The 57,671-nt window shown below is 45.7% G+C and carries 52 protein-coding genes and 2 tRNA genes (1 of these 54 running past the window's edge); 28 read left to right on the top strand and 26 right to left on the bottom strand.

Annotation, left to right across the window (positions count from 1 at the left end; all coding sequences use genetic code 11):
• The 10 genes from infB to rlmE form a co-directional block, all read right to left on the bottom strand.
• Positions 1 to 2,352: the 5' portion of a translation initiation factor IF-2 gene (gene infB / locus LGZ99_RS05240; protein WP_036836732.1), read on the bottom strand. It extends 363 nt beyond the left edge of the window; 2,352 of the gene's 2,715 nt are visible here — the first part of the coding sequence; the start codon lies at positions 2,350 to 2,352; its stop codon lies off the left edge, out of view.
• Between the two features lie 24 nt (positions 2,353 to 2,376).
• Positions 2,377 to 3,885, bottom strand: coding sequence for a transcription termination factor NusA (gene nusA / locus LGZ99_RS05235; RefSeq protein WP_021323307.1), 1,509 nt, complete (start codon positions 3,883 to 3,885; stop codon positions 2,377 to 2,379).
• 21 nt (positions 3,886 to 3,906) lie between these two features.
• A complete protein-coding gene (rimP, locus tag LGZ99_RS05230) occupies positions 3,907 to 4,359 on the bottom strand; it encodes a ribosome maturation factor RimP (protein WP_023043415.1) in 453 nt (150 codons plus the stop codon).
• 211 nt (positions 4,360 to 4,570) lie between these two features.
• Positions 4,571 to 4,647 (bottom strand) — tRNA-Met (locus LGZ99_RS05225).
• A 60-nt stretch (positions 4,648 to 4,707) separates the two neighbouring features.
• A tRNA-Leu gene (locus LGZ99_RS05220) sits at positions 4,708 to 4,796 on the bottom strand.
• Positions 4,797 to 4,855: 59 nt separating this feature from the next.
• Entirely contained in the window at positions 4,856 to 5,194 is a 339-nt protein-coding gene (gene secG / locus LGZ99_RS05215; protein WP_021323305.1) for a preprotein translocase subunit SecG, read from the bottom strand.
• A gap of 175 nt (positions 5,195 to 5,369) precedes the next feature.
• On the bottom strand, positions 5,370 to 6,707 hold the full coding sequence (gene glmM / locus LGZ99_RS05210) for a phosphoglucosamine mutase (RefSeq protein ID WP_021323304.1): 1,338 nt from the start codon (positions 6,705 to 6,707) through the stop codon (positions 5,370 to 5,372).
• Entirely contained in the window at positions 6,704 to 7,549 is an 846-nt protein-coding gene (gene folP, locus LGZ99_RS05205) for a dihydropteroate synthase (RefSeq protein ID WP_021323303.1), read from the bottom strand. Before folP ends, glmM begins: the two co-directional genes overlap by 4 nt.
• Positions 7,550 to 7,625: 76 nt before the next feature.
• Positions 7,626 to 9,578: an ATP-dependent zinc metalloprotease FtsH gene (gene ftsH / locus LGZ99_RS05200; protein ID WP_021323302.1), complete on the bottom strand. Its 1,953-nt coding sequence runs from the start codon at positions 9,576 to 9,578 to the stop codon at positions 7,626 to 7,628.
• Positions 9,579 to 9,626: 48 nt separating this feature from the next.
• On the bottom strand, positions 9,627 to 10,256 hold the full coding sequence (gene rlmE / locus LGZ99_RS05195; RefSeq protein WP_036836731.1) for a 23S rRNA (uridine(2552)-2'-O)-methyltransferase RlmE: 630 nt from the start codon (positions 10,254 to 10,256) through the stop codon (positions 9,627 to 9,629).
• Positions 10,257 to 10,393: 137 nt separating this feature from the next.
• On the opposite strand from rlmE, the gene yhbY reads away from it, so the two are divergent.
• Complete coding sequence (yhbY, locus tag LGZ99_RS05190; RefSeq protein ID WP_021323300.1) at positions 10,394 to 10,687, top strand: ribosome assembly RNA-binding protein YhbY; 294 nt, start codon at positions 10,394 to 10,396, stop codon at positions 10,685 to 10,687.
• 136 nt (positions 10,688 to 10,823) lie between these two features.
• Here the strand turns inward: yhbY and greA are convergent, their stop codons facing one another.
• On the bottom strand, positions 10,824 to 11,300 hold the full coding sequence (gene greA, locus LGZ99_RS05185) for a transcription elongation factor GreA (RefSeq protein ID WP_021323299.1): 477 nt from the start codon (positions 11,298 to 11,300) through the stop codon (positions 10,824 to 10,826).
• A 260-nt stretch (positions 11,301 to 11,560) separates the two neighbouring features.
• Between greA and dacB the strand changes: the two genes are divergently transcribed.
• Entirely contained in the window at positions 11,561 to 13,009 is a 1,449-nt protein-coding gene (gene dacB / locus LGZ99_RS05180) for a serine-type D-Ala-D-Ala carboxypeptidase (protein ID WP_036836730.1), read from the top strand.
• Positions 13,010 to 13,066: 57 nt separating this feature from the next.
• Here dacB and cgtA read toward each other — a convergent pair whose 3' ends face one another.
• The 3 genes from cgtA to rplU form a co-directional block, all read right to left on the bottom strand.
• Positions 13,067 to 14,242, bottom strand: coding sequence for an Obg family GTPase CgtA (cgtA, locus tag LGZ99_RS05175; protein WP_036836729.1), 1,176 nt, complete (start codon positions 14,240 to 14,242; stop codon positions 13,067 to 13,069).
• 128 nt (positions 14,243 to 14,370) lie between these two features.
• Complete coding sequence (gene rpmA, locus LGZ99_RS05170; protein WP_015836118.1) at positions 14,371 to 14,628, bottom strand: 50S ribosomal protein L27; 258 nt, start codon at positions 14,626 to 14,628, stop codon at positions 14,371 to 14,373.
• A 19-nt stretch (positions 14,629 to 14,647) separates the two neighbouring features.
• Positions 14,648 to 14,956: a 50S ribosomal protein L21 gene (gene rplU, locus LGZ99_RS05165; protein WP_021323298.1), complete on the bottom strand. Its 309-nt coding sequence runs from the start codon at positions 14,954 to 14,956 to the stop codon at positions 14,648 to 14,650.
• A 250-nt stretch (positions 14,957 to 15,206) separates the two neighbouring features.
• Between rplU and ispB the strand changes: the two genes are divergently transcribed.
• Positions 15,207 to 16,178 (top strand): octaprenyl diphosphate synthase, encoded by a 972-nt coding sequence (gene ispB / locus LGZ99_RS05160; protein ID WP_021323297.1) that lies wholly within the window; start codon positions 15,207 to 15,209, stop codon positions 16,176 to 16,178.
• A 22-nt stretch (positions 16,179 to 16,200) separates the two neighbouring features.
• On the opposite strand, the gene LGZ99_RS05155 is transcribed toward ispB, so the two are convergent.
• Together LGZ99_RS05155 and LGZ99_RS05150 are read right to left on the bottom strand one after the other, a co-directional pair.
• Positions 16,201 to 16,575: a DNA-binding protein gene (locus LGZ99_RS05155; protein ID WP_023043419.1), complete on the bottom strand. Its 375-nt coding sequence runs from the start codon at positions 16,573 to 16,575 to the stop codon at positions 16,201 to 16,203.
• 76 nt (positions 16,576 to 16,651) lie between these two features.
• On the bottom strand, positions 16,652 to 16,999 hold the full coding sequence (locus tag LGZ99_RS05150) for a DNA-binding protein (RefSeq protein WP_036836727.1): 348 nt from the start codon (positions 16,997 to 16,999) through the stop codon (positions 16,652 to 16,654).
• 185 nt (positions 17,000 to 17,184) lie between these two features.
• Between LGZ99_RS05150 and LGZ99_RS05145 the strand changes: the two genes are divergently transcribed.
• Positions 17,185 to 17,451 carry a helix-turn-helix domain-containing protein gene (locus tag LGZ99_RS05145; RefSeq protein WP_021323294.1) on the top strand — a complete coding sequence of 89 codons (267 nt, stop codon included), beginning with the start codon at positions 17,185 to 17,187 and terminating at the stop codon, positions 17,449 to 17,451.
• 102 nt (positions 17,452 to 17,553) lie between these two features.
• Here LGZ99_RS05145 and mdh read toward each other — a convergent pair whose 3' ends face one another.
• The gene (gene mdh, locus LGZ99_RS05140; protein WP_021323293.1) at positions 17,554 to 18,492 is read right to left on the bottom strand and encodes a malate dehydrogenase; all 939 of its coding nucleotides are present in this window, start codon (positions 18,490 to 18,492) and stop codon (positions 17,554 to 17,556) included.
• Positions 18,493 to 18,945: 453 nt separating this feature from the next.
• Here mdh and argR point away from each other — a divergent pair, with 453 nt between their 5' ends.
• Complete coding sequence (gene argR / locus LGZ99_RS05135; protein WP_021323292.1) at positions 18,946 to 19,416, top strand: transcriptional regulator ArgR; 471 nt, start codon at positions 18,946 to 18,948, stop codon at positions 19,414 to 19,416.
• 46 nt (positions 19,417 to 19,462) lie between these two features.
• On the opposite strand, the gene mpl is transcribed toward argR, so the two are convergent.
• Entirely contained in the window at positions 19,463 to 20,833 is a 1,371-nt protein-coding gene (gene mpl / locus LGZ99_RS05130) for a UDP-N-acetylmuramate:L-alanyl-gamma-D-glutamyl-meso-diaminopimelate ligase (RefSeq protein ID WP_023043420.1), read from the bottom strand.
• A 165-nt stretch (positions 20,834 to 20,998) separates the two neighbouring features.
• Between mpl and fbp the strand changes: the two genes are divergently transcribed.
• A complete protein-coding gene (gene fbp / locus LGZ99_RS05125) occupies positions 20,999 to 22,003 on the top strand; it encodes a class 1 fructose-bisphosphatase (RefSeq protein ID WP_023043421.1) in 1,005 nt (334 codons plus the stop codon).
• 156 nt (positions 22,004 to 22,159) lie between these two features.
• The gene (gene ppa, locus LGZ99_RS05120) at positions 22,160 to 22,690 is read left to right on the top strand and encodes an inorganic diphosphatase (RefSeq protein ID WP_036836726.1); all 531 of its coding nucleotides are present in this window, start codon (positions 22,160 to 22,162) and stop codon (positions 22,688 to 22,690) included.
• A gap of 102 nt (positions 22,691 to 22,792) precedes the next feature.
• Here ppa and LGZ99_RS05115 read toward each other — a convergent pair whose 3' ends face one another.
• The 3 genes from LGZ99_RS05115 to tamA are packed head-to-tail and all read right to left on the bottom strand — an operon-like array spanning position 22,793 to position 28,655.
• Positions 22,793 to 23,140: a gamma-glutamylcyclotransferase family protein gene (locus tag LGZ99_RS05115; protein ID WP_021323288.1), complete on the bottom strand. Its 348-nt coding sequence runs from the start codon at positions 23,138 to 23,140 to the stop codon at positions 22,793 to 22,795.
• A gap of 2 nt (positions 23,141 to 23,142) precedes the next feature.
• Positions 23,143 to 26,916, bottom strand: coding sequence for an autotransporter assembly complex protein TamB (gene tamB, locus LGZ99_RS05110; RefSeq protein WP_036836725.1), 3,774 nt, complete (start codon positions 26,914 to 26,916; stop codon positions 23,143 to 23,145).
• Complete coding sequence (tamA, locus tag LGZ99_RS05105) at positions 26,913 to 28,655, bottom strand: autotransporter assembly complex protein TamA (protein ID WP_021323286.1); 1,743 nt, start codon at positions 28,653 to 28,655, stop codon at positions 26,913 to 26,915. The genes tamB and tamA overlap by 4 nt, the downstream gene beginning before the upstream one ends.
• Positions 28,656 to 28,770: 115 nt before the next feature.
• Here tamA and msrA point away from each other — a divergent pair, with 115 nt between their 5' ends.
• Together msrA and LGZ99_RS05095 are read left to right on the top strand one after the other, a co-directional pair.
• Positions 28,771 to 29,418: a peptide-methionine (S)-S-oxide reductase MsrA gene (gene msrA / locus LGZ99_RS05100; protein WP_262978904.1), complete on the top strand. Its 648-nt coding sequence runs from the start codon at positions 28,771 to 28,773 to the stop codon at positions 29,416 to 29,418.
• Positions 29,419 to 29,573: 155 nt separating this feature from the next.
• Positions 29,574 to 30,905, top strand: coding sequence for a polyamine export protein PaeA (locus LGZ99_RS05095; protein ID WP_023043426.1), 1,332 nt, complete (start codon positions 29,574 to 29,576; stop codon positions 30,903 to 30,905).
• A gap of 104 nt (positions 30,906 to 31,009) precedes the next feature.
• Here LGZ99_RS05095 and LGZ99_RS05090 read toward each other — a convergent pair whose 3' ends face one another.
• Positions 31,010 to 31,216 (bottom strand): DUF1107 domain-containing protein, encoded by a 207-nt coding sequence (locus LGZ99_RS05090; protein WP_011148633.1) that lies wholly within the window; start codon positions 31,214 to 31,216, stop codon positions 31,010 to 31,012.
• A gap of 288 nt (positions 31,217 to 31,504) precedes the next feature.
• Here LGZ99_RS05090 and LGZ99_RS05085 point away from each other — a divergent pair, with 288 nt between their 5' ends.
• The 4 genes from LGZ99_RS05085 (at position 31,505) to fecA (ending at position 36,266) form a co-directional block, all read left to right on the top strand.
• Positions 31,505 to 32,059: a YtfJ family protein gene (locus tag LGZ99_RS05085; RefSeq protein WP_021323283.1), complete on the top strand. Its 555-nt coding sequence runs from the start codon at positions 31,505 to 31,507 to the stop codon at positions 32,057 to 32,059.
• Positions 32,060 to 32,331: 272 nt separating this feature from the next.
• Positions 32,332 to 32,856: a ferric citrate uptake sigma factor FecI gene (gene fecI, locus LGZ99_RS05080; protein WP_021323282.1), complete on the top strand. Its 525-nt coding sequence runs from the start codon at positions 32,332 to 32,334 to the stop codon at positions 32,854 to 32,856.
• Between the two features lies 1 nt (position 32,857).
• Positions 32,858 to 33,808: a ferric citrate uptake sigma factor regulator FecR gene (gene fecR / locus LGZ99_RS05075; protein ID WP_036836722.1), complete on the top strand. Its 951-nt coding sequence runs from the start codon at positions 32,858 to 32,860 to the stop codon at positions 33,806 to 33,808.
• A 97-nt stretch (positions 33,809 to 33,905) separates the two neighbouring features.
• Positions 33,906 to 36,266 carry a TonB-dependent Fe(3+) dicitrate receptor FecA gene (fecA, locus tag LGZ99_RS05070; protein WP_036836721.1) on the top strand — a complete coding sequence of 787 codons (2,361 nt, stop codon included), beginning with the start codon at positions 33,906 to 33,908 and terminating at the stop codon, positions 36,264 to 36,266.
• A 144-nt stretch (positions 36,267 to 36,410) separates the two neighbouring features.
• On the opposite strand, the gene LGZ99_RS05065 is transcribed toward fecA, so the two are convergent.
• From LGZ99_RS05065 to LGZ99_RS05055, 3 genes are all read right to left on the bottom strand, one after another.
• Positions 36,411 to 37,802 (bottom strand): amidohydrolase family protein, encoded by a 1,392-nt coding sequence (locus LGZ99_RS05065; RefSeq protein WP_023043429.1) that lies wholly within the window; start codon positions 37,800 to 37,802, stop codon positions 36,411 to 36,413.
• Positions 37,803 to 38,142: 340 nt separating this feature from the next.
• Complete coding sequence (gene gorA, locus LGZ99_RS05060) at positions 38,143 to 39,495, bottom strand: glutathione-disulfide reductase (RefSeq protein ID WP_152552687.1); 1,353 nt, start codon at positions 39,493 to 39,495, stop codon at positions 38,143 to 38,145.
• 111 nt (positions 39,496 to 39,606) lie between these two features.
• The gene (locus LGZ99_RS05055; protein WP_021323278.1) at positions 39,607 to 40,449 is read right to left on the bottom strand and encodes a 23S rRNA (adenine(2030)-N(6))-methyltransferase RlmJ; all 843 of its coding nucleotides are present in this window, start codon (positions 40,447 to 40,449) and stop codon (positions 39,607 to 39,609) included.
• Positions 40,450 to 40,733: 284 nt separating this feature from the next.
• Here LGZ99_RS05055 and LGZ99_RS24780 point away from each other — a divergent pair, with 284 nt between their 5' ends.
• Complete coding sequence (locus LGZ99_RS24780) at positions 40,734 to 40,874, top strand: DUF1090 family protein (protein ID WP_081704128.1); 141 nt, start codon at positions 40,734 to 40,736, stop codon at positions 40,872 to 40,874.
• A gap of 210 nt (positions 40,875 to 41,084) precedes the next feature.
• Here LGZ99_RS24780 and LGZ99_RS05050 read toward each other — a convergent pair whose 3' ends face one another.
• Entirely contained in the window at positions 41,085 to 41,603 is a 519-nt protein-coding gene (locus LGZ99_RS05050; protein ID WP_021323277.1) for an Hcp family type VI secretion system effector, read from the bottom strand.
• Positions 41,604 to 42,539: 936 nt separating this feature from the next.
• Here LGZ99_RS05050 and tssB point away from each other — a divergent pair.
• The 14 genes from tssB to LGZ99_RS04980 all read left to right on the top strand — a co-directional run.
• Positions 42,540 to 43,037, top strand: coding sequence for a type VI secretion system contractile sheath small subunit (tssB, locus tag LGZ99_RS05045; protein WP_021323276.1), 498 nt, complete (start codon positions 42,540 to 42,542; stop codon positions 43,035 to 43,037).
• 23 nt (positions 43,038 to 43,060) lie between these two features.
• The gene (gene tssC, locus LGZ99_RS05040) at positions 43,061 to 44,539 is read left to right on the top strand and encodes a type VI secretion system contractile sheath large subunit (RefSeq protein ID WP_021323275.1); all 1,479 of its coding nucleotides are present in this window, start codon (positions 43,061 to 43,063) and stop codon (positions 44,537 to 44,539) included.
• A 6-nt stretch (positions 44,540 to 44,545) separates the two neighbouring features.
• Positions 44,546 to 44,986, top strand: a complete 441-nt coding sequence (gene tssE / locus LGZ99_RS05035; RefSeq protein ID WP_023043433.1) for a type VI secretion system baseplate subunit TssE — start codon at positions 44,546 to 44,548, stop codon at positions 44,984 to 44,986.
• Positions 44,987 to 44,988: 2 nt separating this feature from the next.
• A complete protein-coding gene (gene tssF / locus LGZ99_RS05030; RefSeq protein ID WP_021323273.1) occupies positions 44,989 to 46,836 on the top strand; it encodes a type VI secretion system baseplate subunit TssF in 1,848 nt (615 codons plus the stop codon).
• Positions 46,800 to 47,849, top strand: a complete 1,050-nt coding sequence (tssG, locus tag LGZ99_RS05025; RefSeq protein ID WP_021323272.1) for a type VI secretion system baseplate subunit TssG — start codon at positions 46,800 to 46,802, stop codon at positions 47,847 to 47,849. The genes tssF and tssG overlap by 37 nt, the downstream gene beginning before the upstream one ends.
• 5 nt (positions 47,850 to 47,854) lie before the next feature.
• Positions 47,855 to 49,141 carry a type VI secretion system-associated FHA domain protein TagH gene (gene tagH / locus LGZ99_RS05020; RefSeq protein ID WP_036836719.1) on the top strand — a complete coding sequence of 429 codons (1,287 nt, stop codon included), beginning with the start codon at positions 47,855 to 47,857 and terminating at the stop codon, positions 49,139 to 49,141.
• Complete coding sequence (tssJ, locus tag LGZ99_RS05015) at positions 49,141 to 49,707, top strand: type VI secretion system lipoprotein TssJ (RefSeq protein ID WP_072008818.1); 567 nt, start codon at positions 49,141 to 49,143, stop codon at positions 49,705 to 49,707. Before tagH ends, tssJ begins: the two co-directional genes overlap by 1 nt.
• A 2-nt stretch (positions 49,708 to 49,709) precedes the next feature.
• Positions 49,710 to 51,062: a type VI secretion system baseplate subunit TssK gene (gene tssK / locus LGZ99_RS05010; RefSeq protein ID WP_023043438.1), complete on the top strand. Its 1,353-nt coding sequence runs from the start codon at positions 49,710 to 49,712 to the stop codon at positions 51,060 to 51,062.
• A complete protein-coding gene (gene icmH / locus LGZ99_RS05005) occupies positions 51,062 to 51,832 on the top strand; it encodes a type IVB secretion system protein IcmH/DotU (protein ID WP_036836718.1) in 771 nt (256 codons plus the stop codon). The genes tssK and icmH overlap by 1 nt, the downstream gene beginning before the upstream one ends.
• A gap of 10 nt (positions 51,833 to 51,842) precedes the next feature.
• Positions 51,843 to 54,482, top strand: a complete 2,640-nt coding sequence (tssH, locus tag LGZ99_RS05000) for a type VI secretion system ATPase TssH (protein ID WP_036836717.1) — start codon at positions 51,843 to 51,845, stop codon at positions 54,480 to 54,482.
• Positions 54,479 to 55,279, top strand: a complete 801-nt coding sequence (locus LGZ99_RS04995; protein WP_036836716.1) for a helix-turn-helix domain-containing protein — start codon at positions 54,479 to 54,481, stop codon at positions 55,277 to 55,279. Before tssH ends, LGZ99_RS04995 begins: the two co-directional genes overlap by 4 nt.
• Positions 55,276 to 55,923, top strand: coding sequence for a type VI secretion system-associated protein VasI (gene vasI, locus LGZ99_RS04990; RefSeq protein WP_036836715.1), 648 nt, complete (start codon positions 55,276 to 55,278; stop codon positions 55,921 to 55,923). Before LGZ99_RS04995 ends, vasI begins: the two co-directional genes overlap by 4 nt.
• Positions 55,924 to 55,927: 4 nt before the next feature.
• The gene (gene tssA, locus LGZ99_RS04985) at positions 55,928 to 57,355 is read left to right on the top strand and encodes a type VI secretion system protein TssA (RefSeq protein ID WP_036836714.1); all 1,428 of its coding nucleotides are present in this window, start codon (positions 55,928 to 55,930) and stop codon (positions 57,353 to 57,355) included.
• On the top strand, positions 57,352 to 57,671 hold a 320-nt coding region (locus LGZ99_RS04980), incomplete at its 3' end, for a hypothetical protein (protein WP_262978903.1). The genes tssA and LGZ99_RS04980, both read left to right, overlap by 4 nt.

Genomic DNA, 57,671 nt, shown 5'->3' with positions numbered 1-57,671 from the left:
AACGGAGTAATAACGCAGATCCAGGTTTTCATTTTCAACGACACGGCGTGCAGAAGCATCGGCACGAACGTTGAAACCCAGAATAATTGCATTGGAAGCAGCAGCCAATGTAGCGTCAGTTTCAGTAATACCACCTACACCAGAGCCGATGATTTTCACTTTCACTTCATTGGTAGACAGTTGCTCCAGTGCTTCGCGGATTGCTTCACATGACCCTTGAACGTCAGATTTCAGAACGATATTCAGTTCAGAAACTTCACCTTCTTCCATATTAGCAAACATGTTTTCCAGTTTAGATTTCTGCTGACGAGCCAGTTTGACTTCACGGAATTTACCCTGACGATACAGAGCCACTTCACGGGCTTTCTTCTCGTCACGTACAACAGTTGCTTCATCACCAGCTGCCGGCACGTTGGACAAGCCAAGGATTTCCACTGGAATAGATGGGCCCGCAGAAAACACTTCACGACCCAGTTCGTCACGCATCGCACGAACGCGTCCATATTCAAAGCCACAAAGTACGATATCGCCTTTGTTCAAAGTACCTTCCTGAACCAGTACTGTCGCAACCGGGCCACGACCTTTATCCAAGAACGATTCAATAACAACGCCGCTTGCCATACCAGAATAGACAGCATTCAGTTCAAGGACTTCAGCCTGTAGCAAGATTGCGTCCAGCAGTTCATCAATTCCGATACCAGCTTTAGCAGATACATTGATAAACTGAGTTTCACCACCCCACTCTTCAGGCTGAACACCGTGCTGAGAAAGCTCAGTTTTCACGCGATCCGGATCGGCTTCTGGTTTATCGATTTTGTTAACTGCAACAACCACAGGAACATTCGCTGCTTTTGCGTGCTGGATAGCTTCGATAGTCTGAGGCATTACACCATCATCGGCAGCAACAACCAGAACCACGATGTCAGTAGCTTTCGCCCCACGCGCACGCATTGAAGTAAATGCAGCGTGTCCTGGAGTATCCAGGAAGGTAATCATGCCACTTTCAGTTTCAACATGGTAAGCACCGATATGCTGGGTAATACCACCCGCCTCACCAGAAGCCACCTTCGTAGAACGAATGTAATCCAACAGAGAAGTTTTACCGTGGTCAACGTGACCCATGATAGTCACAACCGGCGCACGAGATTCGGCTACAGCTTCACCGGTATCGCGGTCACTCATCAGCGCTTCTTCCAGTTCGTTCTCACGACGCAGGATGACTTTATGACCCATTTCTTCAGCAACCAGCTGTGCAGTTTCCTGATCAATCACCTGGTTGATAGTTGCCATTGCGCCCATTTTCATCATAGCTTTGATGACCTGAGAGCCTTTAACCGCCATCTTATTAGCCAGCTCAGCAACAGTAATAGTTTCACCAATTACAACATCACGGTTAACTGCGGCTACAGGCTTATTGAAGCTCTGTTGCAATGTACTGGTTTTACGTTGTTTGCCTTTTGTACGGCCAACTGCACGGGCTTCTTCACGATCCGCTTTGGATTCAGAATGTTTATTATTTTTCTTCTGGCGAGTAGTTTTACCACTGCGGCTACGAGCACGGCGATCACCTTCAACTTTGGCATCATTTTCGTCTTCTGCAGCACGGGCGTGGCGAGAGGTAGTGACATGATAATCTTCATTATTATCGCTGGAATCTGAATCATTTGACCATTTATCCTGATTCTCCTCAGCCATACGGCGAGCCTCTTCAGCAACGCGTTTAGCTTCCTCTTCTACCTTACGGCGCACTTCTTCTTCTGCTTTACGCTTAAGATCAGCAGCTTCTGCTTCTCGACGCGCTTTCTCATTTTGAGCTGGTTTTTGTTTATGTTCGGTATGTTGATTGGTCACTTTTTCATTTTCCGCTGCCTGGCGCTTAGCTTTTTCAGCTGCCTCACGTTTGGCTATTTCTTCTGCCGCACGTTTAGCCTGTTCTTCAGCGAGTTTCTTCGCTGCTGCTTCGGCTTCGCGTTGCGCTTTTTCTTCTGCTTCGCGCCGTGCTTGCTCTTCCGCTTCACGCTTCGCCTGTTCTTCCGCTTTAGTCTGTTCAACTGCATCGCGGTTTACATATGTGCGCTTTTTACGGACCTCGACGGCTACCGGTTTGCTTTTTCCATCGGTGCCTGAAACACTCAATGTACTACGTGTTTTACGCTGTAATGTTAATTTATCTGGTTTACCAGCTGAACCGCCTTGTTCGCGGTTCAAATGTGCCAGTAAAGCTTCTTTCTCTTTCTGGGAGACAAAATCAGCTTCGGTTTTTTTAATCCCTGCATCAGCAAATTGCTGTACCAGGCGATCAACCGAAGTCTGGATCTCTTCTGCCAGTGATTTTACGGTTACATCTGTCATGCTGTTCCTTCCTGCTACAGTTTATTACGCATCATCACCAAACCAACAGATATTGCGAGCAGCCATGATGAACTCTCCTGCTTGCTCATCACTCAAACCTTCAATATCCGATAGGTCGTCGATACCCTGCTCGGCAAGATCTTCCAGCGTACAGATGCCACGGGCAGCCAGGTCAAATGCCAGAGTGCGGTTCATACCAGTCAGATTTAACAACTCTTCAGTTGGTTGCTTATCACTAAGACTCTCTTTCTGAGCCAGTTCCAAAGTAGTTAAAGCAGCTTTTGCACGTTCACGTAGGACTTCGATAGTTTCCTCATCAAGGCCATCAATTTCCAGAAGCTCCTTAATTGGCACATAAGCCAGTTCTTCCAGAGTTGAGAAACCTTCTTCGACCAGAACAGTTGCGAACTCTTCATCAATATCGAGATGCTTAGTGAATGTATCAATAGAAGCGTGAGCTTCTGCCTGATGTTTTGCTTGCAGCTCCTCAGCAGTCATGACATTTAATTCCCACTTGTCATCACCACGGTGTTTTTTCAGCAACTGCGCAGCCAGACGCACATTTTGACCATTACGGCCGATAGCCTGAGCCAAGTTGTTGCTTTCAACGGCAACATCCATCGTACATTTGTCTTCGTCAACAACAATGGATGCAACATCAGCCGGAGCCATAGCATTAATTACGAATTGAGCTGGGTTATCATCCCACAATACGATATCAATTCGTTCGCCGCCCAGTTCACTGGAAACGGCCTGTACTCGCGCGCCACGCATACCAACACAAGCACCAACCGGATCGATACGCTTATCATTAGTTTTTACTGCGATTTTAGCGCGGGAACCCGGATCACGGGCAGCAGCTTTAATCTCAATAAGCTCCTCACCAATTTCCGGAACCTCAATACGGAACAGTTCAACCAACATTTCCGGGCGGGAACGGCTGACAAACAGTTGCGCACCTCGTGCTTCAGGGCGAACATCATACAGTACACCACGCACGCGGTCACCTGGGCGGAAATTTTCCCTTGGTAACATGTCTTCGCGAAGGATAACTGCTTCAGCATTATTGCCCAGATCAAGCGTGATATTTTCACGATTTACTTTCTTAACGACACTGGTGATGATCTCACCTTGCTGCTCGCGAAACTGGTCAACAACCATGGCGCGTTCAGCTTCACGTACTTTCTGTACGATAACCTGTTTAGCTGTCTGTGTTGTAATACGGTCAAATGTGACTGATTCAATTTGATCTTCGGTATAACCACCCAAATCAATTTCAGGCTCTTCGAATCTAGCCGCTTCCAGCGTAATTTCACGAGTTGGCTGAGTCACTTCTTCAACAACTAACCAACGGCGGAAGGTGTCAAAATCGCCAGATTTACGATCTATACTGACACGAACATCAATATCTTGTTCATATTTTTTCTTGGTGGCTGTGGCCAGTGCTGTTTCCAGCGCCTCGAAGATTTTTTCGCGTGGAAGAGATTTTTCGTTGGAAACCGCTTCCACAACAGCCAGAATTTCTTTATTCATCCTAGTTGCCTCATCCGAACTTTAAAAGTGGGGTACCAGGTTCGCTTTCTGGATGTTGCTCAGTGCGAACACTTCATCTTTTCCATCCACCGTAACCGTGATCATTTCGCCGTCGACAGTTTTGATAATGCCCAACCATTTCCGACGGTTTTGCATTGCTATACGTAAAACCAGACTGACTTCTTCACCAATAAAACGCTGGTAATGTTCAGCCGTGAACAATGGACGTTCTAGGCCAGGTGAAGAAATTTCCAGGTTATAAAGCACCGAGATAGGATCTTCGACATCCAATACTGCACTGACCTGGTGGCTAACATCAGCACAATCATCAACAGTGATACCATTCTCACTATCAATATAGATCCGCAGTGTAGAAACACGCGCACGAATAAACTCCAGACCGACTAATTCAAAGCCTAAAGCTTCAACTGGTGCTGAAATCATCGCTGTTAATTTTTGTTCTAATGTGGACAAACCCACCCCCAAGACATAAAAAAAGGGCTCATTAGCCCAGTAGTTCTGTTGTCAAATAACAAAAAACCCCGAAATTCGGGGCTTTATGCAACTGGACCCTATTTGCTGCCAGTGACTTAAACCACTCACTTCGCGCACCTTTCAAATCAGGATCAATACGTTAAATATTGCTGAATTATTTCACTCGAAAAAGGTACATCTTATTAAGAAGTGGTTGCGGGAGCCGGATTTGAACCGACGACCTTCGGGTTATGAGCCCGACGAGCTACCATGCTGCTCCATCCCGCGTTCGAAAACGTGGCAAATATTACGCTGATAACTGCCAAAACGCAAGCTATCTGAATTTAATGGTACCGAGGACGGGACTTGAACCCGTAAGCCCTAGTGTGGGCACTACCACCTCAAGGTAGCGTGTCTACCAATTTCACCACCTCGGCACTGATATAAGGTTATCTACTTAACCAACAACCTCATTCCAATTCTTTTTTCGTGACGGTTACTGCGGAATGTCACTATTCGGTGCTGCTGGCGCTGTCGGGATTTCTGTGGACTTCTCGACTTTAGCCGGTTCACCGATATTCTCCCACTTACTGCCTATACTCGTTTGGTTACTGGTCATATTCCCAAGCACCAAACTAATAATAAAAAACAGAGTGGCAAAAAGCGCAGTCATACGGGTCATAAAGTTACCAGAACCCGATGAACCAAACAGTGTTGCAGACGCACCCGCACCAAAGGAAGCACCCATATCAGCACCTTTACCCTGCTGTAGCATAACCAAGGCAATCAGCCCGATAGCAACCAGCAAGAAAACAACTAAAAGAGCTTCATACATATGTTGTACCTGTATCCTCGTGGGGTTTACCACGATTTACGTGGTTACCTTATACCGCATCACCCACCCAAACAGATTAATCGCCTGTTGAGTGGGTGTGAATACTAACCAAACAACATCTGATACGCAAGGTTAATTTCAATAATCAGAATCACTTGAGGAAAAAAACAACAAATTAACCAGCGTGTTTCACTGCATCAGCAATGCGATGCGCCAAAGCCGTTACCTGAACATCATCTTCGCCTTCCACCATGACACGAATCAATGGCTCAGTGCCCGACTTACGTAATAGTACCCGTCCACGGCCATTTAATTCAGCCTCAACAGATTTGGCGACACTGATTACATTTTCTGATTGAAGCGGATCGTGTGAACCAGAAAAACGAACATTTACCAGCACCTGCGGCAAAAGTTTCATACCACTGCATAAATCATGCAGGCTCATATGGTTACGCACCATTGCACTCAGAATCTGAAGGCCAGCAACAATACCATCACCTGTGGTTGTTTTATCAAGCAGAATAACATGACCGGAATTTTCAGCACCTAAACGCCAGCCTTCTTCCTGCAATTTTTCCAGCACATAACGGTCACCCACCTTAGTACGCAAGAATGGGATACCAAGCTGTTTCAATGCCAACTCCAATCCCATATTACTCATCAGCGTGCCCACAACACCACCACGCAGTTGTCCCTGTCTCAAGGCTTCGCGGGCAATAATATAAAGGATCTGATCGCCATCAACTTTCTGCCCCAAGTGGTCAACCATAATCACGCGGTCACCATCACCATCGAATGCCAGGCCGACATCTGCCTTCTCTTCTACAACACGTTGCTGCAACAACCGAACATCGGTAGCACCACATTTTTCGTTGATATTAATCCCGTTCGGCTCACAGCCAATCGTCACAACATTAGCCCCTAGCTCTCTGAGTACATTTGGAGCAATGTGATAAGTCGCACCGTTAGCGCAGTCAAGAACAATTTTCAACCCATTGAGACTTTGTTCGCTTGGAAATGTCCCTTTACAGAACTCAATATAACGACCAGCCGCATCAACAATACGGTTTGCACGTCCTAATTCTGCGGATTCCACGCAAGTCAGTGGTTTTTCCATTTCGGCTTCAATCGCTTCTTCCACATCATCCGGCAGTTTCTTACCGTCAATAGAGAAGAATTTAATACCATTATCATAATAAGGATTATGAGAAGCAGAAATAACAATTCCAGCTTCAGCACGGAAAGTACGGGTCAGATAAGCAACAGCTGGTGTTGGCATAGGACCAGTAAATGAAGCAGACAAACCAGCCGCTGCCAAACCTGCTTCTAAAGAAGACTCCAGCATATAGCCAGAAATGCGGGTATCCTTACCGATAATGATTTTACGAGAACCATGACGAGCCAGTACCTTACCCGCAGCCCAACCGAGCTTTAACACAAAATCCGGCGTGATTGGGCTATCGCCCACTTTGCCACGGATGCCATCAGTACCAAAGTATTTGCGGTTACTCATAGTTTCTTTTCTTCCTTTACTAAAAGTGTTGCTTCAACAATTCGCATTGCCTGCACGGTCTCTTTAACGTCATGTACCCGGATAATTTGCGCTCCTTGCATAGCGGCAATAACAGCGCAGGCCACACTACCGGCAACCCTTTCTTGTGCTGGGACATGAAGCAGCTGACCTATCATGGATTTACGTGACATTCCCGCCAACACAGGCAAACCAAATTGATGAAGTTCGTTTAAATGCGCCAGTAACTGATAATTATGCGTCAAGCCTTTGCCAAAACCGAAGCCCGGATCAAGAATAAGTTTATCTTTTGCTATCCCTGCCGCCATACAACGTTCAATTTGTTCAGTAAAAAATTGTTTCACTTCGCCCAACAAATTTTCATAATGTGGCGCATCCTGCATAGTCCTCGGCTGACCTTTCATATGCATCAAACAAACAGGTAAGCCAGATTGAGCAGCACTTTCCAAAGCACCAGATTCTTGCAATGAACGAATATCGTTAATCAAATGTGCACCAGCTTTTGCTGATTCACTCATAACCAATGCTTTTGAGGTATCAACAGAAATCCAAATATTAAATCGTTGAGCTAAAGCTTCAATAACCGGAACAACCCGATCTACTTCTTCCTGTTCACTGACCTCATCAGCACCCGGACGGGTAGATTCTCCGCCAACATCAATGATTGCAGCTCCTGCGAGAACCATCTTTTCAGCATGTCGTAAGGCCATATCCAAAGTATTATGAGCACCACCATCAGAAAATGAATCTGGAGTAACATTCAAAATACCCATCACTTGCGGGCGGGAGAGATCGAGAACATTATCTCTAGCTATGAGTTTCATGCTGGTCTACCTTTAATATCAAAACCCCAGGGCTTGCCTGGGGTTTAGTACATATATCTATCGGACTAAGGAACAATTACAAATCTTTATTTTCTGATTGTTCACCATCTTGTACCGACGTATTGACATCATCAGTTGGTTTTGCAGCCTGTGGCGATGGCGTATTACTTGCTGGTCGGCTGTTATTGTTGCTACCGTTACCATTTTCCCATCCTGCTGGCGGGCGCACATTCGTACGATTCATTAAGTCATCGATCTGAGGTGCATCAATAGTTTCGTACTTCATCAATGCGTCTTTCATCGAATGCAGAATATCAAGATTGTCCATCAGGATATGACGGGCACGTTGATAGTTATGGTCGATAATGGCCTTAACTTCCTGATCGATCAGACGAGCCGTTTCATCAGACATATGTTTAGCTTTCGCAACTGAACGCCCGAGGAACACTTCTCCTTCTTCCTCCGCATAGAGCAATGGGCCGAGTTTTTCCGAGAAACCCCACTGCGTTACCATGTTACGGGCAATTGATGTTGCAACCTTGATATCGTTAGATGCGCCAGTAGAAACACTGTCTGGACCATAAATAATCTCTTCTGCCAGACGGCCGCCGTATAAGGTTGAAATCTGGCTTTCCAGTTTCTGGCGGCTAGCGCTGATCTGATCCCCTTCCGGCAGGAAGAAAGTCACACCCAAAGCGCGGCCACGAGGAATAATGGTAACTTTATGAACAGGATCATGCTCAGGAACCAAACGACCAATAATGGCATGGCCTGCTTCATGATAAGCAGTTGATTCTTTTTGCTCTTCCGTCATCACCATGGAACGGCGCTCCGCACCCATCATGATTTTGTCTTTCGCTTTTTCGAATTCAACCATAGAAACCACACGTCTGTTGCCACGGGCAGCAAACAAAGCAGCTTCATTCACCAAATTCGCCAAATCAGCACCAGAGAATCCCGGAGTACCGCGCGCAATGACAGAAGCATCGACATCAGTATCCAAAGGAACCCGGCGCATATGAACTTTCAGAATCTGCTCACGACCACGTACGTCTGGCAGACCGACAACAACCTGGCGGTCAAAACGCCCAGGGCGCAGTAACGCCGGATCAAGTACGTCAGGGCGGTTAGTTGCGGCAATGACGATAATACCTTCGTTACCTTCAAAGCCATCCATCTCAACCAGCATCTGGTTCAAAGTCTGCTCACGTTCATCGTGACCACCACCCAAACCGGCACCACGCTGGCGGCCTACTGCATCAATCTCATCAATAAAAATGATACAAGGTGCCGCTTTCTTCGCCTGTTCGAACATATCACGAACACGGGATGCACCAACACCGACAAACATTTCAACAAAGTCAGAGCCGGAAATAGTAAAGAATGGCACTTTTGCCTCACCGGCAATTGCTTTTGCCAGCAAAGTCTTACCAGTACCTGGGGGCCCGACCATCAGAATACCTTTTGGGATTTTTCCACCCAATTTCTGGAAACGGCCTGGCTCACGCAGATATTCCACCAGTTCACCGACTTCTTCTTTCGCTTCGTCGCAACCAGCAACATCAGCAAAAGTGGTTTTAATCTGATCTTCTGTCAGCATACGGGCTTTACTTTTACCAAAAGACATTGCCCCTTTACCGCCACCGCCCTGCATCTGACGCATAAAGAAAATCCAGACCCCGATAAGCAGTAACATCGGGAACCAGGAAATGAAAATAGAAGTTAGCAGGCTTGGTTCTTCCGGCGGTTCACCAACCACTTTCACGTTCTTATTCAGTAACGTATCAAGCAGTTTTTCATCCTGTATTGGTAGGTAAGTGGTGTATCTGCTGTTATCTTTCTTACTAACATTAATTTCACGACCTGTGATACGAACTTCGCGCACCTGATCCTGGGCTAACTCATTGATGAAGGTAGAGTAATCCACCCTACGACTATTGGAATCGCTGGGACCAAAACTCTGGAATAACGACATCAGCACAACTGCGATAACTAACCAGAGAATCAGGTTTTTCGCCATGTCACTCAAGGGATTAACCTCATATTACAACTGTGTTAACAAATAGCATTCAGGGTACTATAGTTTCCGCCCTGTCGCTACAATGTATACTTCACGCGATCGTGCCCGCGAAGCGTCTGGCTTACGAATTTTCACGTTCGTAAACAGGGAGCGAATTTCCCTCAGGTATTCATCAAAGCCCTCTCCCTGAAACACTTTGACAATGAAACTCCCCCTAGGGGCCAGCACATCACGACACATATCTAACGCCAATTCAACCAGATACATGGATCGAGGAATATCGACCGCAGGTGTTCCGCTCATATTGGGCGCCATATCCGACATGACAACCTGGACTTTGTTATCACCAACTCGCTCAAGCAATGCTTTCAATACAAGTTCATCACGAAAATCGCCCTGAAGGAAATCGACTCCGACAATTGGATCCATCGGTAAAAGATCACAGGCAATCACCCGCCCATGCTCATTAATTTGACTCACTGCGTACTGAGACCACCCACCAGGGGCGGCGCCTAAATCGACAACGGTCATGCCGGGCTTAAAAATTTTGTCACTTTGTTGAATTTCATCAAGTTTAAACCAAGCGCGAGAGCGAAGCCCTTTTTTCTGTGCCTGAAGAACATATTTATCACTAAAGTGTTCCTGTAACCAGCGGCTGGAGCTTGCCGAACGTTTTTTATTGGCCATTGTCCTTTCCAACTATACTAATAAAGAGCCAGATATCTATTGCTCCGCACACCAAAACCACAACACACTATTTATGGTGATAGATATGAGATGGCGGTAGAATGTCCCGTTTTCAATCCTAACTAAGCAAAAAAACAATGACTCTTAATAAAAAACAAGTGCAACACCTGAAAAGTCTAGCTCATCCGTTAAAACCTGTCGTCATGATTGGTAACAACGGCTTGACTGAGGGCGTGTTGGCTGAAATTGAACAAACGCTGGCACACCATGAGCTTATCAAAGTCAAAATCGCAGGCGAAGATCGTGAAATCAAAAATTTGATCGCCGATGCAATTGTCCGCGAAACTGGTGCATATAATGTGCAAATTATCGGAAAAATACTGGTTCTTTACCGCCAATCGGAAGAACGCAGAATTATTTTACCTAAATAATCAAACCACATTTATATAAAAATGCCATGCGCATGATTATGGTAAAAAAGGCCGTATCCGGCCTTTTTTACCTTCTCTACGATTTTTGCGTAACTTTACCTAATAGGAGTCAATAGCAACAGGCTAATTCTGAAGTTTAAATATATTCAACTTTCAGGATTTCATATTCAACTTCACCGCCTGGTGTTTTGATAATAACAACGTCATCAGCTTCTTTACCAATCAGACCACGGGCAATTGGTGAATTCACTGAGATTAAATTCTCTTTAATATCAGCTTCATCATCACCTACAATCCGGTAGGTTTGCTCTTCATCCGTATTTACATTCAAAGCTGTAACTGTAGCGCCAAAAATAACGCGCCCAGTCTTGGGCATTTTTGTGACATCAATCACTTGTGCATTAGAAAGCTTAGCTTCGATTTCCTGAATACGGCCTTCGCAGAAACCTTGCTGTTCACGGGCTGCATGATATTCAGCGTTTTCTTTCAGATCACCATGTTCACGCGCTTCAGCAATGTCTGAAATAATTTTTGGACGGCGTACGTTCTTTAGATAATCTAACTCTTCGCGCAACTTATCCGCGCCACGTACCGTCATTGGAATCTGTTTCATTTATTAATCCTCTAAATCTTTCCTGAGCAAAAAACAAGCATCATCCTGATGTTTTCAGATAACAGCACAATGAGCACGCCTTGTCGGGCGGGCTTCCAGACAATAAACAATAATGTGAACCATCGGGCTACCCAGAGTTCACAGTCATATTCTACATATTAATATATCATTCTAACGTAGACTTGATGATGGGTCATCGTTTACTTTCCCCCTCGTTGCGTCTTAGTATTGTGGCATGTCCACATCCATATGCGAAATTTATGTCCTTCTTTAAAATTGCCAGCAAATTAGTTTGTGTTACCTGTCTGTACTTGGCTACCCCCAACGCAAACGCCACACCTGTTGAGGAATATACGCAATATCTGCCTGATGGCACTAATCTTGCGTTAATCGCTCAGAAAGTTGGCGCCAGTACCCCGGTAATTGATTATCACGGGCAGCAAATGGCTCTGCCAGCAAGTACGTTGAAAGTTGTCACAGCGCTTGCAGCATTGTTACAACTAGGAAAAGATTATCGCTTTATCACCACATTGGAAAGTCATGGCAAAATTTCAAACGGTATTTTAAAAGGGAATTTGATCGCTCGTTTTGTCGGAGATCCAACACTGACCCGCCAACAACTTCGCAATATGGTTACAGTTTTGAGCCAAGCCGGCGTGAAAAAAATTGACGGTGATCTTTTAATAGATGTCTCCGCTTTTGCCAGCCACGATAAGGCTCCCGGCTGGGTATGGAATGACATGACCCAATGTTTCAGTGCGCCACCTGCTGCCGCAATCGTAGATCGAAACTGTTTTTCCGTTTCACTGTATAGCGCAGAACGTCCCGGTGATACTGCATTCATCCGTGTTGCATCTTTTTATCCAGTGAATATGTTCAGTGAAGTTAAAACATTGGCAAAAGGCGCTCCTGAAAGCCAGTATTGTGAATTAGATGTCGTTCCAGGAGAACTCAATCGTTTTACACTTACCGGATGCCTTACTCAGCGCAGCGAACCATTACCATTAGCTTTCGCTATTCAGAACGGAACCAGCTATGCGGGGGCAGTTCTCAAAAACGAACTACAAATTGCTGGAATTGAAATCACAGGCAACCTCAAACGCCAAAACTTACCAACTGAGCCGGGTAAAGTGCTGGCTCAGAATCAATCAGCACCATTACATGATCTGCTGAAAATAATGCTGAAAAAATCTGACAATATGATCGCGGATACCGTATTCAGGACAATAGGCCGACAACACTTTAATATACCAGGAACCTGGCGTTCAGGCTCTGATGCGGTACGGCAAGTATTGAAACAAAAAGCGGGTATCGACCTGGGAAATACCGTGATGGTAGATGGCTCAGGATTATCCCGCCATAATCTGATCACCCCAGCAACCATGATGGAAGTATTACAGTTTATTGCTCAACATGATCAAGAATTAGATTTCATTTCCATGCTGCCATTAGCTGGTCATGACGGTACTCTAAAATACCGGGGAGGATTAGATGAAGCAGGAGTAAACGGGAAAGTTTCGGCTAAAACCGGAGCCCTGCAAGGAGTGTATAATCTGGCTGGCTTTATAACCACTGCCAACGGTCAGCGAGTTGCCTTCGTACAATTTATTTCTGCTTATGCTGTACCACCAAAAGATCATCGCAACCGCCGGGCTCCTTTGATACGGTTCGAAAGCAGGCTGTATAAAGATTTATACCAACACAACTAATAAAATCGGCGCCACAAATAAGTGGCGCCCTTAGCTATTAATGAAAGATCAGGAGTATCAACGTTTATAAATAACCTCAACGCCTTCATCGTCATCTTCGTCCCAATCGTCATCCCAGTCATCGTCTGCTTCCGAAACCTGTTCGAGTTGCTCTTTGTGGTAATCATCCCACATGAATTCAACTTTCTCAGGCTGAGCTTCATCTTCTGTTGTACTCATATTACGGGGTTTAGTTTTCATAAACTCCATAATATCCCAACAAAGCTCTTTAACACCCAGACGATTTATCGCTGAGATCATGTAAAAATCGCCTTCCCAACCTAATTCATCAGCGATAGCTTGCGCACGCTGTTTAGCTTCTTCTGGCTCTAACAGATCAACTTTATTGAATACCAACCAGCGTGGTTTTTCTGCCAATTTTTCGCTGTATTGCTGTAGCTCATTGACAATAATCCGGGCATTTTCAACAGGATCTGATTCATCAACAGGGCAAATATCAATTAAGTGTAGCAGCACCCGACAACGTTCCAAATGTTTCAAGAAACGAATACCCAAGCCAGCACCGTCGGAAGCACCTTCAATAAGCCCTGGAATATCCGCAACCACGAAACTCTGCTCGTTATCCATCCTTACTACACCCAAGCTTGGTACCAGAGTTGTAAATGGATAATCTGCAACTTTTGGTTTAGCGGCGGAAACAGCACGGATAAATGTGGATTTACCCGCATTTGGCATCCCCAGCATACCAACATCTGCCAACAACATCAGTTCCAACATCAATTCGCGGGTTTCACCTGAAGTCCCCATTGTTCTTTGACGAGGAGCCCGGTTAACAGAAGATTTAAAGCGGGTATTACCCAGTCCATGGAACCCACCTTTCGCTACCATCAGACGCTGTTCATGACGAATCATATCGCCCAGAACCTCACCGGTTGCCACATCGCGGATACGCGTGCCAACAGGCACTTTAATCGTAATATCCTGACCACGTTTACCAGTACAATCACGGCTCTGGCCATTTTGCCCACGTTCCGCCCGGAAAGACTTTTCAAAACGATAGTCAATTAGTGTGTTGAGATTTTCATCTGCCAGCAGATAAACATCTCCACCATCTCCACCGTCACCACCGTCTGGCCCACCTTTCGGAATATATTTTTCACGACGGAAGCTGACACAACCATTGCCACCATCCCCCGCAACAACCAGTATTCTGGCTTCATCTACAAATTTCATATTTTTTCTCCGTATGATAGCCACTATAGTGCTGGACGGCTGTTTTACCCAGAGATGGCGTATTCAGAATAATAAAAAGCCCCGCAACGCATTGCAGGGCTTCTGATTCGGTTTATAACTCGAAAAACTTATTCAGCTTCGATGCTGATAAATTTGCGGTTTTTCGGGCCTTTAACTTCGAACTTAACTTTCCCGTCAGCTAATGCGAACAGGGTGTGGTCACGACCACAACCAACGTTACTGCCAGCGTGGAATTTAGTACCACGTTGACGAACAATGATGCTGCCTGCTAATACAGACTCGCCACCAAAACGTTTTACACCCAGACGTTTACTTTCAGAATCGCGGCCATTACGAGTTGAGCCGCCAGCCTTTTTGTGTGCCATTAATCTGCTCTCCTAAATCTTAAGCGATGCCAGTGATTTTAACATCAGTGAACCACTGACGGTGGCCTTGCTGCTTACGGCTGTGTTTACGACGACGAAACTTAACGATTTTAATTTTCTCGCCGCGACCATGAGCAACCACTTCAGCTTTGACTTTAATGCCTTCAACTACAGGAGCGCCGATTTTGATGTCATCACCATTAGCGACCATCAGAACCTGGTCAAACTCAACAGTTTCACCTGTTGCGATGTCCAGCTTTTCCAGGCGAATTGTTTGACCTTCGCTGACTCGGTGTTGTTTACCACCACTTTGGAAAACCGCGTACATATAAACTCCGCTTTCCGCACGCCCCCTAAATATCATTCCAGAGCGCGCTATAAATATTCATAATAGGGCGCGAATTCTACGCAAAAAAGCCTAAGAAGACAAGAGCAGAATTAGAGCAGATGATAAAAAAACATAGTTTCTGAATTGTCATTTATTTGAACTGTTTTTCGAGTACAATCAAGACACAGCGATAACTATTATAATGTTAATATGAACACTGCCCTGCATTAGAACCCATAGCCGAAAAAACATGAATTTAGAATCTATTATCAAGCTAACCGCTGATGATATGGCAGCGGTAAATGAAGCCATTCTTAGCCAGTTGAATTCTGACGTTACTCTTATAAATCAACTGGGCTACTACATAATCAGTGGCGGTGGAAAGCGCATCCGCCCAATCATTGCCATTCTCGCTGGCAGAGCATTAGGTTGTCAGGGTGATAAGCATATTACTGTTGCCGCTTTAATTGAATTTATCCACACAGCAACCTTGTTACATGATGATGTTGTGGATGAATCGGATATGCGACGTGGCAAAGCCACAGCCAATGCCACTTTTGGTAACGCGGCCAGTGTACTGGTTGGCGATTTTATATATACCCGCTCGTTTCAGATGATGACCACTCTTAACTCTATGCGGGTTCTTAAACTGATGTCAGAAGCAACTAATGTTATCGCTGAAGGCGAGGTTTTACAGTTAATGAACTGCAATGATCCAGATATCTCTGAAGACGATTATATGCGCGTGATTTACAGTAAAACAGCACGGCTGTTTGAAGTTGCCGCCCACTCTTCTGCGATTCTTTCCAACGCGACACCAGAACAGGAAGCTGCTTTACAAGATTACGGACGTTATTTAGGCACTGCATTCCAGCTAATTGATGATTTGCTGGACTATGATGCCGATAGCGACACACTAGGCAAAAACACGGGTGATGACCTCAATGAAGGTAAACCAACATTACCATTACTGCACGCTATGAATCATGGTAACCCAGAACAATCATCACTTATCCGTGAAGCAATTGAAAAAGGTAATGGTCGCCATTTACTCGAAACCGTACTGACAACAATGAAACAGTGCGGTTCGCTGGAATATACCCGTAAGCGAGCAGAAGAAGAAGCAGATAAAGCCATTGCTGCTTTACAGGTGCTGGGAAGCTCCCCATACAAGCAAGCACTTGTGGGGTTAGCACATATCGCCGTACAACGCCTCTCTTAATTGATAGCAGCAAAACCTGGGGTTAATCTGCCTCCAGGTTTTTCTCTACGTCTTCAACATCAATATAGCTAATAAGTTTTGCCAACCCTTCCCGAAGAATGAATTTCACAATTTTTTCCCGCTCAACTTTAGTCAGTTGATAGTAAGCTTCAACCCAGATTAAGAATGGGTCCTGCCGTTTGTTTGCATAATCAACCGTGTTTTCCCCTACGGATAACATATTAAGTACATCTTCAGGCAAACTGTTTATATGATATTCAAGAGCCTTGCCCTGAACACCCAGTTTACGTCTATATTCCCATTCTTCCCGCCTTGCCATCAGATTTATTCCCTGTGGCGAAGAAGGAAGTCCGGCAATACCAACCAGCTCTTTAGCTGAGTACCATTCTTTTTTCATACTTTTCTTCTCACTTTGCACCGGGATAATGAAGAAGAAGCCAAGTTAATTGGCATTTTAAATTTCCAAAAATGAGTTAAATAACAGAAATTCTTTCCAAAAAACTTCTGATACCGTCTCGTAAAATCATGGCTGTCACAGCCTGTTTCTCAGATTCTGACAACTGGTGGAAAGCTCCAACCCAAATCGATAAAGGATCTTGCTTCTGCACCTGATACTCAGAAGATGATTCATGAAGCTCCAGCGCTGCAATGGTCGTCTCTGGAAAACAGGAATAGTGATATTCGACTGCTTTGCCTTGTACTCCTTGCCTTTTCTGACATAACCACTCCTCGCGTTTTGCTCTGGCATTAACTCCTTGTGGTGATCCAGGTAACTCACCCACGCCAACCAATTCCTTGGCCGAAAACCACTCTTTTTTCATCACGTTTCTCTATTTTTGTAACCAAGTTCAAAAAAGAAGTTTTTAAGAAAAAATTTGGAAATATTTTTAGAAAAATAATGCTATTTTGTTTCTCAATAACAGGTTTCAGTTCGTTATTGCTCTCATGCAGACCTGTTATTTATACCACTAACATAGCATCAAATTTAATAAAAAAAGGATTAAAAATGATTTCAAGGAAATCTGATTGGCATCCTGCCGACATAATTGCAGCTTTACGCAAGCGGGGAACAACCTTAGCTGAGGTATCACGCAAAGCGGGACTGAGCTCATCTACACTCGCTAATGCACTATCTCGCCCATGGCCAAAGGGAGAATGGATAATTGCGAATTATCTGGAAATACATCCTTCAGAGATTTGGCCGAGTCGTTATTTTGATCCAAATACCGGAGAATTATTAGAAAGGAAAGTACGCGAACAAACAAATAATTAGCTAACGAATTATTTTCGTTAAATAAAAACCGCCGGTAATTCGTTATACCAGCGGTTTTTATTGTTTCATAACTATATATTTTATATTTATAAAATATACCAATTAGTTATTAATGAATTTTTCACCTAATTCTATATCTTTTCTCAATACGTCCAACATGTCTTCCAGTGCTTTTTGTTCAAAATCACTCAATTTGCCAATTTCCAGACGCTCTTCTACGCCATTTTTACCCAAACGAACCGGTTGAGCGAAGAAACGCGCATATTTGCCATCACCCTCAACATAGGCACATTCAACAACATTGCTTTCGCCTTGTAAGCCACGGACCAAAGAAAGGCCCAGACGAGCCGCAGCTTGCCCCATAGACAGAGTTGCAGATCCACCACCAGCTTTAGCTTCAACGACTTCAGTACCTGCATTCTGAATACGTTTAGTTAAGGCAGCCAACTCTTCATCAGTAAAGCTCACACCAGGGATTTGGGACAACAGAGGCAGGATCGTCACACCAGAGTGACCACCGATAACCGGCACTTCGATTTCCTGCGGTTTTTTACCTTTCAATTCAGCAACAAAAGTATTGGAGCGGATAATATCCAGGGTTGTTACGCCAAACAGACGGTTTTTATCATATACACCCGCTTTTTTCAGCACTTCAGCCGCAATAGCTACAGTTGTGTTGACTGGGTTAGTAATAATCCCAATCAGTGCCTTCGGACACGTTTTAGCCACTTGTTCTACCAGGTTACGAACGATACCCGCGTTAACATTAAACAGATCTGAACGATCCATACCTGGTTTACGAGCAACACCAGCAGAAATCAATACAACGTCCGCTCCTTCCAACGCTGGCGTTGCATCTTCACCAGCAAAGCCCTTAATTCTCACATCCGTTGGAATGTGGCTCAAATCAGCAGCCACCCCAGGTGTCACTGGAGCGATATCATATAAAGAGAGTTCTGAACCTGAAGGAAGCTGGGTTTTTAGTAGAAGAGCAAGAGCCTGACCAATACCACCGGCTGCACCGAGAACTGCAACTTTCATCCTGATACTCCTTAAATCGTTTATACTTTAAAATGCTGTGAATTCATCTGGTTACAAACCATAGATTACTACTTTCTTGAAAACAATCTGTTAACAGCCAAATTGTGGACTTACGCTCTAATCGTGGGACGTAAAAGTCGCCGTATTCTAGGCAAAATGCTTATCTGTTAATGAGATAATGGACACTATTTTGATAATTGCCTTATGATTTTATAAAATAACCCGCTAAATACCTTACACCCAACAACAACACCAAACAACATCATTTGATTAACAATATACTTACATGATAACCAGCCCAAAAAAGCAAATTCTCATATTCATATTTTGTGAATTTCTATATAGCATAAGACTAATTCATGCTTTAAAAATGGTGATAAAATCATTCTTATTGCATAAAAATTCATTTGTATGCATAATATAATCTTCATAGCTGATTGAATATGGTGAAATATGCGTACTCCCTCTAAACAGGAAGAGTTAGTAAAAGCTTTCAAGGCGTTATTAAAAGAAGAAAAATTTAGCTCTCAAGGAGAAATCGTCACCGCCTTGCTGGAAGAAGGTTTTGAGAATATTAATCAATCCAAAGTCTCCAGAATGCTGACAAAATTTGGTGCTGTTCGCACCCGTAATGCAAAAATGGAAATGGTCTACTGCCTTCCTGCTGAGCTTGGCGTCCCTACTGCCACTAGTCCACTAAAAAACCTGGTACTGGATGTTGATCACAACCATTCAATTGTTGTCATTCGTACAAGCCCTGGCGCTGCTCAGCTTATTGCTCGCCTGTTGGATTCCCTTGGTAAAGCAGAAGGTATACTTGGCAGTATCGCGGGTGACGACACCATCTTCATCACACTTGCCAGAGGTTTCACGGCAGAACAGCTACGTGAAAAAATTCTTGAATTGTTTGAACAAGAACTTTAAATGAATCGCGCCATGCTGGCGCGATTCATTTTTCCTGCCGCCATCCTCAGGACTGATAAGTTTTTTTATTCAGTTCAGATAGTAGTTTTTCATGAATACCGCTAAACCCGCCATTACTCATAACCAAAATATGATCGCCTTTCTGTGCCTTATCAACAATCATATGCACCAGCGAATCAATGTCAGCGCTCCAATACGCTGGCTGAACACAACGATCTGCAATTTCTGATACATGCCATTTAATATTAGCTGGCTGAAATAAGAACACTTCATCAGCACGCCCCAGCGCTGGCGCGATCTCATTCTTACTTACACCCATTTTCATGGTATTTGAACGCGGTTCTAACACAGTAATAATACGGGCAGTTCCACCAACCTTACTACGCAGAGCTTCCAGTGTTGCCAGAATTGCTGTCGGGTGATGCGCAAAATCATCATAAACGGTGATGCCATTCTCCTCACCGCGTAGTTCAAGGCGACGGCTGGCATTAATAAAATCGCTCAAAGCACGACAGGCATCGGCTGGCTGGACACCAACATGATGTGCGGCTGCAATCGCAATCAGCCCATTACGCATATTATGTTCACCAACCAGTGACCAATTCACTTCTCCAACAATTTCACCACCATAAAACACCCGATAATCACTGCTGTCTGTACTTATCTTTTTTGCCTGCCAGCGACCGGTTTCACCCACCAGCTCCAATTCACTCCAGCATCCCATAGACAAGACATGTTTCAGGTTAATATCGTTATCCGGCACAAAGATCTTGCCACTAGCCGGAATAATCCTGACAAGATGATGGAACTGTCTCTGAATAGCTGCCAGATCGCCAAAAATATCCCCATGATCAAATTCGAGATTATTCATGATCAGCGTACGTGGGCTGTAATGCACAAACTTGGATCGTTTATCAAAGAAAGCACTGTCATATTCATCGGCTTCTATTACGAAAAACGGGCTTTCTCCGATCTGAGCTGATGTTGCAAAATTCCCAGGAACACCGCCAATCAAGAAACCCGGTTTATAGCCACAAGCTTCCAGAATCCAAGCCAACATGCCGGCGGTTGTTGTTTTACCATGCGTCCCTGCAACCGCCAAAACCCAACGCTCCGGTAAGACATAATCATGCAGCCATTGAGGGCCAGAGGTATAAGGGAGCCCACGCTCCAGCACAGCTTCTACACAAGGATTTCCACGGCTCATGACATTACCGATGATGACCATATCTGGCACAGAATCCAATTGTGCCGGATCATATCCCTGAATCAGGCTAATCCCATGTTTTTCTAGTAAGGTACTCATTGGTGGATAAACATTGGTATCTGAGCCGGTTACCTCATGGCCGAGAGAACGTGCCAAAATTGCCAGTCCACCCATAAAAGTACCGCAGATACCAAGAATATGAATACGCATTGATTTCCCATTCCATAGCATGAAGTTAACCACTATTCTAACCATCAAAAGCAAGATAAGAAATGGAATAGCCTATGAATCATCCCTTTCTTTGGCTAAACTGCCCGCGAAAGAGTGCAATGCACGCTCTAAAACCACTATCAAATCACATTCAGGACTTTCGTCATGAAAACATTAGGCGAATTCATCGTCGAAAAGCAGCAAGATTTTTCTCATGCCACGGGTGAGCTCACCGCATTGCTTTCCGCTATTAAGCTCGGAGCAAAAATCATTCACCGTGATATCAACAAAGCCGGTTTAGTGGATATTTTAGGGACCAGCGGTGCGTCCAATATCCAAGGCGAAGTTCAGATGAAACTGGACCTGTATGCTAATGAAAAACTCAAAGCAGCATTGAAAGCACGCGGTGAAGTTGCCGGTATCGCTTCCGAGGAAGAAGACGACATCGTTATTTTCGAAGGCGACCGCGCTGAAAATGCAAAATATGTTGTTTTGATGGATCCATTAGATGGTTCTTCAAATATTGATGTAAACGTTTCCGTTGGTACTATCTTCTCTATCTACCGTCGTATTACCCCAATCGGCGAACCAGTGACTGAAAAAGATTTCCTGCAACCAGGTCATCGCCAAGTCGCCGCCGGATATGTTGTCTACGGTTCTTCAACTATGTTGGTTTATACCACTGGCTGTGGTGTACATGCCTTTACTTATGATCCTTCACTGGGCGTATTCTGTCTTTCCCATGAGAAAGTCCAGTTCCCACCCAAAGGCAATATGTATTCCATCAACGAAGGGAATTACATCAAATTTCCTATGGGAGTGAAGAAATATATTAAATATTGCCAGGAACAGGATGAAGCGACTCAACGTCCTTACACCACACGTTATATTGGCTCGTTAGTTGCTGATTTCCACCGCAACCTGCTGAAAGGCGGAATCTACATTTACCCAAGCACCGCCAGCCATCCATCAGGAAAATTGCGTCTGCTGTATGAATGTAACCCAATGGCATTCCTGGCCGAACAGGCCGGCGGTAAAGCCAGTGATGGCGCCAACCGCATTCTGGATATCATCCCATCCAAACTGCATCAGCGCGTGCCTTTCTTTGTCGGCAGTAAATCAATGGTGGAGAAAGCCGAAAGTTTTATGGCTGAATTCCCGGATGAGTAATTTCATCGGTTAATGATGAATAGAAGGCGGAATTCACCGCCTTCCTTAGTTTTGCAGATTTTTAACAGAGAAGGTGCTAGATATGGTGAGATTTCATCATCATTCTGGCTATAATAACCCCCACTCTATTCTGGTTTGAAATATAAGGAAACTTTCATGAGCCTGAACTCAGTACCGGCAGGGAAAGAACTGCCTGAAGACATCTATGTCATTATTGAGATCCCTGCCAACGCAGATCCAATTAAATATGAAGTTGATAAAGAATCCGGTGCGCTGTTTGTAGACCGTTTTATGTCTACCGCAATGTTCTATCCATGTAACTATGGCTACATCAACAATACTCTGTCTCTGGATGGTGACCCGGTTGATGTTCTGGTTCCAACGCCATACCCATTACAACCAGGTGCTGTGATCCGTTGCCGTCCGGTTGGCGTTCTGAAAATGACTGATGAATCAGGTGAAGACGCTAAACTGGTTGCAGTTCCACACAGTAAACTAACCAAAGAATATGATCACATTAAGGATGTGAACGATCTGCCAGAATTACTGCGCGCTCAGATCACTCACTTCTTTGAGCACTACAAAGATCTGGAAAAAGGTAAGTGGGTTAAAGTTGATGGTTGGGATAATGCCGAAGCGGCTAAAGCAGAAATTATCTCCTCTTTCGAACGTGCTGCTAAGAAATAATCCATCTTTATGTGCATAATTAAAAAACCTCTGTGGAACATCACCGGCAGAGGTTTTTTAATGTCATAATCCCTTTTTATCATGATAAAAAGGGATTTTTATTTACTCTTCTGCGTGGCGCTTTAACCAGTCACCGCTTTTTATCCGCCGTAAACCAGCTACCGGAAACTGATAAAGATATATCCATGCACTGCCATATGGCGTCTGAATCAACTCCCTTACATACTCCCGAGAATTATCTTTCAAATCATCTAATTCTGTCAGGATAGTTGAGTTGATACGATATACCTCACATTCAATACTCCCGTCACCACGGATTACCGCAGGATAATACCCAAGGTCATACAGCTCATAGCCTTTCAGCTTATGATCCCCTAACCATTGAGCATCGGTCATCCAGTGATGATTGCCCTGTTTGCGCCGTAAGCTGCCATAAACAATAATTCGCATTTTTAAAACTCAAACTGATAGAGCAAATCCAATGTCTGATCAATACCAGACACTGCCTCCAGATACAATCTAGGCATTAACCTATAGCGTAAGGTTAATGTTGCCAGTGAATCAAATATACCAACACCATACTTAACTTGCAGATCTTTTGTGATCTTTCCGCTAACAACTACCTGTGATTTATCACCAACCCCTTGAGTATCCAGTGCTAAATCGGAAACACCAAATATTTCACCGATTTTACCTACCAACTGACCACTCTGTGCAACCCCCAAACCTATCAACATTGCCGTCATCTGGGAGTTGTCTGAGTCACTGCTCTCCAACCCTTCACCACGCAACAGGTAAGAAAGCGCTTCCTGTTGTGATTTAGCCGGTTCTGAGAAAATTTCCACTTTTGGCTGATCCGCCAAACCGGTAACTCTCACCCCAGCAATAACACGACCATCAGTTGATTCTGGGTTACGGATAGCCTCAATATTAAGCAATGGTTGATACGGTGGACCTGAAAACACAATCATCCCTTTACGGACAATCAGATCCTGTCCATAAGCATGGAAACGGCCATCGAGAATATCAATTTGACCATTCAAACCCTGGCCTTGCTCACCCTGAACAGCTTTCAGAACACCTCTAAGTTTCGCTTTGAGGCCAAATGCACTGAGTCGAACATCATCGCCTATATGAATCGTCAAGTTACTTTGAATCGGGATTGACGCTTTTTTCACTTCTAACGGCTGAAGATTCTCACCTAATATAATCTCATCCGATGAAGCCTCAACAGCCGATTCGGGTAGTTCTTTAACTGTAATACGCGCCCAGGGAATACCAACGCTACCATCCAATTTCAGTAACTGGGGAGAAGCCTCAAACACCAGAGCAGGGCTGACATCAATTTTCACCATTGGTGGAAAAGTTACCCTCAACTTATCACCGTTAGCGGCAATTCTTGCATGCCACGCATCCAAATTACGCCAGTCAGCATCACCATTCAGGTTAAGTTGCCCCTTCGGGGTTTTGATAACACCATCAAGATCGGAACGTATTCCATCAAAATTTACACCAAGTTGCCCTTGAGTAATATCAAATGGAATCCAATGACCCGAAGCTTGCAGTGCGCTCAGGCTCAACCGACCAAACAGTAATGGATTTTTGGCATTTCCGCCCAGACGCAGGTTAGCGTTCAAATGGCCTTCTGCCTTATCACCTTTTCCAAGAATCGGTTCGATCAACGCCAGTGAAATATCCTGAATATCTACATTGCCTGATAGTTTGCGACGCCCTTCAAGATCAGCAATCTGTACCGCACCGTTAAACTGACCATTTCCCATAATTTTAAACAGCCAATTCAGCTCTGCGGCTCCATTCTTCAAGCCTGCATTGAGTGTCAGGGTTTGAAAATCTACAGGTAATGCGATGCCATCAATTACTTGCTTAACCTGCACCGCATCACCACGCAGATTAACGTTAGCCTGGGGCAATCCACCTCCAGCACTCCATTTAACATCAGCATTACCACTGAATACACCTTTCAAATGTGTTTCAGGCCCCAGTAATGGCTGAATCATAGCAAGATCAAAACGATCAAGAATAATAGATGCGCTACCGCTGGCACCCGCTTCAATGGGTTTCGGTACGCAGAGCTGCGCATGTGGATTCAACCAACAATGAGTACCCACAGTGACTTTCTGCTGCTGATTGAGATAATCAATAGTAATAGCTTTGGTTAAACGCCATTCGCCAACCGGAGTATCAAAACGAGTATCATTAATACTGCCTTTCCATCGTTGTTGCTTGCGATTAAAACTACCATTAAGCGCAAGTTGACCGGCAACCGGCTCACCATCAACCTTCAGTTGCAAATTATGCTGTTTTTCATTGCCCTTGGCATTCAGCGTCAAACTACGAACGATTAAATCAGCCTGTTTCAACTGACCGACTTTGATAGCAAGATCGCCCTGGATCTGCGCAGCAGAACGTACATCTCCCTTCACATTCACACTATCAATGCGCAAATCCTGCCATTTCAACCCATTAGCATTCAGATCAGCCAGAATTTGAGGCGCTTGCATATTACCACGCAGTTTCAGCGTCCCATTAACGACACCGCCAAGCCCCGGAAATAAGCCATCCAGCCTCGGTGCTCTGATATCGCCATCAAGTTGCCACTGTTTGAACAACTGTCCCTGGAGATTGATTTTATTACGCCCTAAAGCCAGCTCAAATTGAGGAATATTCCACTGACCAGCCGCATTACCCGAAATCTTACCCCTGGCTTTTATCAAGTTCTGTTTTACATTACCATCAAGTGTGATTTCCGGGATTCGGAGCTGCCAGCTACCACCGTGCAAACTGCCCCGAGTCACTATTTTTCCCTCTATTTCGGCTGGCCATTCCGGCCACTGTTTAGCAGTATTGATTCCAGAGAGTGTCAACACCGCATTCCAACTTACCGCCTTACTCCAATCTGCCACACCGACCAGTTCAGCCCTTCCCTGTAAGGCAGACAAGCGCAAGCGGGTCAACTTAAAGCGTTCTTCATTACCTTTAGCATCCAACACCAATAATGCCGGTGGAATTTCATTGCCTTTAATGCCCGAACGCAATGACAAATCATAACCACTCGTTTTACCATTCAGGCGCATTTTTACATTATCAAGCTGATATTCAGGCTCTCCCGTCAAAGGCCAACTCAGCTGCTGGCTTTCAAGCGTCATACGCACTGGCAAACCTGCCTTAGCCAGTTCCGCCTGAGCATCAATTTTAGCTTTGACAGGGCCAGACAAATTCAGAATTAAGTTGAGTTGCTCCAGCAAGGCTCCATTAAGCTTCAAGTCAACTTTTTGCCCTTGAATCTCTTGCTGATCTATCTCACCTTTTATTGACAGCTTTACCGGCCATTGCTGTGCCAAAGTCGCGAAACCATGAACAGCTAAAGAACCTTCTGGTGCCTTTACATTCAATTTATCGAGCTGAATCTGCTGCCCCTGATTACTCAGTTGCAGTAATAAGTCATTGATTATGATATTGGTATCACCGGTTAGTCGTAATTGCTTACCACTGATCTCTTCGACAGTAATATCCAGTGGAATAGGCACTTCCGGTAACCTTGCCAATAGCGGCTGAGAGAACAATGTTTTCAGGATTTCTCCCAACGACTTTTCCGGTTCAACTTCCCGCTTTGCTTTCTCTGCTACTTCCGCTGTTTTCAATTGCTCAGGAGTCGTTTTTGGCAATCCCACCAGCAATCCATTGATTTTTGTTGGCTTAAGAATTAATACCTTTTGCTGCCACTTAGCTGCGGTCCTGAGTTCATCAAGAGCAAATATCCTATCATCTACGGTGACCGCAGCATTTTTAATGGATAGCAAGTTAAGTGAAATCGGATATGGCGTTTTCAGTTCAGTCAGAGGCGCTGATTCTGGCGACGGATCTCCCGCAGGTGGCAATTGCTTAGTGTTAATCGCTACTTTTACGCCTTCTGCCGTCAATGCATTAATACATAACTGACTATTTTTCAGACAGGAAAGACGTAGCGAAAGATGGAGTTGATTCACATTAACATCAACACCGGTCATCTGATACCTGATACCTTTCAGGGTCAAATCACGCCAGCCACCACTAACTCCGGCGATATCCAGCCCCGGCACCCAACGGACGGCACTGTTAATCAGAGTATGCAGGCCAGATTGCGTTCCTACCAATCCGGCAACAGCAATAACTAACAGCGTAATAATCAGTAAAAAAGCAATACTGAGCTTCTTAATCCATCTCATAATTCAGATCCTAACCCGATGTAAAACTGGATATTACGGGATTCTGAATCCCCTATTGGCCTGGCAAGGTCAAACTTAATGGGTCCGACAGGAGAAGCCCAACGCACACCAACACCTGCGCCGGTTTTAAAATTGCTCCTTCTAACATCATTGACTGCTTCACCGGTATCAACAAAAACAGCACTCCACCAATCACCTGTTACGTTATATTGATACTCAAGCGAACCCACGATCAGCATGGATGCCCCGGTCAATTTTCCTTTATCGTCTTTAGGAGAAATTTTCTGATATTGGTAGCCACGGACACTGCGATCACCACCGGCAAAGAAACGTAAATCAGGAGGAACTTTCTGGAACTCATTGGTTTCTATCCAACCCAAATTACCCCGGGCAACAAAACGATGGTTATCCCAGTAGGTTCTGATCCAAACGTTTTGCGCCTGTAATACCAGGAAATCCACATCAGAGCCCCAAAGGGTATCAGAAATATCAATGGAATAACGCTGGCTATCGCCCCAATAAGGCATCGTACCTCCACGCTGACGGATACGACTCACGTTCGCCCCCGGATACAACAACATAGCAGTATTCGTAACATTGGCTTGAGTAAAGTGGCTGAGGCTCCAACGCATATTGATCCCATACTGCCAACCAGTTGAAAGATCCCAGTTACGGGAAAGGTTCACCGTCGCGGTATCTGATACGGTATCGTTGACATCCTTACGTTTATAACCCGTCTGCAACGCATAATATTGCTCCAGCGGGTTCGTTTTCAGCGGCATTTTATAGGTAGCATCAATCACCTGTTCAGGTGCAGAAAGGTTGATACTCGTGCCAAGGCTATGCCCACGAGAATTCAGCCATGGTTTTGTCCACTTAGCTTTTACCCGTGGCCCAACATCTGTTCCATAACCCCCACCCAGTTCAACATAGTTTTTGGAACGTGGTGTTAATACCGCCTCAAGAGGAAGAGTCTTATTACCACTCTTTCTGGCAGCCTTAAAATCAGGTGTCACCAGTGCTGAATTAAACCAGCCAGTTTCTGCCAGCCGCCGGTTGAACTCAGCCAATTGTTCCGAGGTATAAAAATCCCCTTCTTTGAACGGCACCAAGTGACTCAGATAATCTTCACGAATTTGTGAACCACGATAATATATCTGACCAAAGTGATAACGCTCACCGCTATTAAAATTAAAATCCCAAAATGCCTCATGCCGCTCTTTAGCAACACCCAATTGGCTCTTTTTCATTACGGCGTCAAAATAACCTTTTCTAATAGCAAGCCCGGTTAGAGAACCTTTAAAGCTTTCATAGCCACCATGATTAAGAATTGTCCCTTTTTTCGGGCTTTTGCTTTTAACAAGTTTGGCATAATCTCCATCTGTCTTAGCCCCACCTTCCAAAACAACATTAACACCGGCAATCCGTACAGGCTCACCGGCAGTGACTTTTGCTGTTAATACCGAACGAGCGGGGGGGTTATTTTCCTGATAGGTAAATTCGATAATGGGTTCATAATAACCAAGGGGACGCAAACCTTCACGAATCGCTTTATCTACACGAGAGCGGAAACGACCATCCGCCGCAACTTCGTCAGTACTGATGGTGGAAAGATGAACTCGGGCATTTTTTTCTAAACTGCCGGTTAATCCTTCTATTTTCAGGCGAAGACTAGCACTATGAGCGATGGGAGTTGCGATAGACACACAAAGAAAACATAAAATGGGGTATCTCGACACGCGAACTCCTAACCTAATCGGAATAATTTGACTATAATAAAATTAATCTTGAGTAAAGTTTATAATATATACAATCTATCAATATCTGAAAACTTAATAATTACAGGAGGGAATTGTGCCAACTTCAGCTAGTAAAACCCCATCTATTGATCCTCAAAGTACATTACCAGGAAGAGCTGAACCACTTAAGATTTCACCTAACCATACAGTCACCAATCATGCAATAGAGCCTGTTCCAGCCAATATGGAAGTTGCCTATTTTGGTATGGGATGCTTCTGGGGCGTAGAACGGCTGTTCTGGCAACAATCTGATATTTACACGACCTCTGCGGGTTACAGCGGTGGTACAACACCAAATCCAACTTATGAAGAAGTCTGTAGCGGCCTGACCGGTCACGCCGAGGTTGTCAGAATTGTTTATGATCCGGCAAAAAATAGTTACGAAAACCTGTTAAAACTTTTCTGGGAAAACCACGACCCGGCTCAAGGAATGCGTCAGGGAGGGGATATTGGTACTCAGTATCGTTCCGCGATTTATACTGTGTCACCTCAGCAACATGAACTGGCATTAGCCAGCCGTGAACACTTCCAAAAAGCCATGCAACAACAAGAAGATAACCGACCTGTTACAACCGAGATCACAGAAGCAGGGCCATTCTATTTTGCTGAAGACTACCACCAGCAGTATCTGTTTAAAAATCCTGAGGGGTATTGCGGGTTAGGCGGTATTGGCATTTGCCTGCCACAAATGAGCAAAAACTAGCCAGCTCATCTAAACTGGTGTTATAATTCACACACTAATCAATAGCTTTCTAAGCATTTATTGCAACCTTTTATTTTATATGATTTTTATTGTTTCCTCCGGTGTTCTTTCAACGATAACCTACCCAATCACCGGAGGTAAAACACGGATACCTTATGCTAAACAGTCTATTAGTGGTGCTTTTACTGTGCGCGATCAGCGCCTTTTTTTCGTTATCTGAAATTTCTCTTGCCGCCTCAAGGCGAATCAAATTAAAACTGATGGCAGATGAAGGTAATATCAACGCAGCTCATGTCCTCAAATTACAAGAATCTCCAGGGATGTTTTTTACCGTTGTGCAAATCGGCCTGAACGCAGTCGCCATTTTGGCAGGTGTTGTCGGTGAATCGGCATTCTCTCCTTCACTGAAAGCTTTTTTCATTCAATTTATGCGTCCTGAATGGGCAGAACAACTCGGCTTTATCTGTTCATTTATCATTGTGACCAGTACATTTATTTTGCTTGCAGACCTGACACCAAAGCGTATCGGTATGATCAAACCAGAAGCTGTCGCGGTGAAAATCGTTAATCCAATGCGTTTCTGTCTAGCAATTTTCCGCCCATTAGTTTGGTTATTTAATGGACTGGCTGATTTTATCTTTAAGATCTTTAAAATTCCGATGGCGCGTAATGAGGACATCACATCTGACGATATTTTCGCGGTTGTGGAAGCAGGAGCTGTTGCTGGTATCCTGCGTAAACAAGAGCATGAACTGATTGAAAACGTATTCGAACTCGAATCCCGTACCGTTCCTTCTGCCATGACCTCACGGGAAAGCGTCGTCTACTTTGATAAGAATGAAAGTGAAGAAAGTATCAAACAACAGATTTCCACCCAACCACACTCCAAGTATCTGATATGTGACGGAGATATTGATCATGTTATCGGTTATGTAGATTCCAAAGATCTGCTGAACCAAGTCCTGAGTGGTCAGAGCCTGAGTTTCAATAAAGGTGTCCAGATCCGCAACGCGCTGATCATTCCAGATACCTTAACGCTTTCAGATGCCCTAGAAAGCTTTAAAGCTGCCGGTGAAGATTTCGCTATTATCCTGAATGAATACGCGCTGGTAATGGGTGTGATTACCCTCAATGATGTTATGACTACCCTGATGGGTGATTTGGTTGGTCAGGGTCAAGAAGAGCAGATTGTCGTCCGGGACGAAAATTCATGGCTGGTTGAAGGCGGAACACCGATTGATGATGTACAGCGAGTACTGGATATTGATGATTTCCCTGATTCCAGTAACTACGAAACCATTGCAGGCTTTATGATGTTCCGGTTGAGGAAAATTCCAAAACGTACTGATTCGGTCAAGTTTGCGGGTTATAAATTCGAAGTTGTCGATATTGATAACTACAAAATCGATCAGCTATTAGTCACAAAAATCACTGACACCGCCACCACGGCTCCCGCTCACAACCCAACCATCAATGATGATAAATAAAAACGGCCTGTTTGTTGAACTGAGGCCGTTCAATCTTCTCATATTAAGCGCCACTTATCGTGGCGCAGATTATTCAGTATGCTGCTCGCGGCTATTCTCGTTATCTATCCTATTTCAGCCTGCAAACGCAGCACCTGTTGATTAACTTCACTCATCACACTGAAATGGCGCTTGTCTCTCACCTTCGGCGGTAAAATTTTGCCGCAGTCGAATTCAAAAGCCCCCATATCTTTAATGTATAAACGTCCACGGAATAAAGTTTTAACGTAGAGAGCAATTTTCAGTGGGTTATATCGGTGAAAAATTTTCATCTCTGCTTTTTTCCTCCTATGCTTCTTACGGTTACGTTTGGTGAACCAGCTCCATGCACCACACCGTTATGTAGAATAGTAGACTTAATTTATCGGATTTTGTTCCCCCCATTTTTAGTTTTATGCACTGACTTTACATAAAATGACAGATATTTAGATATGCATAATTATGTAAATTTATCTCTTACTTAATGTTAAAAAATTGATCTTCTTTAAAGAGATAAATCAACTGATAACCGCTATGCTAAAGACCCGTGCATCGTCACATTCACTTACAAAGGAAAAATTATGATCAAGAATTTTATGTTATATGCTGCGCTACTTTGTTCTCCTGCTCTGGCATTGGCTCACAACATTAACCTGGAACAAAAGGTTCCTGCGGTCAGTGTTTCTGATAAAGGTGAGTTGTTACTCAACAATAATAAGTTTAGCTACCAAAATTGGGATAGTGGAAAACTGATCGGAAAAGTGAGAGTCATACAACATATTGCAGGTCGTAGTGCAGCAAAAGAACTGAATGCTCCACTGATAGAAGAAATAAAACGTGCTGATTTTTCAAAAGAAAAATACCAAACAACCACCATCATCAATGTTAGTGATGCCATATTTGGTACCGGGCCATTTGTCCGCAGCAGTATTGAAGACAGTAAAAAAGAGTTTCCTTGGTCACAGTTTATTGCTGACAGCAATGGTGTAGTCAAGAAAACCTGGCAGTTGGAACCCAAAAATTCTGCCATTATTGTCCTGGATAAAAACGGCGTAGCGAAATTTACCAAAGAAGGTAAGTTAAACAGCAACGAAGTCAAACAGGTAATTGAATTGGTTCGTAAAGAATTACAGTAAAAACATCAGTGGTGATAACGACTTGCGGATATGTTTCAGTTTGCCCTTATCACCACCGCCCCACCGAGAAGCAACTTATTTAACGTCAGCTTCGCTTAAGAGCAGTAATTTCAGAATCACGTAAATTCAAGCTCGGCTTGCGACAAGTCTCGCGACCACACCTACTCAACATCACGTTAACATGAAATAAAAACCTTCAAGAACAATTGTAATGATTACCATTCTCACATTAATATGAGGTCGTGATTATTAACTTTTGATATTATAAAGCTATGTCTGACTACATTGTTGTTTCCGCTGAGCTGGCGCTTGAATCGTTTTACGGCGCGCATCACGGCTGGCTGAAAAACTGGCTCACGCGCAAACTGCAATCGTCCTTTGACGCCGACGACGTAGCGCAAGATACCTTCCTCCGCGTGATAACCAGTGACTCGTCGCTACAGACAATTCGCGATCCAAAATCCTTCCTCTGCACTATCGCCAAAAGGGTGATGATCGATTTGTTTCGCCGCAACGCTCTGGAAAAAGCATATCTGGAACTGCTTGCGCAACAGCCCGAGGCGCTTATACCCTCACCAGAAATTCGTCAGTGCCAGCTTGAAACACTCCAACAAATCGACCAGATGATCGATGGCCTGAGCAGCAAAATGCGCCAAACGTTTTTACTGTCTCAGCTTGAAAGTCTGACCTACAGCGACATCGCTTCACGTCTTAATGTGTCTGTCAGTTCCGTGAAAAAATATATGGCCAAAGCCACCGAGCATTGCTTGCTATTTCGCCTAGAGCATGGACTCTGATATGAATACCACATTGACCAATTCACGTCTCCAGGCCCTAAAATCAGCATCACACTGGTATGCAGTACTGAGTAGCGATCAAGCAAGCCCACGGCAAACCGAAAAATGGCAACGTTGGTACGAACAGCATCAGGATAATCAGTGGGCGTGGCAACAAGTGGAAAATCTGCGTAACCAGATGCTTGTGGTGCCAGGCAATGTGGCAAGCCGTACACTTCAGGAAACGCACCTGTCACGCCGCAGAATGATGAAAAGCGTGCTGTTGCTACTAGGGATTGGCGGTATCTGGCAACTGTGGCATTCAGAAACAGGAGAGGGTTTGCGAGCCGGTTACCGTACTGCTAAAGGGGACATTCAGCAGCATCGACTGAGCGATGGCACACTGCTTACACTCAATACTGACAGCGCAGTAGATGTCCGTTTTGACCCTCAGCAACGTCTGGTGCATCTCTGGTATGGCGAAATTGCCATCACCACCGAGCACGATGCTGAAACAAGGTTATTGCGCGTACAAACCCGCCAGGCACAGCTGACCGCGTTGGGTACCCAATTTACGGTTCGTCAGGAAGGCAATACCACGCTAGTTAGCGTGCAGCAGCATGCCGTAGAGGTGATACTGACCGGTGCTGACCGCAAATATATTGTGCGTCAGGGTGAAAGCTTAAGATTCAGCGCCACCGATTTTAGCGAACTGACAACGGCAATCGCCGAAAACAACACGTGGACGCAGGGTATATTAAGCTTCAGCGACAAGCCACTGAGTGAAGTGATCGCGATCCTCGCCCGCTATCGCAACGGCGTATTACACTGCGACCCAACTGTCTCCTCACTACGGTTAAGCGGCACTTTCCCGATAAAAAATACCGATACGGTATTAACCGTCATAGAAAAAACACTTCCCGTTAAGATTCAATACATTACCCGTTACTGGGTGAATGTTCTGCCCGCATAAAAATCATTAACGTAAAAATAATCATTTTCGATTGTCCCTTTTTGCCTCTTCATTCGACTTATAAGTAAATACAGCAACAAAAGATTATGGAGACGTTATGACGCCTTTACGTGCACGGCCACTGCGCGGGTTTCACAAAACAACACCGCTGGTAATGGCAATTCATTTAAGCCTGTTACCGATGGCTTGCCTAACCTCGGGGATCACGTATGCTTCTGTGGCGCCAGCTAGCGCACACTATGACATTAATGCAGGCGAACTGGATAAAGTTCTCAATCAGTATTCCACCCGCGCGGGTATTACCCTTTCGGTAGATGCCAGCTTAACGCGCGGTAAGCAGAGTAGCGGCCTACATGGCGATTATTCCATCACCGATGGACTGAACACCTTACTGGCCGGTACTGATTTACAGGCGAAAACGTTGGGTGATAACACGTTCACGCTCGAACCCGCTTCTGTCACGCAAAAAGATTCGATGACCGTAATAGGCGACTGGCTGGGCAACGCTCGTGAAACCGACGTGTTTGAACATGCAGGCGCACGCGATGTTATCCGCCGTGAAGATTTTGCCAAAACAGGCGCAACAACAATGCGTGAAGTGCTAAACCGCATTCCTGGCGTCAGCGCACCGGAAAACAACGGTACCGGCAGCCACGACCTGGCGATGAACTTCGGCATTCGTGGCCTGAACCCGCGTCTTGCCAGCCGCTCTACGGTTCTGATGGATGGCGTTCCGGTACCCTTCGCACCTTACGGCCAGCCACAGCTATCGTTGGCGCCAGTATCTCTCGGCAACATGGACGCAGTAGACGTAGTACGCGGCGGCGGCGCTGTGCGTTATGGGCCACAAAGCGTAGGTGGTGTGGTGAATTTCGTGACTCGCGCTATCCCACAGGATTTTGGTATTGAGGCAAGCGTGGAAGGCCAGCTTAGCCCCACATCTTCACAAAATAATCCAAAAGAAACCCATAATCTGATGATTGGCGGTACGGCAGATAACGGTTTCGGCACGGCGCTTCTCTACTCCGGTACACGTGGCAGCGACTGGCGCGAGCACAGCGCCACGCACATTGACGACATGATGCTCAAAAGCCGCTATGCACCCAATGAAGTGCACACCTTCAACAGCCTGCTGCAATATTATGATGGCAGTGCGGATATGCCCGGAGGTCTTTCACGCGCCGATTACGATGCCAATCGCTGGCAATCCACTCGCCCATATGATCGCTTCTGGGGCCGCCGTCAGCTCGCAAGCCTCAGCTATCAGTATCAGCCCGACCAGCAGCACAAATTCAATATTCAGAGCTTATATACCCATACCTTGCGCAGCGGTTATCTCGAGCAGGGCAAACGCATTACCCTTTCCCCACGGGAATACTGGGTGCGCAGCATCGAACCGCGCTATAGCCAGCTCTTCAATTTAGGGCCTTCAGCCCATGAAGTAGGGATTGGCTACCGTTACGTGAATGAATCCAGTCACGAAATGCGTTATTACACCGCCACCAGCAGCGGCGAATTACCCAGCACATCGAGCCCTTATGACCGTAATACCCGCTCTGTCACCGAGGCTCATGCTTGGTACATTGACGACCGCATTGATATCGGCAACTGGACCATCACGCCAGGGGTTCGATTCGAACATATCAAATCCACCCAGAACAACAACCTGAAAGGCACCCGCCAAGAAGTAAGCTACAATGCTCCGCTGCCTGCACTCAACGTTCTTTATCACGTTACTGACAGCTGGAATCTTTATGCCAATACAGAAAGCTCATTCGGTACCGTACAGTACAGCCAGATTGGTAAGGCTGTGCGGAGCGGCAATGTAGAACCGGAAAAAGCGCGCACCTGGGAAGTCGGAACCCGCTACGACGACGGCGCTCTGACTGCGGAAATGGGGCTGTTCCTGATTAACTTCAACAATCAATACGACTCCAACCAGACTAACGATACTGTTACGGCACGTGGGAAAACCCAGCACACTGGGCTGGAAACTCAGGCACGTTACAATCTTTCCGAGCTTACGCCTAAACTGGAGAACATTTCGGTTTACGCCAACTACACGTATGTGAACGCGGAAATTCGTGAAAAAGGCGATACCTACGGGAATCAAGTGCCGTTCTCACCGAAGCATAAAGGTACACTTGGTATGGATTACAAACCTGGCAACTGGACCTTCAACCTCAACAGCGAATTCCAATCCAGCCAGTTTGCTGATAACGCTAACACAGTACAGGAAAGTGCCGATGGCAGCACCGGCCGCATTCCGGGCTTTATGCTGTGGGATGCGCGCATGGCGTATGACTTCGGCCCACAAATGGCCAATCTAACTCTGGCCTTTGGGGTGAAAAACATTTTCGACCGCGAATATTACACCCGTTCCTATGATGATAACAATAAAGGCATCTACGCCGGGCAGCCGCGCATATTCTATATGCAAGGCTCGCTGAAGTTCTGATGCTGCGTTAACCCTTCCGCCGGGCCATTGCCCGGCTTTACTATTTTGTAGTGGTCCACTAATTTAGGACACATTAATTAGCCTTTTTCCAGTATTCCTCTTTCTCTACCGGGGCAGCGCCATCATTAAAGTGGTGAGGACGAATCAAACCCTGGCTACAGTACCGGCCACCAGGTGCCCCTGATGGAACGTTGCCTGACGAGTAGGCAGACGTGCCACCGCCTCAGCAGAACAACTCGCTGCCACCAGGACAAAGTCAGCTTTATCACCCACCTGAGGCCAAATACGCTGGCCTTGGTCGTTAAGCGGCAACACACCGCCTGTAGCAATAGCCATAGAGCGGGAAAGATGAAACTCATCTGAACCATGGTACAATTGCGCATACAAATTAGCTTTCTCCAACATGTCACCAGTGCCGAATGGCGACCAGTGATCAATCACACTGTCAGTACCCGTCATGATAAACACCCCTTTGGCACTGAGTTGCGGTAACGGCATCATCAGGCTGCCGATCGGTACTGTGGAGGCAATAGTGATTTGCTGTTCCGCTAAACGGGAAGCAGTTTCTGCCAATTTGCCCTCGTCCAACGTGGTCAAAGCGAAAGCATGGCTGATAGTAACCTTGCCTCGTAAAGCCGGTATTTTCTCCACCGTATCAATCATATAGTTGATAGCAGCAACGCCCTCCGGGCTTATCTCATGCAGATGAATATCCACACCAACGTTATTATCAAGCGCAATCTGGAACATAGTATCCAGTGATTTTTCCATCGCAGCATCCACATTAGTAGGGTCCAGCCCGCCAACGTATTGCACGCCCATCTGTATCGCCTCGCGCATCAGCCCTTCCACTTTGGAATGCAGCAAACCGTGCTGCGGGAAGGCAACGATTTCGCAAGTGAAATCATCACGGTGATTTTCCAAAGCATACTGTAAATGTTCCAGGCTTTTCAGACCACTAACCGGATCGATATTGCAATGGCTGCGTGCCACCGTACTGCCTTTAGATTGCAACAGAGCAATCAGGCTCTCTGCCCGCTGCTGAGAAGTGGGTAGCAATTTGGGGATCAGAGTCTGCTCCAGGGCAATCATATCCATGATGGTTTTACCCTGGCGCGGCCTCGGCGCCTGCCACGGGCCACTGTAAAAAGTTTTATCCAAATGGATGTGCATATCGCGGAAGGCGGGCAACAGCAACTGCTCCTGTGCCTGATAGCATGGCTGATTCGTGTTAAGCAGCATACCAGAAGCATGGATAGCAACGATCCTGCCATCTTTAATTTCCAACGTATATAATGCAGTACGGGTGCCGATCACCGTATCACCGTCATAATCAAATCCCTCTTCCAGCAGCACATCACTTAGGTAGTAATGACGATCCGTAAGAGTAGTCTGCCTCTGTGATGCCTCGGCTACGACGGTTGACGGCGCCGCCTGTACGATCCCACCGGTCAGGGAAATCGCCGCGCAAACAGTGGTGAGCTTACCAGTTCGACTAAGAAAAGCCCTACGGCTTTGTTGTTGAAGTTTTTTCACATTAAATACCTTTTATTTAATCCGCCTCAAAAAAACTGGCTAAATCTAGCCTTCTAAGGAATATTGCCCAGAATTTAGAACATATATAAGAAGGTTTTCAACAACATCACCGCATTATCACAGCTTACATCTCAGGAAATTGTTCTGTAGAAATTGGTCCAACCGCCGTGTATCCAAATCACACATGGCCCGTAATGCCGCCGGCAGCTCTTCCTTTATAAAATTTAAGCAAAAAGTGGCACCTCCCCATCCCCCTTTAAGCAAAAGGCCGGATAAAACCGGCCTTTAAACGTATTTTCCAGAATAGAAAAGATGTATAGATGAATTTTTGACAATATTATTACCGCATCGTTACAAACTCTTCCGCCGCAGTCGGATGAATTGCAACCGTATTATCAAAATCTTTCTTAGTTGCTCCCATCTTCAATGCAACAGCGAAACCTTGCAGTATTTCATCCATTCCGAAACCAATACCATGAATGCCAACAATCTTCTCTTCCGGCCCGACACACACCAGTTTCATCCGACATGGCTGACGATGTTGAGTGACAGCGGTATACATCGCAGTGAAAGAAGATTTATAAGTTTTCACCTGATCTTCACCAAACTGCTCTTTTGCCTGAGGTTCAGTCAGACCGACAGTACCAATCGGCGGATGGCTGAATACAACAGTTGGAATATTACTGTAATCCAGATATTCTTTCGGCTTATTATTAAACAAGCGCTCGGACAAACGACGACCTGCTGCAACCGCAACAGGCGTTAATTCCACCGCACCGGTGTTATCACCTACTGCATAAATACCTTTCACATTGGTGTTCTGGTACTTATCAACCTTGATGTAGCCTTTTTCGTTCAGCTCAACAGCAGTTACAGACAGATTCAGATTATCCGTTGCTGGTTCACGGCCAATAGCCCAGATCAAAGCATCAACGGTTTGTTCTTTGCCATTTTGCAGTTGCAAAGTCAGGCTACCGTCCACATTTTTAATCACTGCTTTCGGCACAGATTCAGTATGCAAAGTGGGTCCTTCGGTATTGATAACTTCCAGAAGTGTTTCAACAATCATCGGATCGAAAGTACGCAAAGGTGCATGTTGACGCACAAACAGATGGGTTTCACTGCCAAGTGCGTGCAATACGCCAGCGATTTCCACCGCAATATAACCCGCACCAACAACCGCAACCCGTTTTGGCATCTCTTCCAGTTCAAAAAAACCATCAGAATCAATACCATATTCCGCGCCTGGTACATCAGGACGTACAGGACGCCCACCCGTCGCAATCAAAATATGATCTGCGGTTATTTTCTCTCCATTCACTTCAACGGTGTGTGCATCAACAAAATGGGCGAAACCCTGGATCACATCAACTTTATTATTACCCAAACCACGTTCATAAGATTGATGGATACGATCAATATAAGCAGTACGACTGGCAATCAGTGTCTTCCAGTCAAAGCGGTTGACAGTGGTATCAAAGCCGTAATCCGGCCCGTATTGGCGGATAGATTCAGCAATTTGCGCCGCATGCCACATCACCTTTTTCGGCACACATCCCACATTAACGCAAGTTCCCCCTAATGCTTTAGCCTCAATCAGGGCACATTTCTGCCCATACATAGCCGCCCGGTTAATTGACGCAATGCCACCGCTGCCACCACCAATTGCTATATAGTTGTAATGTTTGCTCATTTGGATCGTTTCCATCTAGTCAGTGTAAAGGGTGAATACCCGATAGCCTATTTTGACAAAAAAGTATCAATCAGTTGTGATGGTTCTGGCTCTTACTGCCATCGCTGAAAGTTATTCTGGTGCAATCCATTTAACCAATGTGTGGCCTGTTCCTTCCGGCACCAGAACTTTGTGTAACCACGGCAACACCGATTTCATCTGCTGTTCCAGCTTCCAGGGGGGATTAATTACGATCATGCCAGAAGCGGTCATCCCCCGTTGATCACTATCAGGCCGGACAGCCAGCTCAATTTGCAAAATACTGCGAATGCCCGTTGCTTCCAGATCTCTAACCAAACGTTTGATCTGCTGGCGTAATACCACCGGATACCACAACGCATAAACACCTGTGGCAAAACGCTTATAACCTTCCTGAATGGCCTGAATAACCGCCTGATAATCAGATTTCAGCTCATAAGGAGGATCAATAAGGATAAATCCACGACGACTCTGTGGCGGCAATTGTGATTTTAATTGCTGATAACCATCTTCACGCACAACCCTAGAGCGGTTATCACGGGAGAATTCATTACGTAATAAAGGATAGTCACTCGGATGCAGTTCAGTCAGATTAAGCTTATCATTCTGTCGCAACAAATGGCGGGCAATTAAAGGCGATCCCGGATAATAACGTAAATGACTACTCTGATTTAGTGCAGTTACTGCACTCATATAAACTTTCAATTCTTGTGGTAAATCCTCACGCTGCCAGACGCGGGCAATCCCCTCCAGATACTCACCAGTACGTTCAGCGCGTTCACCGCTGAGTTGATAGCGGCCTGCACCAGCATGAGTATCCAAATAAAGGAAAGGTTTTTCCTTTTCTTTAAGAGATTCAATGATCAGGCTTTGTACAGTGTGTTTCAGTACATCGGCATGATTACCGGCGTGAAAGCTGTGGCGATAACTTAGCATTAGGTTTTAGATCCCAGAGCAGAGAATAGATTACTTGCCAGTATGGAATACCTGACAACTAAAAACCCATCCCAGTAGATGGGACAGATGGTAAGGCATCATTATAGCCCCATTAGCGATAAAAATGGCAGGATCCTGAATATCAAACTCAGAAAAGCAATCTTGTCATATCTATTAACGTTTAGGATAGGTAAAACATTTTATCAGGATAAATTATGGTATTTAAGAAAGTGCTGCTACCTGTGTTCTCACTGCCAATCATAAGAAACACTTACATACCATAAATACGCAAAAGTTGTAAGATAAAAAAACAAGACATTAAACGATTACTTAAATATGCAAGATTTCATGTTGATGCTTATCGAATCTCCAGCTTAGAACAAGCACTGAAAAATGTTAACATCCACTGTAACCAGGAAAAATAGCTAAAGTAAAAGCATAAAAAGATGACTGATTGTTATCGGAAACATTTAGTAAAATCGTTAAATAATACGTGTAAAAAATAGAAAAGAAAAAGAATAAAATAAACTGAAAGAAATTGAAGGTAGTTATTAATAATCCTGAATTTTAATAAAACAACTAAGCTTTTCAGCCAATGAAAAGATATTCCATTGGCTGAATGATTATATTACCTATCAGGCAACAATAGGTGCGCGCCAATCATCTGCGCCAGAAGTACCTGCGGTTGTATGTTCCCAGTTAATCTTACGATAAGACAGAGAAACACGAACCAACTGAGTAAATTCAGATTTTGTTGAATCCTGACAATGAGGCATTTTGCAATCAATGTCGATAATAGTGGCATCTTCCAACTGAGTTGTGAAGAAATGCTCTTGTTTTCCTTCAACAGAAGTGCGGTACCATTTCAATTCCACATTCGTCAGCATTTCACCAGAAGCCAATGCGTTATAAAGCAATGGAACCGATTTATTTAATGCAACTGTAAAACGGAATGGTTTATGAGCACGCTGACCAGAAGGCTGACCTGATTGAGGATCAGTTGGTACGGTAACTACATGATCAAATGCCTGAACTAGCATTTCATCTTCGTGCCCCTGAACATAAATATTACCCACTGACTCAGCAGTGAATGAACCAGCGGTAATATTACCCTGGGTTTTTCCAGTGATGGAAATATAACATGGAGTTGGCATGAAAATATCCTTTAAGAAATTGTGTCAACATATTTAAGGTAGCGCTCATATTAATTTCAATAGTAACTATTTCATTTTGAAAAAAATCACTTACAAATGTATGAACGCTGAAATGAATAATAAATACCAAACAGCTCATTTCAAAATAAAATCTAAATTGCAAAATTGTTTGCCCATCACCAGCAAACATAAATATTATAATTAATGCCATTATAATAAAATAATATTGTTTTTTAAAAATAAACAGAACAATTAACTGATAACAATAATTCCCTTTAGAGAAAAAATTACATATCAATATGAAATATAAAGACTTAAATAAAGTCAAGAAAAATTGTTTCTTGGTCAATTAAAAATTGATAAATAGATCAAAAAATCAAAATCACCCACCTGATTAATAACGAAAATAATATTTACAATGTGAAACTAACTCCAAGATGTAAACAGAAATACACTTGGAAACACTTTGTTACACAATGAAACAAAAAATCACTAAAAATTTATAAATACCCAGAAAAATAGCTGCTAATATTACTATATTGGGGGACTTGACAAAGAAATAGCTTAAGAAAAGATCAAAGCGTAAATTATTGCAAAATATAATAAAATTACCAAAAGGCCGAATAGAGGGGTATATCTGCCTATGTTTTATCTTTACAATAAAAAAACAAAATGCGACACTCTGCTTTGCAGAGCTGTCTATATTGATGCTATTGCTCGATGAGTAAGAATATTCTGAATCCGTATTTATCTATATACTCATACAAGTCGGCTTACTACCCAATTCAATGCAGTCAATCCTCCGTTTCATTAAATCAGGAGGGATTTTTATGTTATCCATCACATAATAGGTAGGTATCAGGGGCAACTCTCTCATCAATATTGTTATCAAATAATTCCTAATTGCCGAAATTGTATTACCCGAAGGATTTTAATATGAGTAAAAATAGCCCAGGCAGTGTAGCACCGAAGGAAAGGATTAATATAAAATACGTTCCTAATACCGGTGATCAAGTAGCTGAAATCGAATTACCACTTAATTTACTTATTGTCGGTGATCTTAAAGGGACGAAAGAAGATACGCCAATTGAAGAACGTCAAGCTGTTTCTGTGCACAAAAATAATTTTAATTCTGTGATGAATGAAGCAAACATCAATCTCACATTTAACGTCCCTAATCGTCTCAATGATGATAGTGGAGATGACCTGCCAATTAACCTGGAAATAAAATCATTAAACGATTTTTCACCCGATAACGTGGCAAAGAAAGTTCCTGAATTAAATAAACTTTTAGAACTGCGTGAAGCACTTGTCGCACTCAAAGGGCCGTTAGGAAATATTCCAGCGTTCCGCACCCGTTTACAAGAATTACTGGGTGATGAAAAAGTCCGCGAACAACTTCTAAAAGAGCTTGAAATCGTCAATCAAAAGTAATTGACTGAAAAGGAGTTTTTAACATGTCCTTGCATGAAGAGAGCAGTACAACATTAGCCCCAGGGTCCACCACCTCTTTGCTTGACGAAATTATGTCTCAGGCAAGAATGACGCCGGAAAATGACGGCTACCATATAGCAAAACAAGGTGTTGCGGCTTTTATCAGCAGCATTTTGGATACAGGTTCTAACGAAGAACCTATCAACAAACTTGTCGTTGATAGAATGATTGTTGAACTTGATAAAACACTGAGCACTCAAGTCGATGAAATCATGCACGCCAAAGAGTTCCAAGAGCTGGAATCATCATGGCGTTCACTGAAATTGTTGGTTGATCGTACAGATTTCCGTGAAAACATCAAAATCAACATCATCCATGCCACCAAAGAAGAATTACTGGAAGATTTTGAATTCTCACCAGAAATCATCCAGTCAGGCTTATACAAGCATGTTTACTCAACAGGTTATGGCCAGTTTGGCGGTGAACCGGTTGCCGCGGTTATCGGTAACTACGCGTTTAGCAATAGCTCACCCGATATCAAACTGATGCAATATGTCAGCGCGGTTGGTGCAATGGCTCACGCGCCATTCCTCTCCTCTGTCGCGCCTGATTTCTTTGGCATCAGCAGCTTTACCGAACTGCCAGCAATTAAAGATCTAAAATCCGTCTTTGAAGGCCCGGCTCACACCAAATGGCGTGCTCTACGCGAATCTGAGGATTCACGTTATCTCGGCTTGACAACACCACGATTCCTGCTGCGTCTGCCATATTCAACTATTGAAAACCCAATTAAAAACTTTAACTATCAGGAAGATGTCAGCAAAGATCACGAACATTTCCTGTGGGGCAACACTGCGTATCTGCTAGCATCCTGCCTGACTGACAGCTTCGCCAAATATCGCTGGTGCCCGAACATTATCGGCCCGCAAAGCGGCGGTACTGTCAGCGATCTACCCGTTCACCTGTTCGAAGCAATGGGACAAATCCAAGCCAAGATCCCAACAGAAGTTCTGGTTACTGATCGCCGTGAGTTCGAATTGGCTGAAGAAGGTTTTATCACCCTGACAATGCGTAAAGGCAGTGATAACGCTGCATTCTTCTCTGCCAACTCAGTTCAGAAGCCAAAAGTATTCCCGAACACCCGCGAAGGGAAAATGGCTGAAACCAACTACAAACTGGGTACTCAACTGCCCTATATGTTCATCATCAACCGCCTTGCACACTACATCAAAGTGTTGCAGCGCGAGCAGATTGGTTCCTGGAAAGAGCGTCAAGATCTGGAGCGTGAACTGAACACCTGGCTGAAACAGTACATCGCCGATCAGGAAAATCCACCAACAGATGTCCGCAGCCGTCGTCCGCTGCGTTCTGCCCAAATTCAGGTTTTGGATGTGGAAGGAGATCCAGGCTGGTATCAGGTGGCAATGCAAGTTCGCCCTCATTTCAAATATATGGGAGCCAGCTTTGAGTTGTCACTGGTAGGACGTTTGGATAAGGAATAATTAGTCATGGCTGCGCTGTACAGTTGGAATAGAGAAGGTTCTGCCAGCTTGTTTGAGCGTATTCAGGGGAAGAACTCCGGTTCTTCCCGCCAGTCAAGAATGCGTGAGCTACTCAACTCCATCAGACGGCACCTGAATAATGTTCTCAATACCCATCCGGGGGCTTGTCAGAGTGCGGTAGATCTTGGCGTTATTGATCTCAATGACGCCACAACCACCGCAACTGACTTTAAGCAAAGTATTGAACAGGCTATAGAACATTGCATTAGAAGTTATGAACCAAGAATATCGTCAGTCTCTGTCAGTGCAATCCACGATGATAGTGACCCGCTGCTGTTGAGTTTTCACATCAGTGCCCAGGTATCCCTGGATGATATTAATGATGTGGTTGAATTTAACATTCAACTGGATAACAACCGGCGTTATTGCCTAGAGCGGACTCAGTAAATATGTCACTTGAAAAATACTTCAGAGAGGAATTGGATTACCTGAGACAATTGGGGAAACAAGCTGCAATTGAACATCCTCACCTCGCTTCATTTCTGTCTGAACAAGGCTCTGACCCGGATGTTGAGCGTCTGTTGGAAGGATTTGCATTCCTTGCCGGTAACTTACGGGCAAAAATTGATGATCAGTTCCCCGAACTGACTCACGGGTTACTGCATATGCTATGGCCAAATTATCTGCGGCCAACACCCAGCATGACGATTATCCAGTACACACCCGATGACGGCACCGTCACAAAGGCCACGCAGATTAAGCGCGGCTCGCAAATCCAGAGTTGTCCGTTGGCAAATGATGATGACGATGAAGATGAAAATATATACTCAAGCAGTACCAACGCAAATAAAGCAGACAGAGATAACCGCTGTACTTTCACTTTATGCCGTGATGTCTGGCTGTTTCCAATGTCGATCAGGGACATTTCCGTCAATAACAGCAATGAGCAAGGTGTTATTGGTCTGAACTTTACCTCAAAGACAGAACTCAGCTTACAAGAGCTGCAACTTGATAAGCTGCGTTTTTATCTGAGCGGCGATGATTACAGCAGTACACAGCTCTATTTTTGGCTCAGTTACTACCTTGAAGACGCAAAACTTATCGTAGGCGATACCACCATTTCATTGCCGGATTTTGATGTCGTTCCGGTTGGTTTTAACCGGGAAGATGCTCTGTTGCCTTACCCGAAAAACTCCTATATGGGTTATCGCATCTTGCAGGAATACTTCTGCTTTTCTGAAGGGTTTCTGTTTTTTGATATCACGGGTTTCCCCAAGTTACCGGCAGATCTTAAAGCCAGTGATTTTACGCTGAATCTCTATTTTTCAGAAGCACTTCCACCGGAAGTTAAAATTCGTCAGGATACTTTCCGGCTGCACTGTGTGCCGGCAATCAACCTCTTCCCAATGGATAGCGAAGCTATCCTATTGGATGGCAGCCAGGCGGAATATCCATTAAAAGCCAACTATAGCCATCCTGATCGCTACGACATTTTCTCCATTGATAAAGTGGAAAGCAATCTGCTTGGTCCAGATGGTAAACCCGACTTCACGCGCGGTAGTGAGCGGAGCTATGTACCATTTGAAAGTTTTCATCATCAAATCGAGCATGAAAGCGAACTCAACACCCGCTATTTCCGTATCAGGGTCAAAGAATCCCCTTTCCGCAAAGGGCTTGAGCACTATCTCTCTTTCGTACGTGGCGATGCATCGCAGTTATTGGAACTAGAAAGGCATGAAAATGTTTCTATCAAATTGACCTGCACCAACCGCGAACTGCCACTGCAACTACGGGTGGGTGACATTAATTACGCTTCACTGGGTAGCCCACCATTTGCGTCATTTCGTAATATAACCCGCCCATCCGTTCCACTTTATCCATTGATGAGCGGCGAATATCACTGGTCCCTCATCTCAAATATGTCACTGAATTATATGACATTACTGAATAAGGACTCCCTGAAACAGGTACTGAGTACCTACGATCTCCCCAGCATATATAATAGGCAGTCATCACGGTCATCACAAAAACGGCTGAATGCGATTGAACGGATTGAAACGAAACCAATAGACCGCCTGTTTAAAGGACTTCCTGTACGTGGTTCAGAATCAACATTATATATCCGACAACAGGCTTTTAGCTCTGAAGGTGAGCTCTATATGTTCGGCACCATACTGTCACGTTTCCTTGCATTATATGCCAGCATTAATTCCTTCCACATGCTGAAGGTGATCAATTTAGATAATCAGGAATGTTATCAATGGCCGGTACAAATAGGTCAACACGCGTTGATGTAACAGGTAAAAACTCGACAGAAAATCGAGTACTGGATGTATCAAAATACAACTTTTATCAATTGGTTGAATTACTCAACCAATTGGCGGTAGCGTGGGAAAAAACAGGGCAAACCGATCGCCCAGACCGGGAATCAATCAGTTTCAGATCCAGTGCCAGCCTGGCTTTCCCGACCAGAGATGTTGTCTCTGTGAAACGTACCGAGCAAGGCCGTTTTCAGGTAGAAGTCTCTTTTCTTGGATTACATGGCAGTCAGTCGCCGATGCCTGGCTATTATCTTGATTCACTGGCATGGGAAGAAGCTCAAGGCGAAAACCGGCTGACTAATTTTCTGAATATTTTCAACCACCGCTCAGTCGTCATGCTTTATCAAATCTGGCGGAAATATCGTTATTACATCTGTTTTGACAAAAACGGGATGGACGATTTTTCTCAGCGCATGTTCTCTCTGGTAGGACTTGGCAGTGATGTGAATCGTACTCATTTGAACATCAATCACAGCAAGATGCTGGCCTATGCCGGGATGCTAGCCAGTCCGAGCAGATCGCCGGAAGTGATATGCAGCCTGATTTCACACTGTTTTGATCTACAGGATGTTACTGTGCACGGCTGGCAATTAAGGAAAGTCACTATTCCCTTATCACAGCAAAACCGCTTAGGTCAAACGCTGACAGCTGACGGTGAGAAAAATGTGAAAATGTCCATACTGGGCGAAAACTTCACCATCGGTTCCTGGGTGAAAGGCTACAACAGTAAATTTATGATATGTATCAATGACCTATCCCGTGAACACTTCCTGTCATTCCTACCGGACGGAAAAAATTTCCTGCCACTGGTGATGTTTATCTGCTTTGTCCTGCGCGATCAATTGGCTTGGGATCTACGTCTTGGGCTGGCCGAAAACCAAGCGGGCGGCATGGTGCTTGGTACGAAACAAAACAATAATCTAGGGTGGACCAGCTTTCTCGGCGAGCCGGAAAAGAAACCCTTTATCACAATTTCAGTTAGTGGATAAAGACGATGGAAAAACAACAGCCAACCCTTTCATTACGCGTGATCAACAGCGATCAACTGGAAAGCGGCAAATCTGCCAGTTGCTTGTTCTCCACTCAAGGCGGCACCGTCGGCAGCAGCGAAAGCCATCTTTGGTCTGTTCAAGATCAGAAAGGCAATATCAATCCATCACAATTTACTATCCAATGGCGTGATGGCGCATTCTGCCTGCAAATGATCGCCGGGCCTCTGTTTGTGAATCAATCACCACTGACCTCGGGTACCGGCTTCATCCGATTGCAACAAGGGGATGAAATTACTGTCGGCAAATTGGTGCTCAAAAGCCATATCAGTTTTTCCGACGCAGATCGGATTGATCCCATGATGGTATCACCGGAATCGCTTGTCTCCAGCTATAGCAATCCACTGGACGCCATGATGGAAAAAGACCCAGTCCAAGATACCACTTTCACCGATCATCGTTCTTTGGCGCCAACGATTAACCACGATTTTAGCCATGACCCACTTAAGGTTCTCGACAGCGAAAATCTGACCACACTGGACCAAACCCCAGTGAGTAATGAAATAAACCAGAGCCTGCAACAAGGCCATTACAACACCCCATTATTCTTCTCTCCCCTCTCAGACAACAGAGGCAATGCTATGGATCGGGATTTTGTTGATTTACCGAGTATCTCTTCACCTTTAAGTGAACAGTATCAGGACATGGAACAGCAGCACATCGCTATCACACCATTGATGCGAGGATTGAGCACACAATTACCTTTGCATAACAGCCAACAGGCCAACGACTTTCTGGAAGAAATGGGTAAAACCATGAAAGCGGCGATTGAAGGCTTACTGGCATTGCAACGTGCACAACATGGTCTGCGTGATAAGCAACTACGCCCTATCGAAGACAACCCACTGCGGCTCAATATGGATTACGACACCACCATGCAGGTGATGTTCGCGGATCAAAAAAGCCCGGTACATCTCTCTGCGCCATCCGCCGTCGCTGAAAGCCTGCACAACCTGCAACTGCACTATCAGGCTAACCGGATCGCGATCACTGCCGCATTGAACACCATGTTGGATGCTTTCTCACCGGAACACCTACTCAACCGTTTCGCTCAATACCGTCGCAGTAATGAGACGCAGGAGAAAGACGCAACCTGGGCGTGGGAAATGTACACCAGTTACTACCGCGAACTGGCTTCCAGCCGCCAGCAGGGATTCGAAAAACTGTTTAGTGAAGTCTATGAACAAGCTTATGACCGCGCTCTGCGTCAGGGTTTAGAGGATAGCCAGTAATGAAACGCTCCGGCGGTAATACCTCATGGTTCAGTAATCACACCTTATGGTTTGTATTGCTGGCAGCGCTGATGTTAAACGGTTGCAGCGGTGCATGGCAGGCTACGAAGAAAGTCGGACAGGTTGTCTGGGACCCATCGACCCCGGTCGGTCAACCTGCGGATTTACCTTCCACCGCGGCGATCACTTTGCTGGCAGAGCCTGATATCAATCCCAACAAAAATGGCGAACCCACGCCGGTTGAAATGCATCTGATCTATCTCAGTGAAGATTCCCGCCTGCTTGCCGCTGATTATGATCAGCTTGAGAGCGACAAACTGGATAAAGCGCTGGGGAAAAATTACATCAACCATCAGGATTACACCTTATTGCCGGGGCAGTACAAACCGTTGCCAGTCATCCCACTGGAAAAAAATAGCCGTTACATCGGCGTCATCGTTCGTTATGCCGATATCAATCAATCTGAATGGAAAAAAGTGATCAAAGTAAAAGACACAGGACAGCAATACCACATCTTGGTGCACATCAGAGCGAACGAAGTTGAACTTAGAAAAGAGGAGCAATAATTATGTCAGGTAAAAATCGGGTGATTTGGCGCGAAGGATTATTTATCAAGCCACAACACTTCCAACAACAGCAAAAACATAATGACTATCTGGCTCACAGCCGCCTGGCAACCTTAACCAGTTACGGTTACGGTTTCAGTTCCCTGACTATTGACAAGGATCTTCTCGCTCTGGGGCGTATCGGTATCACCGAAGCCAGCGGTATCATGCCGGATGGCACCGTGTTCTCTATTCCGCATCAGGATGTCACGCCTCAGCCACTTGATGTAGAGAATTTGCACGATAGCAACAGCAAAAGTATCTACCTGGCGCTACCAATAGCCAACGACACCCTCAATGAAATCTCCCATTCGGAATCCGATCAGGCCGGGGCTGTACGCTACCGTGAACATACGGCGGATATCCGTGACCTGCACACTGATGGCGGTGATGTCAGCCAGCTCATGCTGGCACAACTGACACCGGTTTTGAAACAGGGCTCAGAGGATCTCAGCGCGTTCTCTTTGCTGCCGTTATGCCAGATAATAGAAAAGTTGCCGACTGGGACTCTCATACTGGATGAAGAATTCGTGCCAACCTGTACATCCATCAATGTTTCCAGCCGGTTAAAAATCTACATGGATGAAGTGAATATGGCACTGATAGAACGAGGCAGATCACTCTCTGATCGGATTGGTTCACCTAGTCAGCAAGGAGTAGCTGATGTTGCTGAATTTATGATGCTCCAGTTAGTTAACCGGGTTCAGCCATGGTTTAACCACTACGCCAGACAATCCATTCTGCACCCACAAGATTTTTTCACTCAGTTGATCCAAACCTGTGGTGAACTAAGAACATTCACGGCTGCATCGCGTCAGGTTGGCATTGTACCGGATTACACTCATGACAATCTCACGAAGACATTCAAGGAAACCATGATCCCCATGCGCGAAGCACTGGGTGTTGTCCTGACCCCGCGCGCGATCCCAATTAAATTACAAAATCAATCAAATGGTATCCAGGTGGCAAACATTTATGATCGTGATGTATTGACCAAAGCGGATTTCATTCTGGCAATCCGCGCACAGATGCCACAGGATCAATTACTCCGCCAATTCCCTCAGCAAACTAAAGTCACATCGTTGGAAAAAATCCGCGAAAGGGTCAGCGTCCAGTTGCCTGGCGTAAAACTGGTCGCGCTTCCTGCGGCTCCACGTCAGTTGCCTTATCACGCCGGCTACACCTATTTCCGTTTTGATCAACAAGGCACGGCGTGGCAAGAGATTCTGAAAGGCACCACCATTGCCTTCCATGTCTCGGGGGACTTCCCTGGATTAGACATGCAATTCTGGGCAGTCAGCAATGGGAGTGACTAATGAAAACCGAAGCCATTAATGACAACCCGGCTCTAACGCCGGAAGTCACTGATGCTGTTTCGCATCGTCAGTATCAGTTACCGCTGCGTGGAGAAAGCCTGAACCCAATGATTGATGCCGCCACACCGCTGCTTGGCATGGTGATGCGAATGAAAGACATGGGTGATCAGCCGCTGCCGGACCAACTTTACCAACAGGTCGTGACCGATATTCAGGCAATCGAACAATTTCTGCAAACTAAAGGTTATGAACCGGGCGCGATTGTCTCTTTCCGCTACATGCTCTGTACCTTCATTGACGAAACCGCACTGGGGCATGGCTGGAACAGCAAAAATGAGTGGTTACAACAATCACTACTGGTGAGATTTCACAATGAAACCTGGGGTGGTGAAAAAGTCTTTCAGTTGCTAGAGCGTTTAATGGGTGAACCTAAGCGCTATCAGCATCTGCTGGAATTTATCTATCTCTGCTTCTGCCTTGGCTACCGTGGCCGCTACAAAGTGGCTTCGCAGAAAGGTGATGATTTTGAACATTTATTCCGCCGGTTACACCAACAACTGCACACACTGCGGGGAGAAGCGCCAGCAACCATTCTGCACAGTAACGCTAACGAGCGTGATGGCCGCTACCGACTGGGTAAACGTCTGACCATCAAACACCTGTTCTGGAGCGGCACTGCGCTGCTCGCCGTGGTTTATGGCTTCTATGCTGTCCGGCTGTACAGCCAGACCGAGAACATCTTACAACAGCTAAATAATTTACTGAGCTAGGAAAGAACCGATGATCCAGATTGATCTACCCACATTAGTTAACCGCTTAAATCCGATGACCCGGCACGCTCTGGAAACGGCGGCGGCACAGTGTGTCAGCCAGCAGCAACCTGAGATCACTGTCTCTCAGCTACTGCTGCAAATGATCAACACACCTCTCAGTGATGTCAGAGCGATCTTCAGTCAAGCCGAGGTGGACAGTGACTTGCTAAAAGAGCAGCTTGATCAAATGATCCCTCACCATCAAACAATGGTTCAAGCCTACCCCAACTTCTCCCCGATGCTGGTAGAGTGGTTACAAGATAGCTGGCTGTTAGCATCAACCGAAATGCAGCATCAAGAATTACGCAGCGGTGTCATGCTGATGACATTGCTGTTCAGCCCGTTACGCTACCTGACACCACAATCTGCTCGTCTTCTGTCGGGAATAAACCGCGAATTGCTGCGTCAGAATTTCACACAATGGACTGCCGGCTCTGCCGAACAACCTGTTGTGGAGAACGATAAAAATGGACAAGGCAAAACCGCCGCCAACAGTGACAGCCTGCTCGCCCGTTTTACCCAGAATATGACAGAACAGGCCCGTCAGGGAAAACTCGATCCGGTTCTGTGCCGTGACACCGAAATCGACCTGATGATCGATATTCTCTGCCGTCGCCGTAAAAACAACCCAATTGTGGTGGGTGAAGCGGGCGTGGGTAAAAGCGCACTGATTGAAGGGCTGGCTTTACGCATTATCGACAACCAGGTACCGGAAAAATTGCGCAACAGTGAACTGATGACACTCGATCTGGGCGCGTTACAGGCGGGAGCGGCAGTAAAAGGTGAATTTGAAAAACGATTCAAAGGCATCATGAGTGAAATCAGCCAGTCATCCGTACCGGTTATTCTGTTCATTGATGAAGCCCACACGCTGATTGGCGCGGGCAATCAACAGGGCGGGCTGGATATCTCCAACCTGCTGAAACCCGCCCTGGCTCGTGGTGAATTGAAAACTATCGCCGCAACTACTTGGGGCGAATACAAAAAATATTTCGAAAAAGACGCGGCCCTCTCCCGCCGTTTCCAACTGGTAAAAGTAGCCGAACCGACAGCGGAAGAAGCCACTATTATTATGCGTGGCCTGCGGGCAATCTATGAACAGGCTCATGGCGTATTGATCGATGACGAAGCGCTGAAAGCCTCTGCGGTATTAAGTGACCGCTACCTCTCCGGTCGCCAGCTACCAGACAAAGCGATTGATGTACTGGATACCGCTTGTGCACGTGTTGCCATCAACCTAACAGCCCCTCCGCGTCAGATTTCCGCACTGAAAAACCAGCTCCACCAGCAAAAAATGGAATCGGATGTGCTGGCAAGGGAACAACGGATGGGGTTGAACCAACATACTGACAGACTGGATGAACTACAGCAGCAACAGCAAGAAACAACAGAAAAACTAACTGAACTGGAAGCCAGTTGGCAGCAACAACAGCAACTGGTTCAGCAAATTATTGAACTGCGCCGTCAGCTATTAACGGATGAAACAACTGATGAAACAGAAGAGGGCGCATCATCCGCAGAAGTAACAACCGAAGAATTGATTGCCAAACTGGCTGAACTTAACCAACAGCTGGAGCAGTTACAGCAACAACAAACACTGGTTTCTCCTCATGTGAATAAAAACCAGATTGCGGCGGTTATCGCTGAATGGACCGGCGTACCACTTAATCGTCTTTCACAAAGTGAACTCTCTGTTGTCACTGAACTGCCAATCCATCTGGGACAAAGCATCAAAGGGCAGGATCTCGCCATCAAATGTCTGCATCAACATCTGCTGACAGCCAGAGCCGACCTGCGTCGCCCCGGTCGCCCACTGGGCGCTTTTCTGCTGGTAGGGCCAAGCGGTGTTGGTAAAACCGAAACCGTTTTGCAAATTGCGGAATTAATGTTCGGAGGCCGTCAATACCTGACCACCATTAATATGTCTGAATTTCAGGAAAAACACACCGTTTCCCGCCTGATTGGCTCACCTCCGGGCTATGTAGGATATGGTGAAGGGGGCGTACTCACCGAAGCTATTCGCCAAAAACCTTACTCCGTCGTCCTGCTTGATGAAGTGGAAAAAGCCCACCCTGACGTACTGAACCTGTTCTATCAGGCATTCGACAAAGGTGAACTGGCCGATGGTGAAGGTCGGGTGATTGATTGCAAAAACGTTGCCTTCTTCCTGACCTCCAACCTGGGCTATCAAACCATTGTTGATAACGCTGATAAACCGGAAGAGATGAACGACCTGCTCTACCCTGAACTGGCGGCTTTCTTCAAACCGGCACTACTGGCGCGAATGGAAGTGGTGCCTTATCTGCCATTGGGATACGACACCTTGAAAACCATTATCCAGGGCAAACTGGTCCGCCTTGATAACTTATTACGTCAACGTTTCAATGCCGAAGTCACCATCAGTGACGATGTCATTGAAGAGATACTGCAACGAGCAACCCGAGCTGAAAACGGCGCACGTATGCTGGAATCGATCATTGATGGCGCTTTGTTGCCGCCACTATCCCTGCTGCTGTTGCAAAAAATGGCTTCAGGAAAACAGATCAGTACCATCCAGTTGACCGTTGATACACATGAATTCAACGTGGCGGTTGAGGAGATACCATGAAACAACGGCTGAAAAGCGCATTAGCGTTATTGGAAAATGACTCTATTGAGCAGCTGGTTCACCACTTTCTTCAAGTGAATCACCAACGCCAGCGTTTTGACGCCTTGCTGGTTTCTCTGCTTAACATGAATGAAAACCGCCTTGAATGCTACCGGCTGCCAGCGCCAAACCAAATAAGCGCTCTGCAACTGGACGTCAATATTGGCGATATCAACCATCCGCTGGTACAAATCCTGTACAAAGGAACCCCCACAACTTGGGGGTCACTCAATCAAGGAGTGCGGGTAGACAATCAAAACTTTCGCACCTTTGTAGAAGAGCTTCCCCACCGCTGCGGTCTACATGCCATCCCGCTATTTAACTGCAACGGACAAGCATGTGGTGTCATTGCTGTTTTCGCCGAAGATGTCAGTCGCTTTGCTGACGATAGCAACATGTTTTACATCTACTGCTATGTGATGCAGCACCGGCTAAAAAGATTGCAGGAATTGGAACAACTGCGTGAACAACTGCGCCAGATCCGCCAGGTCTTCCAGACCCAGCGCCAAAAAGAGAAACAGCTTGATGAATTATTGGCTTCATTGAGCACCACAGCAGAAAACAAAACATCGGCCAGCGTCTCTCACGATTACAGCAAAATTGACAACCTGCCTCAGGCAATCGAAGAGTTTGAATGTGCGGTGCTGATACAACGCCAGCATATTTACGGCAACAACACCAAACAAATTGCTGAAAGCCTGGGAATTGCTCCCCGCACATTGACTTATAAGCTGGCGAAATACAGGTGTAAACTATGAGCTTCTTGCTACTTGTCAGTTCATTAATCGCATCTCTGACGGGCACACCTGATATTCAGCCAGCTCAGGAAACCACAACAGAGCCCCCACTATTGGCCTTACAGCAATGTCGTTCAGAACCTTCACCGCTGATCAGACTCGATTGCTATGACCGTCTATTGGATAAAGTGGATAACATTGCCGTTATCCCGTTAGAAAAAACCGGCCCAGCTTGGAGACAGGCAATGGAACAGGAAATGAAACGAACTGACCACTCAACCGGTTTTATCACTACCCAATCCGAAGGAATACCGAACCGCGTCATACTCACCACGCCCGCGATCGGTGTTCTGCCACCACGGCCGGTACTGATGCTAAGTTGCATCGATAGCATCACCCGGATACAGGTCGCCCTGGCTAAACCACAAGACAGTGGCACAGTGATGATTTCGACTGACATAACCCAATTCAGCGCCGACTGGTTCTTACGCGAAAATGGCTACCTGCTGGAATCCAGCCGTGGGCTACCAGGCATTGAACAACTTAAACGACTGATGACAGGCCACACCCTGACCATCAAAACTGACAACGGAAGTCAGATAACATTCAACATTTCTCAACTGGAACAGGCGGTGAAACCTTTACGCACCGCCTGTCGTTGGTGATCCCATGGATATCAGGAAACAATTTGACTGGCAGGCACTCCTGCTGACCCCCTTATCGGATGAACTGATTGGCAAGGAGCTGGATGAAAACGAACCCGCCTGGGAATATATTGACGGGGAAATGGTTAAGCTGGGCTCACTGGCCCATTCCACCCTCGACATTGAAGAGATCCAGCGTCAGGCGCTGCAACTGTTCAGCGAAAAAAGCAAAGATTTCAGGCTGATGGTTCATCTGTTGCGCACATTACAACACAGCAGCAATCCCGCTGAACTGATACTGGCAATGGAGCTGCTGGCCGATTACATTCAGCATTACTGGCAGACAGCCTGGCCGCAAAAACCCCTGCTCAAACGTCGCCTGGCACAACAGGTCATTAAACGCTTTGATTCTGCTCAGGCCGGCTTCTGCGAACAGGCTGATGAGACTCAGCGCGAAGAGGCGCAAGGCGCACTGGCTCATCTGGCGCAATGCTGGCATACCGATGAACCCGCCCTGGCTAAAGAGATCGACCAGCTGCGCCCCCGCTATGCTCGCAAACCCGCGCCAAAACCCGTAGCCGCACCGGTTGAATCAACAGAAACCGCCACACAACCCGCGGTCACCTCAGCGCTGACACCGGCACCGGATATCGCGGTAGACAGCTCCAGTGAAAAAGCCTGGAAACAAACCTTACTCACCGTCGCTGATCTCCTGTGTGAACGCCAGCCCGACACCGCTACAGGTTACCGTCTGCGCCGTTATGCCATCTGGCACACCCTGACCACCGCACCGATGGCCAACAGTGAAGGCAAAACCCCGCTGGCACCCACTTCGGCAGACCGGACCGCGGATTATCTGGCAAAACTGCCCACGGCTGATAAATCCCTGCTGCGACAGATAGAACAGAGCCTGACCCTCGCCCCCTACTGGCTTGACGGCCACGCTATCGCGGCTCAGGCTGCCGAAAAACTCGGCTATGCCGCCGTCGCCGGGGCCATCCGTGATGAACTGAACGCCTTTCTTGCACGCCTGCCGGTTTTACAGACTCTCTATTTTTCCGACAGGAGTCCGTTTATCTCATCCTCAACCCTGAACTGGCTGCAACCGCCGGCGACGACGGCCGTTAACGGCGGCGCAACACCGGATCAGGAAGCCATCTGGCAATGTTTCCGGCAGCACGGACTGGAGGCCGCCCTCAACGCGGCAGAACAGCACCAGCAACAACTGACCGAACCCCGGGATCAATTCTACGGTCAGCTGCTCACGGCACAGTTGCTTGAACAGGCGGGTATGACGGCCCTGGCGCAACAACATTACCGGCATCTGTTACAGGCAGGACAACACCTGTCACTCACCCATTGGGAGCCCGGCCTGCTGGCGGCACTGGCAGAAAAAGCCGCCATGACCGCCGTCTCAAAGGATACGATGACCAACAGGAGCGTTAACCCATGAACTGGCTCTCTCTTCTTCTGAAAAATATCAAAAAACCGGCGATGCCGCGCCTGCCGCCGCTCAAAGCCACCGCCTCGCTGATACTGGCCCTCCTGCCCTGTATTGCCCTCATCTGGATATGGTGGTGGGGACCCGGCTGGCAGTTCAGACAAACCCACCCGCTGGAAAATCTCTCCGCCCGCTGGCTGGCGACCGTCATTATTCTGCTGCTGGCACTGGGCTTTATCGGGACCAAAATCTGGCGCCGTCTGCGTCAGCTCGAAAAACTCAAACTGGATGTGGCGTTAAGGGAGGTCGATCCGGTCCTGGCCGATAT

The sequence above is a fragment of the Photorhabdus temperata genome (genome assembly GCF_025384845.1).
In the GTDB taxonomy this organism is placed as follows: Bacteria; Pseudomonadota; Gammaproteobacteria; order Enterobacterales; family Enterobacteriaceae; genus Photorhabdus; species Photorhabdus temperata.
This window is presented reverse-complemented; position numbering and strand designations above follow the sequence as displayed.

Excerpts from the sequence above, each read along its gene's own strand:
- ispB (WP_021323297.1), top strand. The coding sequence starts at position 15,207 with ATGAATTTAGAATCTATTATCAAGCTAACCGCTGATGATATGGCAGCG.
- rpmA (WP_015836118.1), bottom strand. The coding sequence starts at position 14,628 with ATGGCACACAAAAAGGCTGGCGGCTCAACTCGTAATGGCCGCGATTCT.
- yhbY (WP_021323300.1), top strand. The coding sequence starts at position 10,394 with ATGACTCTTAATAAAAAACAAGTGCAACACCTGAAAAGTCTAGCTCAT.
- tssH (WP_036836717.1), top strand. The coding sequence starts at position 51,843 with ATGATCCAGATTGATCTACCCACATTAGTTAACCGCTTAAATCCGATG.
- tamB (WP_036836725.1), bottom strand. The coding sequence starts at position 26,916 with ATGAGATGGATTAAGAAGCTCAGTATTGCTTTTTTACTGATTATTACG.
- glmM (WP_021323304.1), bottom strand. The coding sequence starts at position 6,707 with ATGAGTAACCGCAAATACTTTGGTACTGATGGCATCCGTGGCAAAGTG.
- LGZ99_RS05050 (WP_021323277.1), bottom strand. The coding sequence starts at position 41,603 with ATGCCAACTCCATGTTATATTTCCATCACTGGAAAAACCCAGGGTAAT.
- LGZ99_RS05090 (WP_011148633.1), bottom strand. The coding sequence starts at position 31,216 with ATGAAAATTTTTCACCGATATAACCCACTGAAAATTGCTCTCTACGTT.
- fecI (WP_021323282.1), top strand. The coding sequence starts at position 32,332 with ATGTCTGACTACATTGTTGTTTCCGCTGAGCTGGCGCTTGAATCGTTT.
- fecA (WP_036836721.1), top strand. The coding sequence starts at position 33,906 with ATGACGCCTTTACGTGCACGGCCACTGCGCGGGTTTCACAAAACAACA.
- fbp (WP_023043421.1), top strand. The coding sequence starts at position 20,999 with ATGAAAACATTAGGCGAATTCATCGTCGAAAAGCAGCAAGATTTTTCT.
- cgtA (WP_036836729.1), bottom strand. The coding sequence starts at position 14,242 with ATGAAATTTGTAGATGAAGCCAGAATACTGGTTGTTGCGGGGGATGGT.
- tssK (WP_023043438.1), top strand. The coding sequence starts at position 49,710 with ATGTCAGGTAAAAATCGGGTGATTTGGCGCGAAGGATTATTTATCAAG.
- LGZ99_RS05095 (WP_023043426.1), top strand. The coding sequence starts at position 29,574 with ATGCTAAACAGTCTATTAGTGGTGCTTTTACTGTGCGCGATCAGCGCC.
- fecR (WP_036836722.1), top strand. The coding sequence starts at position 32,858 with ATGAATACCACATTGACCAATTCACGTCTCCAGGCCCTAAAATCAGCA.
- LGZ99_RS05155 (WP_023043419.1), bottom strand. The coding sequence starts at position 16,575 with ATGAAAAAAGAATGGTACTCAGCTAAAGAGCTGGTTGGTATTGCCGGA.
- tssJ (WP_072008818.1), top strand. The coding sequence starts at position 49,141 with ATGAAACGCTCCGGCGGTAATACCTCATGGTTCAGTAATCACACCTTA.
- LGZ99_RS05115 (WP_021323288.1), bottom strand. The coding sequence starts at position 23,140 with ATGCGAATTATTGTTTATGGCAGCTTACGGCGCAAACAGGGCAATCAT.
- argR (WP_021323292.1), top strand. The coding sequence starts at position 18,946 with ATGCGTACTCCCTCTAAACAGGAAGAGTTAGTAAAAGCTTTCAAGGCG.
- rlmE (WP_036836731.1), bottom strand. The coding sequence starts at position 10,256 with ATGGCCAATAAAAAACGTTCGGCAAGCTCCAGCCGCTGGTTACAGGAA.
- LGZ99_RS05150 (WP_036836727.1), bottom strand. The coding sequence starts at position 16,999 with ATGAAAAAAGAGTGGTTTTCGGCCAAGGAATTGGTTGGCGTGGGTGAG.
- LGZ99_RS05085 (WP_021323283.1), top strand. The coding sequence starts at position 31,505 with ATGATCAAGAATTTTATGTTATATGCTGCGCTACTTTGTTCTCCTGCT.
- LGZ99_RS05145 (WP_021323294.1), top strand. The coding sequence starts at position 17,185 with ATGATTTCAAGGAAATCTGATTGGCATCCTGCCGACATAATTGCAGCT.
- icmH (WP_036836718.1), top strand. The coding sequence starts at position 51,062 with ATGAAAACCGAAGCCATTAATGACAACCCGGCTCTAACGCCGGAAGTC.
- tssF (WP_021323273.1), top strand. The coding sequence starts at position 44,989 with ATGTCACTTGAAAAATACTTCAGAGAGGAATTGGATTACCTGAGACAA.
- tssB (WP_021323276.1), top strand. The coding sequence starts at position 42,540 with ATGAGTAAAAATAGCCCAGGCAGTGTAGCACCGAAGGAAAGGATTAAT.
- tssA (WP_036836714.1), top strand. The coding sequence starts at position 55,928 with ATGGATATCAGGAAACAATTTGACTGGCAGGCACTCCTGCTGACCCCC.
- tagH (WP_036836719.1), top strand. The coding sequence starts at position 47,855 with ATGGAAAAACAACAGCCAACCCTTTCATTACGCGTGATCAACAGCGAT.
- vasI (WP_036836715.1), top strand. The coding sequence starts at position 55,276 with ATGAGCTTCTTGCTACTTGTCAGTTCATTAATCGCATCTCTGACGGGC.
- LGZ99_RS04995 (WP_036836716.1), top strand. The coding sequence starts at position 54,479 with ATGAAACAACGGCTGAAAAGCGCATTAGCGTTATTGGAAAATGACTCT.
- tssE (WP_023043433.1), top strand. The coding sequence starts at position 44,546 with ATGGCTGCGCTGTACAGTTGGAATAGAGAAGGTTCTGCCAGCTTGTTT.
- folP (WP_021323303.1), bottom strand. The coding sequence starts at position 7,549 with ATGAAACTCATAGCTAGAGATAATGTTCTCGATCTCTCCCGCCCGCAA.
- mpl (WP_023043420.1), bottom strand. The coding sequence starts at position 20,833 with ATGCGTATTCATATTCTTGGTATCTGCGGTACTTTTATGGGTGGACTG.
- mdh (WP_021323293.1), bottom strand. The coding sequence starts at position 18,492 with ATGAAAGTTGCAGTTCTCGGTGCAGCCGGTGGTATTGGTCAGGCTCTT.
- secG (WP_021323305.1), bottom strand. The coding sequence starts at position 5,194 with ATGTATGAAGCTCTTTTAGTTGTTTTCTTGCTGGTTGCTATCGGGCTG.
- LGZ99_RS05055 (WP_021323278.1), bottom strand. The coding sequence starts at position 40,449 with ATGCTAAGTTATCGCCACAGCTTTCACGCCGGTAATCATGCCGATGTA.
- rplU (WP_021323298.1), bottom strand. The coding sequence starts at position 14,956 with ATGTACGCGGTTTTCCAAAGTGGTGGTAAACAACACCGAGTCAGCGAA.
- nusA (WP_021323307.1), bottom strand. The coding sequence starts at position 3,885 with ATGAATAAAGAAATTCTGGCTGTTGTGGAAGCGGTTTCCAACGAAAAA.
- ppa (WP_036836726.1), top strand. The coding sequence starts at position 22,160 with ATGAGCCTGAACTCAGTACCGGCAGGGAAAGAACTGCCTGAAGACATC.
- greA (WP_021323299.1), bottom strand. The coding sequence starts at position 11,300 with ATGAAACAGATTCCAATGACGGTACGTGGCGCGGATAAGTTGCGCGAA.
- tssG (WP_021323272.1), top strand. The coding sequence starts at position 46,800 with ATGGCCGGTACAAATAGGTCAACACGCGTTGATGTAACAGGTAAAAAC.
- gorA (WP_152552687.1), bottom strand. The coding sequence starts at position 39,495 with ATGAGCAAACATTACAACTATATAGCAATTGGTGGTGGCAGCGGTGGC.
- tssC (WP_021323275.1), top strand. The coding sequence starts at position 43,061 with ATGTCCTTGCATGAAGAGAGCAGTACAACATTAGCCCCAGGGTCCACC.
- dacB (WP_036836730.1), top strand. The coding sequence starts at position 11,561 with ATGTCCTTCTTTAAAATTGCCAGCAAATTAGTTTGTGTTACCTGTCTG.